Origin of the sequence: Streptomyces sp. NPDC000348 (assembly GCF_042898795.1) — a bacterium.
Lineage (GTDB): Bacteria > Actinomycetota > Actinomycetes > Streptomycetales > Streptomycetaceae > Streptomyces.
This window is the reverse complement of the sequence record NZ_JBIAZD010000009.1, coordinates 113,212-169,533: the sequence shown is the minus strand read 5'-3', so window position 1 is coordinate 169,533 and position 56,322 is coordinate 113,212. Positions and strand designations below refer to the sequence as shown.

The window sequence follows — 56,322 nt, the reverse complement described above, 5'->3', positions numbered from 1 at the left end:
AGGAACAGCTTCTCCAGGCGGGCCCGCATCCGGTCCCGGTCACCGTCCGCCTGTCCGTCCTCGGCCATGCAGTGCTGCAGCCCCGTCGCGATGATCGCGAAACCGGCCCGGTCCAGTGCCCGGGACACCGCCGCGAGCTGCGTGATCACATCCTCGCAGTCCCGTCCCTCCTCTATCATCCGGATGATCCCCGCAATCTGCCCCTGTGCCCGCCGCAGCCGGTTGAGCACGCTCCTCAGCTCGTCGGCCGCCATGTCCAGTTCCACGCATCCTCCTCCATGGATACCCCTTGGGGTATCCTAGTCCGTTCGGCCCTCCCTCCGGGCAGGGAGACGAAGGGCGCCCCCACGCGCATGGGTACCCCTGCCACCGTCGACCCCGCCCGGGCCGCCGAGCACTTGAAAACCTACGCTGCGAGCGCGCCGCGGCCGCCGCCGCTCTCCTGGAACGGCCACGAGGGGAGGGAAAGGACCTCCCTCCCCCGATGGCCGCTCCCCGCGGAGCGGTTCAGCGCACCGCGTGCCAGGCGGCCTCGTCGAAGTCGGCGGGCAGGCCGCCCCCGGTGAGGTCCCAGGCCCACATGCCGACGAACGCGCCGGTGAAGCCGAGGGCCCGGATCCGCCCGTCCTCGAATTCCTCCGCGTGCTCGTCGGACAGGACGGTGGCGTCCAGGGGCGGCCCGACGGCGTGCCAGTCGTCGCCGGTGGCGTAACGAAAGCGCAGGACGGATCCCCGGAGGTCGAGGCCGAGACGCAGGCGGCGGATCTCACCGAGAGGCACCCCGCCGGCTTCGTCCACGCTCGGCGCGCCGCGGTCGCAGCCCGCCACCCGCAGCACCGCCCGCCCCTTGTCGTCCGCCGTGACGTGCAGGAAGTACCAGTTGCGCGTGTTGTAGTACGCGGTGATTCCGGCCAGGTGCTGGAAGGAGCTCGGCCGGTACTCCACCGTCGCCTCGAAGGAGCCGTTCGCGGACGTCATCCGGCAGCCCACCAGACTGGGGCCGGTCAGGCTCTGCGGGGAGCGGCCTCCGTGCAGCCGCAGATGGGACGGGCGGGCGGTGAGGGAGGCCCAGTCGGGAGTCGCGGGGCGCCGCAGTGTGGACCACTGGGGTCCGAGCACCGGCTGGTCGAAGCCGTCCGCCTCGCCGGCCCCGGTCCGCGTCGCCTCGTCGTCGGCGGCGGGCAGGCCGGGAGCGGGCACCTCCGGGGCGGGCAGGCCGGTGGGGACGCGCGGCCAGCCGTCGTCGGTCCAGGTGACGGGCGCCAGCGCGGTCTCACGGCCGAGCACGCACGGGCCCCGCCGGCCCTCGGGCCGGGCGACGAGGTACGCCAGGTACCACAGGCCCTTCCCGGCGTCGACGAGACTGCCGTGCCCGGCCTTCTGCAGGGCCAGGTCCGGATGGTGACGGGCAGTGATCAGCGCGCCGTGCGGGTCGCGTTCGTACGGGCCGGTCAGCGTGCGGGAGCGGGCGACGGTGACCTGGTGGTCGTAGCCCGTGCCGCCGTCCGCGGTCAGCAGGTAGTACCAGCCGGCCCGCCGGTAGAGGTTGGGGCCCTCGATCCAGCCGGCCTGCGGCGGCAGCACGATCGGCACGGGGTCCCCGACCAGACGGCGCGCGGACCGGTCGTAGCGGGTCGCCTCCAGACCGGCCGAGCCGCCGTGCCCCGGACGCCAGTCGTGCACCAGGTTCAGCAGCCAGCTCTCGGGGCCGTCGTGGAAGAGGGACGCGTCGAAGCCCCGCGCGTGCAGCGGCACGGGGTCGGACCAGGGGCCGTGGATCGACGGCGCCGTGGTGAGGTGGTTGGGGCAGTCGGTGAAGCCTCCCGCATAGGTGGAGACGTTGCTGTGGACGAGGTGGAACAGCCCGTCCGCGTGGGAGAGGTTAGGCGCCCACACTCCACCGGAATCCGGGCAGCCGGTGAGATCGAGCAGCCGTGCGGTGTCCAGGGCGCCGCCCAGCGGTCGCCACCGCACCAGGTCACGGGAGTGGTGCAGCCGTACGCCGGGGTACCACTCGAACGTCGAGGTCGCCACGTAGAAGTCGTCACCCACGCGCAGCGCGGACGGATCCGGGTGCGAGCCCGGCAGTACCGGGTTCTGAATGATCTGGGTGGCTGGTTGCCGCATGCGCCTCGTCTGCCTCTCGAACCCCGGATGACCGCACTGTAAAAGCATGGACCGTAATGTCGAACAGGCTTGCGTGCAATGAGGCGCGTGCGCGGCGCCGAGGGGCGCCGCGCCTTCCCGCGTCCGTCGTCCCGGGCCTCTCCTCGTGGCTTCCGCGACGGCTTCCTGCCCGACCGGACGCCTCCGGGGGCACGTCCGCGTCGGTTCCGGTCGTGCCGGGTCGTCAGTGACCGGCGCCCGGGTCCTCCGGCCGGATGCGTCCCCGCCAGCCGCCGGTGCTGCCGCCGCCCTCCACGTACTCCTTGAAACGGCCCAGGTCCCCCTCGACCCGCCGGTCGATCAGGCCGAGGGCGTCGGCGCCCTTCTCGGCGACGCCGCTCGGCTCGACGTCCATCGTGAGTTCCACGCGGGTGTGCGTGTCGTCCAGCCGCTCGAACCGGACGGAGCCGCGCTGCCGGGACTCGCCGCCGATGGACCGCCAGGTGATCCGGTCGTCCACGAGCTGGTCGACGATCTCCGTGTCGAACTCGCGCCGTACCCCGCCGATACTCGTGGTCCAGTGGTTGTGCCGGTCGTCGAGCTGCCTGACCTCGTCGACACCTTCCATGAAGCGGGGGAAGTCCTCGAACTGCGTCCACTGGTCGTAAGCCCTGCGGAGCGGGACGTCCACGTCGACCGCCTGCCTGACCGTGCTCATCGATCCCTCCCGGGGAGCTCCTCGCGGGACCGGCCACGCGGAGCGGGCCGGTCTCCTGGGCGTGTACGGGGCGCCGGGTACCCGGGAGGACCGAGGCGGAAAACCTCCGCCGGCGGTCTCCCGCCTCCGCTGCGCCGTGGCCTCCAAGCGTGCGTCGGCACTTCGCCGACGCGACGGCGCCTCGTTCGTGGAGGTGAGGCGGCTCGGTGTGCCCGCACGATCCACGATCACCCTCCGTGTTCGAATTGACACACAAAGGCATGGGGCGCGTACTTGACATAAGGGACTATTCCCCGGAGCCCGGCCGGTGGCGCATCCGCCGCCCTCGGCTCCCCCTCCCTTCTCCCCTGGAGCGGCAATGACCGTGCAGCAGCACGCGACAACCCAGACAATCCTGGTGTACGAGGACGACCCCGGAGCCCCACTGCAGGAAAATGTGCCGGTGCGACACCCAGTGCCCCAGCTCGACACACAGCCCTTTCCGACGGCCATCGCCGAGGCCGCACCGCAACCGGACAGTGCCGGGCCGGGCACGCCGGCCTTCCGCTACTGGGTGGCGGCCGACGCGCTGAGCACGGGCTGCCAGACCTGGGGTCCGCTGGTTCCCACGGGGACGCAGTGGGTTCCGTCGGTCGGACGTGTCCTGACCGTGCATCTGGACGAGGGGGTCGACCTCAACGCCTTCTACGACCGGCGAAGCCTGAAGTTCTTCCACCAGCGGGTGGAGGGAGTGGACGTCTTCTCGGGCGAGAGCCCCGAGATCGTCCGGCACGAGTTGGGCCACGCGGTCCTCGACGCCCTGCGCCCCCAGCTGTTCAACGCGGCGATGCACGAGTCCGACGCCCTCCACGAAGCGTTCGGCGACATCAGCGCGCTGCTGACCGCACTTCAGCTGGAGTCGCTGCGGATCACCGTCCTGACCCAGACGCAGGGCCGCCTCGAGCAGTCCTCTCGCGTGTCGCGGCTGGCCGAGCAGCTGGGCTGGGCGCTGCGCAAGGTCGCCCCGGACGCGGCCGAACCGGACTGCCTGCGCAACATGTCCAACCACCTCTTCTACCGCGACCCGGTGCAGCTACCGCCGCTCGGACCCGCGAACATGCTCACCAGTGAGCCCCACTCGTTCTCCCGGGTGTTCAGCGGCGCGTTCCTGAAGGTCGTCGCGGGAATCTTCCGTCAGCAGGACAGCCAGGACCAGGCCGCTCTGGCCGAGGCGGCCCGGATCGCCGGCCGGCTGCTGGTCGACGCCGTCGTGGCCGCGCCGGTGGTGTCCGGCTACTACGCGCAGGTCGCGGGCCATATGATCGCCGCGGACCAGCGTCGCAACGGCGGCAAGTACGGTCCGTCCCTGCGCTCGGCGTTCACCCGCCACGGGATCCTCTCCCTGGGCGCCGCCACGTCCCTCACCGCGGCGGAAATAGCACGCCGAGGCGCCGCCGCGGCCGAGGCGACACCGGGCGGCAGCGACGAGGAGGGGCTGACGACGGTCACGGTCCAGGGGATGGCGTACGGCATCAAGGGGCCGCTCACCCTTTACGCCCCCGGGGAGACCCGCCGGTTCGGCATCGCCGGCTCCGACCCCGCGGGCGGCTCGGTGCGGCCCGCCGACCCCGAGCAGGTCGCCACGTCCTACCTGGAGGACCTCCTCCGCCGCGGCCGGGTCGAGATCCCCGTCGAGCACCGCACCGACGTGGCGGTCGTGGACGACAGCCCCACCCGGCTCAAGACCCATGAGATCGCCCGGAGCGAGACCACCGAGGGCCTCGCCCTGGTCCGGCGCTGCTTCGACTGAGAAGTCAGCCGAAGAAGCGCAGACGACGGACGGTGAGCCGTCCGTCGTCTGCGCGCTTGACGACGTGGGTCGTCCGGGACGTCGGCTCCTCGCCCTCGAACACCGCCTGGCCCCGTGCCAGCAGATCGCTGACGTACTTCTCGGTCGCCTGGCGCCCGGCCTCGTCGTCCTGCTCGCGCCCGTCCTCGCCCGAGGCCTGGTTCGCGTCATCATCTGCACCCATATGTAAATTTTATTCCGTCGGTACCTGCAGTCCGGCGAACGTCAGGGCGGTTGCGGTGACCGAGCCGGCGACCGTGGCGGCGAAACCGGTGTCGTGGTCCTGGTCGAGGAGCGTGTCCCCCGGAGTGTGGTATTGCCGGGTACCGGTCCCGGGCGCGCCGTCGGGGGTGGAGAAAAGGTCCTCGGACACGGCGACGGCCGCCCATCCCCGCTCGTGGAAGCTCGCGTGGTCGCTGCGTCCCACTGCCGGGTCGCCAGGGCCCGTGAGGTGCTGGACGGTCACCGCGCCGTCGAAGGCCGGCACGGTGCGTGCGACGAGGTCGCCGAGCGCGTCGGAAGCCCTCACCACCGGGCCCGGTACGGAGGATCCCGCGTGGATCTCGACCTTGGGCGTGCTGCCCCGCTGCAACCCCGCGATCATGTCCATCTGGAAGACCCCGGCGATACGGTCGCCCTCCGCGGCGGCGGCCCGTGCGTAGAACTTGCTACCGACGAGGCCCTTCTCCTCGGCGTTGAAGAGCACGAAGCGCACGTTGCGGGCCGGCTGCCTGCCGCCCGCAAGCAGGGCGGCCAGACATTCGGCCGCGGCCATGACTCCGGCCGTCCCGCTTCCGTCGTCATCGGCTCCCGGCGCGGCGTCCACCGCCGGGTCGTAGGGGCGGGGTTCGCCGTTCACGTCCACGAAGTCACCGCTGGACGCGGTCGAATCCAGGTGGGCCGTGATGAGGACGGCGGAGTCCGCAGCGGCGACCCGGTGCTCGGCTTCCAGGTTGAACAGCTGTCGTCCCCGCCACCGGAACGGATGCCGCCGGACGTGCAGCCCAAGTTCCCGGAACCGGCGGGCCAGCGCCTCGACGACCCGCGCGTTGTCCTCGGCTGCCGCGTCCCTGCTGCGGACCGTCAGTGACTCGCCCTCGACCAGTGGCTCCGCGCCGGAGATACGCGCCACATGGCCCCGCAGGGTCTCGGAGGTCACCGTGGCGCGCACCGCGGCGATCGTCCCGGGGGACGGGAGGCCGTTGCCGGACGCCGCACCGGCCCGGCCCGGGCTTTCGGCCGCTGCGCCGGTGAGCACATCCGCCTGAGCCTCGCCGGGCCGTGAGAGGAGCGCCGGGTCCGGCAGCAGGAGTTCCGTGTGTCCGGGCTTGGCACCCGGCAAGTGCACCTCCTCGACCGGCACACCGGCGGGCACCGCGAGATACACCCCACCCGGTGCGGGCCCGAGTGGGGTGGCCGACGGGGCACCCCTCCCGGCCAGCGCGTCGGCGATGAAGCCGTATACGGCCGTGGCGCGCCGCGCCGTCCCGGTCGCCGACCCCGCGGTGTCGGTGGAGGCCACAAGCGGCTCGACCTCTGCGACCGGACGGCCGTCGCGGACCAGGAAGGCCGCCCCGTCCTCCACCGGTTCGCGCAGGTCCACCCTGAACCCGGCGCGTTCAAGCGCTTCGGCACCGAGTGCGCTCGCCATGACGAGCACGAGCCGGTCCGAGGCCACATGGACGGGAACGACCTCGGTCGTCTCGGCCGCCGCAGCCAGCTCCGGCAGGCCCCGGCCGTCCGGCAGCCCGATCCGCGCGAAGAGCACGGGGCGGTTCTCCACCGCGGCGAGGGCGAACACCGGATGCGGAGCCGTACGCATCCCCGCCGCCCGCGCGAACGCTCTCTCCTGGGCGTCCTCGCCCACGAACACACAGTCGCCGGCCGGCGCACCCCCGGTGCTCGCGACCGCCCGATCGAAGATACCGCGGCTGTCCTTCACACCCCAGTGCACAAGACTCGCGTCCGTGAAACGGCCGGGGAACGCCTCCTCGAGGGCCGCCGCCGCCCGTTCGGCCGCACCGTCGTCCGGCCCGGGGTTGGAAATGATGCCCTTGCGCATGTCACGGAAGGCATCGAGGACGGTGACCACCCGGGGTCGGGGCCTGAGCGTCAGTGAGCCGTCGGGCTCCACGCGGGCATCCGCCAGGGTGGCCCCGATGTCGAAGAAGAGCACGGACATGTGAAGTGTCTCCGAAGTGCGGGATGAGTTCCCTCATCCGTCTCTGCGCGCGGCCCTCCGCCCGTACCCGACGGGCGCGTGAGGTCACGTCCGCCGGAGTGGTGTGTCGACGGCCACGCGGGAGGCTGTGCGATGAGCTCGTGCGGAACGGCTCCGAGCGCCTCCTCGGACCGACCGTGCGGGACACGGCGCGAGCGCCCGAAGCCGAGGGACATGCTGCGAACCGTGGGAAGGCTCCTTCCACGGGGTGGGACGCCGCCCCGGTGCCTATCCGGGCTCGATGACGAAGTCCTCGGGCTCCGGACGGCTCTCGGCGGCCACTTGTCCCGGTCCCGTCACCCGGGCCCGCAGCCGGACGGTGTCGCCGGGTTCCGCGTTCGCCAGCAGTTCGGTGCGAACGGCCAGTTCGAGGCGCTGCCCGACATGGCGGGACAGCAGGTCGGGGAAGCCGGGCACCTCCCTGGCCTCGAGGACCTGCGTCACCGCCCGGTCCCAGCCGGCCAGGCGGGGGTGGGTGTCCTTGGAAAGCAACCGTACGGTCAGGGCGGTACGGTTCTCGATCACCTGGACCATGAAGTACCGCCCCGCCGGTCAGTGGCTGCGCGGGGTGTCGAAGCGGGACATGCCGCCGGGCACGCCGCCGCCCTTCGCTCCGGCCGGTTCACTGCCGGCCGTAGCCGAGTGCGAGATCTCCCTCAGATAGGCCTCGACGCTCTGCCACGGATACCGCCGTATCGTCCGCTCCAGGTCGGCGAGGCGCTGCCGCAGGTCGTCGAGGTTCCGGGCCAGTGCGGGCAGTCCGATCCCCTCCTCCCGGGCGCGGGCGCCGGCGGGGACCCCCGGGGCCCGTACCGCAGGTGCCGCGCTCACCGAGACGGACGCCGTGATGAGGGTGCGGCACTCCGAGATGTCCGTGAGGGACACCTCCGTGGGCACTCCGTCGTACGAGACGGAGCTGGGCCGGCTGGTCGGGGTGAAGGAGGTGTTGGCGCTGGTCCCGGGATACGGGTCGTCGGCGTCGCCGCGGTTCCGGCCCCACTCCAGGTCGTGCTTGTTGTCCGCTTGGACGAGACCCACCAGGTAATGCGGTTCGGCGGTGTTGTCCGGCCGGCCCTCGTCGATGTGCCAGACGAGCAGGCCGTGGTGGGGCAACGAGACGTCGTAGCCCATCTGTTGACGGTTCTCGAGCAGGAAGAACTCCTTGTCCGGCAGTCCGTCGGTCCATACCCGGTGCACCTGGTGGCTGACCTGCACGTTGGGCAGCGTGAGACGGCCGGCCTCGGTGACGTCCACCTGGTCGACCCAGCCCTGCCGGAGTTTGCACCAGGCGGACGGATGGGTCGGGACTTCTCCTCCGCCGCCCCATGAACCGCCGCCCATCAGGCACCAGTTGCCGACGCCCTCGGAGCTTCCGTCGGCGTCGTACAGGTCGGGCAGGCCAAAGAGCAGGTGCCCCAGCTCGTGAGCGCAGACGCCGATCCTGGCGTCCTCGGGGATGGTGAGGTACGCGAAGATGTTGGCGCCGTCGGCATGGAAGGTGTTGGGCAGGACCCACTTGTGGGACCAGATGTCCCCCGGGTCGAGGGTGGCCTCACCGCCGGATCCGGAGTGGAGCACCATGAAGGCGTCGACGAATCCGTTGCCGTCGTTGTCATAGGGAGCGTAGTTGACCAGCGGGTCGGCGGTCACCGCGGCGTCACGCGCCATGAGCTGCGCGCGGGGCTCTCCGGTCGGCCTGCCGATGCCGAAGTTCCCGTTCGTGTACCAGGAGAGTTTGCGTGGCAACCGTACGGGACCGATGATCTCGCCGACGATGTCGACCAGACCATGGCTGACCTCCCGGAAGTAGTCGCGCACGCTGCCGTGCGGAAGCTCGTTCTCCGAGAAGAAGAGCTTCTCGAAGTGCTCCTTGCCCGCGGTCATCTCCTTGTCCGGAAAGTCCGCCAGCACGACGACCACCCGGACGGTACCCCTGAGCGGGGCACGTTCGGCAGCCGCCCTGCGGAGGGCCCCGGAGGGGGTGCCGGCCGTGAACATCTCGGGAGGAAGGATGATGTTGTCATCGAATCCGGGCACCCGCGGCTGCCCGCTGGGCACGAACTGCCGGGCCATCGGCGACGTACTCCGGAGCCTGCGCAGTTCCTCGTTCATCCTGTCCCGCGCCTCCGGACTGGGGCAGACGGCACAGAAATCCGACCACACGGCGGCCGCAGCGCCCCTGGGAGCAGGGCTTTCAGCCATGATACTTCCTCCTGCCTCTGATAAAATCGCGCTCTTTCCCCCTCTTCTCCAGTAGGCGCGCAGCGGAGGAGCCTGTCAAAGCGATCTCCTTTTAGTTACAGCGCAAATTTTTGAAGCGGTGACGAACTCGTGGATGAGAGTCGTCCATGAGCTCGCGTCCGCGGCATTCGGGCACCATTCGAATGCGCGGATCGGAGCCAGTTCCTGGAATCGGTCGCGCCCTTCCAGAACGTCGTCCGAGTGCGCACAGGCGTATCAGAGCGGGTTGACACCATGGAGGCCAAAGTCATGGCTGCATGCGCCCTTCCTCGACCGACGAAACACCGGAACAGTAATGCCGCCCGGTCGGTGCACGGCATCCTTCCCGATCGGCGGAAAGGGCCGGACGCGTGGTCATTGGTGACTCCTTTCTCAACTCGCGCCCTCCCGACCCCTTATCCGTAATATGTGTCCGCACTCCCCTTCGCCGAAAGGACCATTGGAGATGTCCGAGCCGATTCCGCCGGAGAATTGGGGTTCGACCCTCGAACCCATGGCCGCCGTACAGGAGACCACCGAGCACAGATTTCCACCCCGCCCCGAGGTAGTCGTCATCTCCGAGGCCGACCTCGTCGGACGGCCCGAGGGGCAGAGCGGGAATGAGCCCTACCGGCCCGAGGGCGCACCCCTGCGCGCGCTCCCGCAACTGCTGCGACCGGAGGGCGTCAGGCCCCGGCTGTGGAGGCGGGCCCAGGGCGCGCAGGACGAGAGGGGCGAGCCGACCACGGTCTTCCCTCCGGACACCCGCACAGTGATCTATGACACGAGCTACCCCTGGCGGACCTGCGGACGCGTCGCCGTTCCCGGCGGCTCGGGATCGGGGGTCATGGTGGGGCGTCGTCACATGGTCACCGCGAGCCATGTGGTCCCCTGGCGCGCGGACGGCAGTGCCGACTGGATGACCTTCACCCCGATGCAGTACGACACGAGCGCCCCGTTCGGGTCCGCCCATGTCACCCGCGTCTACCACTGGCAGCGGGTGAACGGCGCGGACGGCATCTCGTCCAACGAGGCCGCCTTCGACTACGCGGTCTGTGTACTGAGCAGCCCGCTCGGGGACACCACCGGATGGATGGGCAGCGCACATGACTACACGTCCGCCTGGAACGGCCAGGCGTACTGGTCGCACATCGGCTACCCGGGCGACATCGGTTCGGGTCTCCGGCCGGTCTACACCGCGAACTGCGTCATGGACAGCACGGTCAACGAGACCTTCGCGGGGCGGAACGGACTGCGGATCATGCACCGCAACGACATCTTCCCCGGCCAGTCCGGCGGCCCGTACTTCGGCTGGTGGACCGGCGAGGTCGGCCCGCACGTGGTCGCCGAGCAGAGCGCCGAGAACTGGGGCATGGCGGGCGGTCCGAACGCCGCGGGAGGCGGGTCCGCGCTGAGGGAACTGGTCGCCCACGCGCGCACGGTCGAACCCTGATCCCTCGACTCGTGCTCAGGGAGCCGTCAGCCGCCCGTCGGTTCTCCTTTGTCGTCCCGCCGGCCGGGAGGACGCCGCCACATGGGCCGCGGCTGATCACCGGGCCGCGGCTGCGGCGCCGGCAGGGGCGACGCCTCCTCTGGCAGGCCGCTGCCCGGGTGCGCGGCCGTACGGCTCTCGTCCTCCCCGGCGTCCTCGGCCCGGGTGACCCGTACGGCGTCCGGCCGAGGAGGAACCGCGTCCTCGGGGGCCGGACGAGGGCCGGACCCGAAGTGTTCTTCCCAGTCGGCGGGGGGAATCGGATCGGGCATCGTCGCCTCCTGGGATGCACGGCACGCGTCGGTACACGTACCAGTCGTATCACTCCAGCGTAGGGGCGGACGCGCCCCGTTCCGGCAGGTACGAGGACGACGCGTACGCAGCACCCCGGGCGGAGCGCCCGCCGCCGAACACCTGGATGCCGGTCGGCCTCCCGCCGGACAGCAGCCGGGCAGCGGCCTCCCCGATCGCCGGTTCCGGCCCCGGCAGCACTCCGAAGGCCGGACCATGCCGCTGCCGGCCGGTACAGCCGTGGTGCCGGTACCGCCGTGGTGTCCGCCGCGTTCTCCCCCGGCGTTCCTGCGGACACTCCGATCAGTTCGTGCGGGCGCCGGCCGGGGTGGGTGGTGCGTCCGGCCGGGGGCGGGCCGAAGCCCTGGGCGCCGCCGCGTTGTCGCGGCGGCGCCCAGGGCCCGGAGCGGAGGTCAGAGCAGCCAGCGGTTGCGGCTGACGAACGGCAGTCGCGCCCAGGCCCTGCCCAGCCCCCATGTGGCGCCGGCGCCGACGGCCGCGAGGGCGATCAGGACGACGGCGTAGACGACGTGGTAGTCCGCGAACGGGTTGGTCGACATGCTCGCCGACCCGTCGGAGAGGTGCTTCGCGGGCGGCCACTCCGCGATCCACATCAGCGCCATCATCACGGTGCCCGCCACGGCGGCGAGCCGCAGTGCGATGCCCGCGGTGAGAGCGAGGCCGATGCCGAGCAGGCCGAGCATGAACAGCCAGTCCGCCCAGGCGGCTCCGGCCCAGTCGTGGAACGTGGACTCCATCGGCCCGACGGCCACCCCGCTGAGGAAGCCCTGGGTGGGCGACCCGCCGTCGATCCAGCCCTTGCCGGACTGCGTGGCGTAGCCGAGACCGAAGGTCTTGTCGAGGAACGCCCACAGGAAGATGAACCCGGTCAGCAGCCGCAGTCCGGCGAACACGTACGCGCTCGTGGCGGTCGCGGTCGTCGTTTCGGCCCCCGCCGGTGCCGTCCCGGCCCTGTGCAGGGAGGGGAAGCGGAACCCTGAGTACCGGTGCGGGTGGTGGTGGACTGCCATGATGGTCATCCCCTTCGAGGGAGCTGCTTTTGAGGTCTTCCCGGTCTCTTTGCGCTTTCAATGTCCCGCATCCGCGGCGTCGGCCGAAGGGGCCGGCAGGCCCGGTCGGCGGTCCGAACGTCCCGTCCCCCGCACCACCGTTCGGACGCTCGTCACCGCATGCGCGTCACTGCACGCGGAACGGGACGCGGCGGCGCACGGACGTGCCGGGGCCCGGGTCGTGCCGGCCATGGGGACCGGCCCGCGGTACCGGCTCGACCGCCGCCGTGATCGCCCTCGCGTTCGACCGGGCCGCCGTCACCCCGCCCGGTCGGCGCCGGGACGCGGAGGGGGTCTCAGGGCGAGGACGGCGAGGTCGTCGTGCCCGTCGCTCGGGTGCCCGTCGGCCAGGACACGGCACAGTTCGTCGAGCGACCGGTGGTGGTGGGCGGAGACGAGGGCCGCGAGTTCGTCCATGCACTCGTCCAGGGGCCGGCGGGGGTGCTCGACCAGACCGTCGGTGAACAGCAGCACCGTGTCCCCCGCCGCCAGCGGGTGGACGTGGTCGGGCCGCGGCAGCGCGTCGTCGACCCCGAGGGGCAGGCCGGGTTCGGCGTGGAGATAGCGGGTGCGCCCCTCGGCGGTGACGACCAGGGGCGGGAGGTGACCGGCGGTGGACCAGTGCAGGTGCCAGTCGTTCCCGTCGGATTCGACGCGGGCGAGGCAGGCGGTGGTGACCGGGGCCTCGGTGATGGCGTGCAGGGTGTGGTCGAGGCGGCGCAGGACCAGACTGGGCGGGGTGCGGCGGTCGTAGAGCAGGGCGCGCAGCATGTTCCGGATCTGCGCCATGGCCGCGGCTGCCGTCAGGTCGTGGCCCAACACGTCGCCGATGATGGCCGCGCAGCTGCCGTCCGGGAGCAGCAGGGCGTCGTACCAGTCCCCGCCCAAGTGGTGGCCGGGGGCGGTGGCGGGCCGGTAGACCGCGGCCGCCGAGAAGGGCGCGAGGTCGGGCAGGGTGGGCAGCAGCAGCCGCTGGAAGTGCTCGGCGGAAGCGCGGGTCCGCTCGAAGAGGCGGGCGTTCTCGATGGCGATGCCCGCCGCACCGGCCAGTGCGGTCACCACGGCCTCGTCCTCGTCGTCGAACGGCTCGCCGTCGAAACGGTCGCACAGGTAGAGGTTTCCGTAGATCCGCCCGCGCGCGCCGATCGCCACCCCGAGCAGGGTGCGCATCGGAGGGTGGCCCGACGGGAAGCCGACGGATTCCGGGTGGCTCTGCAGGTCCCGTACGCGCAGCGGCTCCGGATGGTGGATCAGGTGTCCCAGCAGACCCCGGCCGTGCGGGAACTCGGAACCGGCGAGGTCCTCGTACTCCCCGTCGCTCAGGCCGAGGGGAATGAACTCCTCCAGGGCTGTCGCGTCGTCGTTGAGCACGCCCAGAGCACCGTAGCGGGCGTCGACGAGTTCCATCGCGGTGCTCACGATCCGTCGCAGCACCACCGGCAGCTCCAGTTCCCGGCTGACGGACAGGACCGCGCTCAGCAGGCCCGACATGCGCCATTGTGCTCTGTCCGGGTGGCCGACCCGGTCGGGGCCGCGATCCAGGTCCTTCTCCTCACCGGGGCGGGGGAGCTCCGGGCGCCACCGGCCGTCGTCCCGGGCCACGGCCATCCACCTCTCTTCGCACACCGGGCGCGGGCACCGGATCACGCGCCCCAGAACATCGTGACCCGCGCTCCCGCCTTCCGCACGCAGGCCGACTCCCCGTCTGCGGTGGCGGCAAACCCGTCCGCGCCGCGCGCCCCGTGACGGCTCCCGGCGGGGACGGGCGGGCCCCGGAGCCGGTGCGCGAGGCCAAACCGGGCGGCTGCCGCCGCACGAGCACGCGGAGGGGCAGCGGCCCTTGCCGGGTCTTCCGCGCCGTCAGTCGCGCGTCAGCTCCTGAGCGATGTGTGCGGCCCACGCCTCGATCCGGCCGAAGTCGCGGAAGTCCCCGCCCTTTCCGCTGCGCAGGATCATCCGGGCGACCCAGCCCTTCGCGCCCTCCCGCAGACAGCCGCCGAAGGTGACGTGGTCCCTGGCGTCGAGCCGGACCACGGCCTTCCGCACCCAGGGCACGGGCGGAATCTCCCGCTGCGACGCGGAGGGGTCGAGCGGTCCGCTGCTGAAGAGCCACAGCGGACGTCCGGCCAGGTCCTTGCCGTGGCGGCGGACGAAGCGGCGGGCGTCCCGGTGCCAGCGGCCGGCGTACAGTCCGCCGCCGACCACGACCGCGTCGTACGACGCCGTACTCGGGACGGACCCGGCGGCCCGCGCCTCGGCCGTGAGCCCTTCCTTGCGCAGGACTCCGGCGACGGTCTCGGCGATCTCCGCCGTCGATCCGTTCGTCGTCCCGTAGGCGACCAGCACGTTCTTCGGCATGGCGGTCCGCCTCCTCTCACAGCCCGCGCGGCCGGTGGACGGCCACGCGGCGCGGCACCCGTTCGTTCGACTGTAGCCGGGCACCGCCCAGGCGCCAGCCGAGCCGGTCGAGGGCTCACGGCGATGTTCCCGCCATGGCGTGTACAGCCCCGGCGCGTCGGGAGCCCGTGTCAGCCGCTCGGAGGGACGGGTCTCCCGCCGCGGGCTGATCCCCCGGGTGACCGCGGTGGCTCGGCGCGGACCCGTACTCCGGCGGGGCCGGCGGAGGCACCGGTTCCGGTGACGGGTCCGCCGGCCACGCCGGCTCTCCGGCCGCCGGGGACGAACGGTCCGGCGTTCTCCGCCTCGGCCCGGGGATCCGTCCGGTGGGTCAGTGGTGGGGTACGACGGCCACCGGGCAGTCGGCGTGCTGGATCACGGTGTGGGTGACCGGTCCGGTGCGCGGCAGCCTCGGGCGGTCGGTGAGCCGGTGTCCGACGACCAGCAGTTCCGCACCGGACGCCGCCTTCGCCAGAGCCCTCGCGGGCTTGCCGTCGACCACGGTCTCCAGGACCTCCACGTCGGAATACTTGTCGCGCCACACCTGGAGCACGGCGGAGAGGAAGCACAGCCACTCCTCGGCCCGCTCCGGATCGTCGACCAGGCCGATCTCACCCGGTCCCAGGGTGAGCGGGTCGGGCGCGCGCCAGGCGTGCAGCGCCCTCAGCCGTGTGTGGCGCAGGCGGGCCGCCTCGAAGGCGAACTCGATCACCTCGTCGCACGGCTCCGTGACGTCGACGCCGAGGACCACGTCCCGCCGGCCGGTACCGGGCGTTCCTCCCGCCGTGCCGGCCCGTACGAGGACGACGGGACGGGTGGCCTGCGCCACGACCGAGAGCGCGACCGAGCCCACGAGCAGTCCGGTGACACGGCTCAGCCCGCGCGATCCCAGCACCAGCGGTTCGGCGTCGTCCGCCGCCTTCACCAGGGCGGCGGTCGCCGGTCCCTCGGCCTGCTCGTCGTGCACCCGCACCTCGGGGCAGACGGCCAGGACGTGTTCCTCCGCCTCCCGCAGGACTCGCCGCGCCAGGTGTTTCTCGGCCGCGTGGGCGATCTGCGTCCCGTCCTGGCGCGGGTGCCAGTTGCGCACGTGCAGCAGCCGCAGCGGCCGTCCGCGGCGGGCGGCCTCGCGGGCCGCCCACTCGGCGGCGGCGAGACTCTCGGGGGAACCGTCGACCCCGACAGCAACAGGTGAAAGCATGACGTACACCTCCGGAAAAGGCCCTCTCCCCCGATATCAGGGTCCCGCGGGCGACGGCGGTCGGGCCAGGGGCCACCGGGCCCACCCGGAGGGCCGTCGGACCCATGTCCCCCGCCGGCCCTCGGGACGGCCCCCCGGAGGCGTGCGGTACGACCGCCGCCGGGCACCGCGCGTGGTACGGCAGGGCGCGGCCCGTCCGGCCGGCCCGGCGGGGCGGCCGGCTCCCCGTCCCCGTCAGTCGTGGGGGACCACGGCGACGGGCGCGACGGCGTGCTGGAGCACCGCCTGGGTCACCGGGCCGATGTGGAGTCCGAGCGCGGTGTGACGGGTGCGGCGGCCGACGACGACCAGCGAGGCGTCACGGGAGGCGTCCGTCAGGTGGGTGCCCGGCCGGCCGACCACACACTCGTTCGCCACCTCGACGTCGGGGTACTTCTCGCGCCACGGCCGCAGAACGCCGATCAGCTCCGGCAGCGGTGCGTCGCTCCCGTCATGGATCACGCGGAGGGGCGCGCGGCGCCGGGAGGCGGCGTCGAAGGCGAAGTCCAGGACCGCGTCATGGGGGCTGTGAAGGCCGAGTACGACGTCGCGGTGCCGGGTGCTCCCGGCACCGTCCCGCACGGCCGGGTGCCCGTCCTCCGCGCCCACCAGGATCACGGGCCGCCTGGTCCTGGCCACGACGGCCGACGCCACGGAGGTGAAGAGGAAACCGGCCGCGAGACCCAGCCCCCTCGATCCGAGCACCAGCAGCCCGTGCTCCTCCGCCGCGGCCAGGAGTCCCGTCACGGTGCGACCGTCGACCTGGTCCGCGCCGATCCGCAGACCCGGGTGGCGGTGGGCGAGGCGGCCCCGCACCTCGCGCAGCATGCGCGCCGAGCGGTCGTCCTCCGGCAGCGCGACGGCCTCTCCGGCGAACGGCACGTAGGAGGAGGGCTGTTGTTCGCCGACATGCACGAGGCGCAGTCCGGCCCTGCGCAGGGCGGCCTCACGGGCGGCCCAGTCCGCGGCGGCGAGGCTCTCGCACGAGCCGTCCAGTCCGACGGCGACGGTGGGGGACATCATGGGGGACGCCTCCTGCATGGGGTGGGGTTCCACTCTCGCGGCCCTCGTCGGGCGGCAGGAGGGGCCGCTGGTCCCCGGGTGGGTCCGACCGGCCCTGCTCCGCGTCGCACGGGGCCGGCCGGCCCCGTCGGTCAGGGCCGTCCGGCCCTACGGCCGGCGGGCGGACGGCGGTGTCATGGAAATGAGCCGAGGGCCACACGAGGCACGGAGAAGCGGAGCGAGACCGCGCACCGTGCGATGAGGGTCCGCAAGAAGCGGGCGGCCCTCGGCTCCATCGCCGCCCACCGTGAGGGCCGCCCGTCCACCGGGCCGTGTTGCCCCGTCCACGTGCGACCGGCGCCGTGCTCCGCGAGCCGGGGGATGAGGGGTGGCGCCGTGAGGAGCACCCGTGGGCGGGGGAACCATCCCCGAGGAGACCGCACCGGTCGTTCTCCCCGTACCACCGACCGCGAGAGGGCCCGGTCGGCGTGCGGGTCACCGGCGGCGGTCCGACGAGTACGCCGTGGAGGGCCCGGTCCGCTCCGGGGCGCCGGTGGGCGTCCACGCGGTCGGCACGCGCGCAGGGGTCCCGGCCGACGCGCCGTATCCGGACCGGGCCTGCAAAATGGTGGGGTACGACGGGCGACCGGTCATGAAGCCGTCGTCGGCGAAGGTGACGGCGCCCGGACGGAAACAGGTGTTCCGTCGTCCCGGCCGCACCGACGGGATCGGTCCCGCCGCCGGGCGGCCACCGCGCGACGGGGCGCCTCTGCTGGAGACGGTGATGCGGCACGGACAGCGCACCGGTGTCAGGTCCCGGCTCGACGAGTGCCCGAAGAGGCTCGCCGCGGACCGGGCCGCGCTGCCGCCGTCCGTCCGCCGGGTCCGGGCCACCGTACCGCCCCCGTGCGTCGCCCTCCGGCCGGGCGGGCGCGCCCGCCGGCGAAGTCCGGCGCCGTGTCACCGGGCAGACGGAGGGCCCGGCGCAGGGGACGGGCGAACGGACCGCGTCCGGGCCCCACAGGTCCGTCGCGGGCCGAGGAAGGAGGGCACATGTCGCACACCCTGGAATGGAAAGCCCGCCTCTACCTCTTCGAGGAGGAGGGAACCACGAAGGCCCGAGCGGTGGTCGACACCGGAACCACGGTGCTCACCGGTCACGGGGCCGCGCGCCGGAACCCGGCGGACCCGGACGTACCGGAGATCGGCGACGAGCTGGCCGCGGGCAGGGCCATGCAGGATCTCGGCCGGCAACTGCTGGACATCGCCGAGCGCGACGTCCGGGACACGGGCACGGCCCGGCCGGACCCCCGTCCGGCCGTCGGGTGGCCGATGTGACCGCGTTCCACGCCCCGGCCTGGAACCCTCCGGGTCCGGGGCCCGCCCGGGGTACCCGGCCCGGTGAACAGCGGATCCGTCTGCGCGACCGGACGCGCTGCGGATCGGACACCGAGGAGGACGACCGATGACGCTTCCAGTGCACCGCGGCAGGGGTTCCGTCTCCGGATGGGACCCGCTCCGGGAGTTCGAGGAACTGCGCACCCGGATGGACCAGTTCATGCACTCCGCCCTCCCGTTCCCCGGCAGTGCCTTCTCCGGGGGCGGGGCGTGGGCGCCGCCTGCCGACGTCGAGGACACCGAGGACGCCTACCTGGTGGAGCTGGAGCTCCCCGGCGTCGACAAGGACCGGATCACCGTGGAGGTGGGGGACGGCGAACTCGACGTCCACGGAGAGATCGAGGAGAAGGAGCGCACGGGCGTGCTCCGCAGGCAGGCGCGGCACGTCGGGGAGTTCGACTTCCGCACGAGTCTGCCTTCCCACGTCGACACCGAACACATCACCGCGGAGTTGGCCAATGGAGTGCTGACGGTGCGCGTGCCCAAGGCCGAGAAGGCCAAGCCGCACCGGATCGAGATCTCCGGCTGAGCGGGAGGAGCGGGGCCGGCCGCGCGGACCGTACAGCCGCGACGGGCCGGTACCCGCCTCCTCCGTTTCCCGGCGGTCCGTCGTGAAGAGCGTGTCAGGGGGGCCAGTCGGATGCATCGGCATCTTGAGGAAGGGACGGCGGCCATGCGAGCCCACCTGGGCGATCAACTCGTCATCGAGAGTCCGGCCACCGGCGTCACCAGGCGCGACGGCGAGATCGTCGGACTGCACCACGCCGACGGCACACCCCCGTACGACGTGCGCTGGTCGGACACGCACGAGGTGACGCTCGTCTTCCCCGGGCCCGATGCGCATGTCAGGCACCTCGGACACGAAACCGGCCCCGGTACCGCCCCCGGTACCGGTACCGGCGCTCCCAACCCGGGCGACATCGGCCGACGGCTGGCCACCGAACGCGAACGGCAGGGCCTGTCCCGGGAGGAGACGGCGCGTCGCGCCCGGATGGCGCCGGACTACCTCGCGTACCTCGAGGAACACCCGGGCGATCCGAGCCTGGCGACCCTCGTCAGGCTGGCCGCGGCGCTGGGCACCAGCGTGCAGGCACTGCGCGGAGGCGGCAGCGACCTGCCGCCCGGCCAGGGCACGGCGCTGCTGCACCCGCGGCTCCACGACCTCGCACCGGAGGAGTGCCGCGCCCTGCTCTCCACGCACGGTGTCGGACGCATCGCGGTCGCCACGCCCGAGGGGCCCGCGGTCGTCCCCGTCAACTACGAGGTCGTCGACGACGCGATCGTCTTCAGGACCGCGCCCGGCTCCGTGCCCGCGGCGGCCGTGGGATCGGACATCGCCTTCGAGGTCGACCACCTGGACGAGGTCATGAGCCGGGGCTGGAGCGTGCTGGCCGTCGGCCCGGCGCGGACCGTCACCGAACCCGCCGAGGTGCGACGGCTGACGGAACACGCCCACACCACGCCGTGGGCCGGGGGCGAGCGCGAGATGTGGGTGTCGATCCGGCCCACGCGCCTCACCGGACGTCGCATCACTCCGGCCGACCAGTGAGCAGGAGGCTCCGGTGAACCAGCGAGCACTGCCGGACGAGCGGGTGACGGCCCTCGTGCGCGACGCGGCCGCCGCTCCGTCCATGCACAACGTCCAGCCCTGGCGCTTCCGCTACTCCCGCGGCAGCCGCACCTTCCGGGTGCACGCGGATCCCGGCCGGGTCCTGCCGCACGCCGACCCGCAGCAGCGGGCCCTTCACCTCGGCTGCGGCGCCGCCCTGCTGAATCTGCGCGTCGCGCTGGTCCACGAGGGATGGCACCCGGAGACCCGGCTGCTGCCCGATCCGGCCGATCCGACGCTGCTCGCCGTCGTACGGCCCACCGGCCTCGGCAGCGGGGAGAGCGGGCTCGCCGCGCTGTACCCGGCCATCGCCCAACGGCACAGCAGCCGCTACCCCTTCGACGAGACGGAAATTCCCCCGCGGGTGCGCACGGCCCTGGCCGACGCCGCCGATCGTGAGGGTGCGGTGCTCGCCTTCCCGTCCTCCTGGCACCTGCAGGAGGTGCTGGACCTGCTGGAGGAGGCCGAGGCCCGCAATCTCACGGACCGCGGCAGCGACCAGGACCTGGCGCGGTGGACCCGCATCGGCACGCCGTCCGCCGTGCGCACGGCTCCCGACGGGGTGCCCGACTACGCCTTCGGTCCGCGCAAACTGGGCGGCAAGGCGCCCATGCGGGACTTCGCCGGGAACAGGCCGGTGGCCGGCCGTGCCGCGGTCGAGTTCGAACGCAGCCCCCAGCTGGCCGTCCTCAGCACCCCGCGCGACCTCCCGGAGGACTGGCTGCGCGCCGGCCAGGCCATGGAACGCGTCCTCCTGCTGGCCACCCTCGAAGGCCTGTCCAGTTCCTTCGCCACCCAGGCCCTCGAGTGGAGCGACCTGCGCTGGCCGCTGCGCGACCCCGTGTCCGGGACCGGGTACACGCAGATCGTGCTGCGCCTGGGATACGGTCCCAAGGGCCCCGACACCCCGCGGCGTCCGGTGCCGGACATCCTCGACATCGAACCCTGACCGGCGGGCCTTCGGCTGCCGGAGGGCCGCGCGGCTCTCCTGCCCGGCGTCCGCGTGGAGGACGACGAGGGATTCGCCGCCGGAACGCGGCCGCATCCCGGGGACGGCGGCCGACCCGTCGGAGGTTCCCGCGTGCCGCTGGTCCGGAGCGGCACGCCGCCGGTCAGGCGTCACCCCCGCGGTGCGGCACCACGACGACCGGGCAGGCGGAATGGTGCAGCAGCCCGTGGGCGACCCGGCCGAGCCGGAGCCCGACGTGCCCGTCCCGGCGCCGGGCGCCGACGACCAGCAGGTCGGCCCGGTACGAGGCGTCCAGGAGGACCCGGCGGGCGTGGCCCTCGGCGGTGCGCCGGTGCACCCGGAGGTCCGCCGGGACGTCCCGCAGCGCCCTCTCGAGCTCCTCGGCCGCGCGTTCCTCGTGCAGGCGGGCAGGCTCACCGGTCATCAGGGCGTGGTCGGTGCTCTCGCGCGCGGGGCACCGCCAGGCCCGTACGGCCTCCAGGGCCGCCCCGCGCCGTCGTGCCTCCTCGACGGCGAAGCGCACGGCCGCCGGCTCCTCGACGTCCTCGCCCACTCCGACGACGACGCGGCCGTGCGCCGGTGGCGTCGCCCGGTTGTCCTGGCTGCCGCGCAGCACGATCACCGGGCAGTCGGCGTGGGCGGCGACGGCCAGGCCGACGGAGCCGAGCAGCATCTCGGCGAGGCCGCTGCGCCCCCGGGCGCCCACGACCAGCGCGGCGGCGCCGCGTCCCTCGCGCACGAGGGCGTACTCCGGTTCCTCGGGCACCACGTCGGCGGTCACCCGCAGGCCGGGGTGCCGGGCGAGGGCGCGGCGGGCGCCGGCGTCGGCGACGTCCCGCGGCGACGGCGGCCCCGCCGGACGGCCGATGTCCCGGGCGAGCGCGGCCCCCTCGTACCGGTCCCACAGGGAGGCGTACACCACCCGCAGCGACACCCCGCGCAGTACCGCCTCGTCGGCCGCCAGGTCGACGGCGCGCAGGCTCGGCTCGGAGCCGTCCACGCCCACGACCAGAAACCCGCCGTTTCCTCGTCCGACGGCTGTGTTCATGATCCTCGGTCCTTCGTTCCGGGCGCTCAGTCGTGCGCGACGACGGCGACGGGGACGGCGGCGTGGTGCAGCACCGCATGAGTGACGAGTCCGATGCGGGTGCCCACATGGCTGCGCCGGATCCGCCGGCCGACGACGACCAGCGAGGCCTCGCGGGAGGCGTCGATCACCCGGTCGGCGGGGCTGCCGGAGCGCGACTCCTCGATCACCTCGACATCCGGGTACTTCTCCCGCCAGGGGCTCAGGACCGCGGCCAGGGCGGTGGCCTGCCGACCGCCCGGATCGGCCATGAGCGCCGGGTAGGCGGGCACGGCGTAGGCGTAGTACGGCGGCAGGTTCCAGCCGTGCACGGCCTTCAGCGCGGTGCCGCGGCGGGCGGCCTCCTCGAAGGCGAAAGCGATCACCGAGTCGTGGGGGTGGTCGGCGTCGAGACCGAGCACGACGGGCCGGTACGCGGCGGCCGCGGGCGGTGTGCCCGCGGGCCGCCTCTCGTACTCGCCCGCGGCGTGCCCGCCGGAGCGCACGAGAACGACCGGCGTCCCGGTACGGGCGATCACCGGCATGCCCACGGACCCGACGAGGAAGCCCCCGACTCCGCTCAGTCCGCGTGAGCCGAGGACCAGCAGCCCGGCGTCCCCGGCCACCTCGGGGAGCACGTCCACGGCGTGTCCGGGGATCTGTTCCACGGCCACCTCCAGCCCCGGGTGGCGCGAGCGGAGTCCCGCGGCCGCTTCGCGCGGAAGACGCTCACTCCAGTGCCTGTGGGTGTCGCCCATGAGCGGCGCCTCCGCCACGGGCGGCGGAACGGGTTCCCAGACGTGCACCAGCAGCAGCCGCGAACCGCGCAGCTCCGCCTCACGGGCCGCCCACTCGGCGGCGGCACGGCTCTCGAGCGAGCCGTCGAAGCCCACCGTGACGGTGCGGGACATGACATCCACCTCCTGAGCCGGGGTTCTCCGATCCCAGGATGCCGACGGGGGGACGTCATGGTGCAGAGACCGCAGGTCCCCGGCCGTGGGCCGAAGGGCCCCCATGACCACCGGTCTTCGGGGCGTGGTGCCGGCAGGGCTGACGGTCCATGGTCCCCGCGGTACGCCGAGTGCGTGAGGGGTGCGCAGGACGGCGGGCCGGTCCTGCGCGCCTCACCGGACGGACCCGCCCGATGCGAAGTCCTTGTCCCCCACTCCCGGGAAATGCACTCCAATGGCTCCTTTTCCGGCGTTCTGTTGAGCACGCGGCCACGGCTGTCATTAGCGTTTCCACCGGACGGAGGGCCTGTCATGAATGGATTCGGACGGGATTCGCCACGACCCGAGCGAGCATGACGCACTTCCCCGGTGATTCCGCGGGCCTTCTCGTGTGTTCCCGCCCACGGTCCCCGGAAATGCTCTGGCGCCTTCCTCCTGTCGACCGACCCACCACCTCGCCGTCCGGCCGCATCGGCTTCGGGCAAAGCCCGGGCGGCACCGACCCCGTTCGTTCCCACACACACGGAGGCAACCATGGGCTTCGCCGGCCGCCCCTTCATATTCCTCGCCGTTGGGGTCCTCGGCTGCTCTGCCGGGCTCGCTCTCATCGGATCCGCGTCGGCCGACGTGGTTCCCCGGAAGTCAACCTCGACCGCGGCAGCCCGCCCTGACGGCGGCTCATCGGCGAAAAGCCGCGTCATCCGCGTGGAGGCCCGGCTGCAAGTCGGCGAGGAGATCGACCTGGGCGCAACGGGCCGCAGTGTCGGCGACCAGTTCGTCTTCAGCGGGGATCTGGCGTCGGCCGAGGGAGCCGAGAAACGTTCCGTCGGACGCTTCGGCGGGTTCTGCGTCGTCACCGACCTCGAACGCAACGCGGGACAGTGCACGTCGACCGCGGCGCTGCCGGAAGGTCAGATCACCGTCCAGGGCGAGCAGACCGGAATTCCGGCACCGCTCCCGGTCGTCAACGCGATCACCGGAGGCACCGGGGAGTTCCGTGAGGCGCACGGCCAGATGACGCAGCGGTTGTTGACGCCGGCGACCTGGGACCTCACGTTCGAGGTTTCCGACGTGCGGCCTCGTCGGGCCGGGGACGGTCGCGGTCCGTCCGAGGTGCCGGGGCCCGTGCCTTCGTCCTTCCCCGGCAAGTAGCCGCGTCGGATGGTGTCGACGCCGTCCCGGACGCGGTGGCCAAAGGGACGGTGCCGGCCCTCACCAGGTACCGGAAAGTCCCTGCCGCCGTGAGCGCGCCCATGCGGAGACGACGCGCGGCGCCTCGGGAAATCGCACCCCTCACCCCCATGGAGACGTCGTGATCAAGAACTCCCGCACACTCACCGGTTGGGGCGTCACCCTGGCGGCCACCGCCACGGCCGCCCTCGTCACGGCCGGCGCGACCACCGGGGGTCCGCCGAACCCGTCGCCTGCCGACCCGCAGACCCGTCCGACGGCCGGTCAGGGGAAGGAGACGCAGACCGGGTCCCGGACAACGGAACGCCGGCGGATCGCCACATCGGTGCTGGACGGGGACTTCACGTTCACACTCACCGCCCTGCGGTCGCGGACCGATCCGCTCGCGGCATCCGTGCAGCTCCAGGTCTTCACCTTCGAGGACGGCGCGTGGAGGGAGTCGGACCGCGCTCCGGTCGGCGAGGCGGACTCCTGGTTCTGGTTCCCGCTGACCGGCCGCCACGCGGTGTGCGAGTTCTCCACCTCCGGCACGGAGCCCGCACCGGTCGCCGTCAGCCTGCTGATCACGCCATCGATCGGCTGCTCACCGACCGCGAACTTCCGCATCGACAACGGGCGGATCACCCCTGCCTGACAGCGGCCGGGGGCCGGTGATCCACGCCGCCGCCGTCACAGGATCCGCCCCTACCGCTTCGACCGTCGCGCGAACCCGTGCCCGGGCGCCGGAGAGACCCCCGGTGGGGTCGAGGAGTTGACCCGGTCGTGGCAGGCGCGTGCCGAGGGCCGCCGGGAGCCGGCGGCCGGAGGGCGGCGACGAAGTCGTCGGCGGTCGTACACAGTTCAAGTACTGCCGGGCGGTGATCTCCCACTCCTTTGCACATGCATCTCCCATCTGCAAGCATCGGTAGCAGGAGAACTTCACGAACAGCAGTGCGCCGTACATCATCCGCGCGCATTCCCCGGCAGAGCCGACGCCTTCGTCCGAACGCCGTCCTTTCTGCCTCAGAACCGTGTCTCAGACACCACCGCCAGCATCAGACCGGGCCAGGAGGCGGATCATGGCCACGGCGGAAATCGCTTCCGAACGAGAGTCGGACCATCTGTCGCAACTGACGATGGCCGCGGCACGCTACGCGAACCGAACCGAAAGGCGGGAGGAGAACCGATCCGTTCTCGAGAGGCGTGGCCCGCTGTACGCGGACACACCCGAGCGGGTCGAAAAGCGGCTGGCGCGCCTCGGCGCCGACTGGGCCATGGCCCGGGCGATCGAGCGGACGCCGACGGAACCCGCAAGCAGCGCGGGAAGCACCCTGCGCCTGCCCCCGGAGGCCTTCACCGGCGAAATGCTGGGACTGGAACGCCTGATCGGACGCAACAACCTCACCCCGGTCGCGTTCCTGGAGGAAGGCGTCCAGGTCTCCCGCTCGGTCGGCCGGATCACCATCAACGGACCGGGAGGCGGACACGGCACCGGCTTCATGGTGTCCCCCTCCCTGCTGCTCACCAACAACCACGTGCTGCGCGACACGGAGGAGGCGAGCCGCAGCGAGGTCGCGTTCGCGTTCCAGGACGGCATCGACGGGAGGCCGCTCGTACCGGCGGTCTTCCCGCTGGAACCGCTCCGGTTCTTCGTCACCGACCGGGCGCTGGACTACAGCCTCGTCGCGGTGGCCCCGCACGGTTCTCGGGGCGAGGACCTGTCGTCGTTCGGCCGGTTGGTCCTCAGCGAGGCCGAGGGGAAGGTCGTCATCGGGGAGTTCGTCAACATCATCCAGCACCCCCGGGGTGAACCCAAGCAGATCGCGCTGCGCGAGAACCAGATCGTCGACGTGCTGGAGCGCTTCCTGCACTACGAGTCCGACACCCGCGAGGGCTCGTCGGGTTCCGCGGTCTTCAACGATCAGTGGGAGGTCGTCGCACTGCACCACTCGGCCGTCCCGAAGACCGACGCCGAGGGCCGGCCGCTGAGCATCGACGGCACGGTGTGGCGGCCGGAGATGGGCGAGCAGCAACTGGCCTGGCGGGCCAACGAGGGGGTGCGGATCAGCCGCGTGCTGCGGGCTCTGCACGAGGTGCCGCTGTCCGGTGAGGCGGCCCGGCTGCGGGACGAGGTGTTCACCACGGGGCTCACTCCGTCCCCCACGGAGAGCGCCCCTGCGACGCCCTCCCCCAACGGCGGGTCCACCCGGCCGGGGACCGACGGCTCACAGGCCCGGGCGCAAGAACGGACGCAGGCGGCCGACGGCACCACCCAGCTCACCGTCCCGCTGCGGATCACCCTCGGCTTCGATGCGCCCCTGTCCTCGCAGGCCGCCCTCCTCACCCCGCTGCCCGCGCTCGCACCGACGCCGAAGGCCCCGCCGCAGGCGCCCCCGGCCGGAAGGCCGGACGTCGTGTCGGCGGTCGAGAAGGACGTCGACGCGGCCCTGCTCAATCATCGGCTCACGCGGGAACGCCCCTACTACGACCGGGCCGCGGACTTCGCCGCACGCGACGCGTACTACGCGCACGTCGGCACCGGCGACGGTGACGCCCTGCGCCGTGCGCTGACCACGCTGCTGACGAAGACCCACGAGCCCCGGCCCAGGTACCAGCCGATGAGGCTGGTGTACCCGTGGGTCGACCTGCACAAGGACGGCCGGCTGCGCAGCGTCTACTCGGGCAAGGACTTCTCCGCCGAGGAGCTCATACGGGCGGACGCGGCCGTGGCGGAGGCCCGGCTGGCCCGAGTGGAGGAACTCCTGTTGCAGGAGAGCACGGCGGGTCCGGCCGAGTTCGAGGCGGAGTTCGACGCCCTGGAGGCGTCCATGCCGTTCAACTGCGAGCACGTGGTGCCGCAGTCGTGGTTCGCCAGGAAGGAACCGATGCGGGGCGACCTGCACCATCTGTTCGCGTGCGAGGTGGGCTGCAACAGTTTCCGCGGCAACTTCCCGTACTTCGACTTCCCCGACTTCCACGAAGCGGTCCGGGAGGCCTGCGGGATGCGCGAGACGGTGGGGTTCGAACCGCGGGAGGGCAAGGGCGCGGTCGCCCGTGCCACCCTGTACTTCCTGCTCCGCTATCCGGGCCAGGTCGGCGACGCGGCGCGCGAGTTCCCCGAGGACCGGCTGCCGGTCCTGCTGCAGTGGCACGAGAGCGAGGCGGTCACCGAGTACGAACTGCACCGCAACGCGGCCATCGCGGAGATCCAGGGCAACCGGAATCCGCTGATAGACCACCCCGAGTGGGCACGCGAGATCGACTTCTCCGGCGTCTGGCCCTGAACCCTGCGCCGGGACCCGGCCGGTCCCCGGTACGCGGCGGCTTCCGGCGGAGAGCCGCGTCACTCCCGGGAGAACGGCGGAGCCCCGGGTCGCGGCGCGGAGTGGTCCGTGCCGCGACCTGCCGGGACAGGCGGAGGACCGGCTCCGCCGGAGCCGTGGAGGAGGAGCCGAAGAGCACCGGCGATCACCGGGGCCGCCCTCGAAGGCGGTCCCGGCTCCGTGGCGTGGTCCGCGCCGGTGACCGCTCGGGAAGCATCCGGGCGAACCGCGGCGAGGGCGCGACGCCCAGTTCCTCGTTCAACAACCGGCGGAACGCGTCGTAGTGGCGCACCGCTTCGCTGATGTTGCCCTCCGCGAGATGCGCCGACACGATGGCCCGATGCGCGCTCTCCCGCAGGGGCTCCGTGCGCACGCCGGCCCAGGCGGCCTCCAGCGCCAGGGCCGGCCTGCCCTGCCGTATCAGGGCCTCGGCCAGCGCGTCGAGCGCGTGCAGTCGCAGTTGCCGCAGGCGTTCACGCTCCACCAGTACCCATTCCTCGTCCCACCCCGGCAGCAGGTCCTCTCCGGTCAGGAGTCCCAGTGGCGGACGGGTACGAAAGGGCGGACCGCGGTCTTCCAGCACGTCGAGCGCCGTCCGCGTGAGGAGGTGGACGTCGACGCGCACGGCCGGGGCGACCAGCAGTGCGTCTCCGCGGCACCCGATCAGGGGCGGCTCCCCGTGCGGCAGCTTCCACAAGGTGGTGCGCAGGCTGCCCCGGGCGTGTTCCTCGGTGACCTCGGGCCACAACGCGCCGGCGAGGACCGTGCGGGACACCCGGCCCCGCAGCCCCAGGAACGCCAGCAACCGCTGGCCGTTGCGGCACAGTTCGACGGTCCCGGTACCGAGCTCCAGCCGGAACTGGCCGAGCAACCGCAGTTGGGGAGGAGACACCGAGTTCATCGCCTCGCTCACAGTGTGCCGCGTGAACGCACTTCCGGAGGCTGCCCGGCCTCGTCGACGGTGCGCCGTCACCGCCGGTCCCCCGGGTGTGGTCCCGGGGACGCGCCGTGTCCTCCGAGGAGGCGGTCACTACCAGTTTCAGACCCTCGTCCGCGCTGTGCAACCCCGCCCGGCGACGGCACGCACGGCTTCTCGTGGTCGTCGGACGGCACCGTCCCCCGAGCGCGTCTCCCGGGTCGATGACGCCAGGATGACGTCGCGCTGACGGTGATTCCGTAGCGTCGGACACGACGACCGCGTCGGCGGCGGCCGATTCCCGCGGCCGGTGACATCGGCGCGGACGTGCCGCCCCCTGTACGGCTGCCGCCGATTCCCGTGGGGCGGCCCTTCCGAGTCCGTCCAACCCATGCTCCGGAGGACATCATGACGGGCCTGACCGAGGACAGGACACCCACTTTCATCCAGCATGCCGCGGAACCGGTCCGCGCCCACCTGGCCACTTCGCAGCCGTTGAGCAGCTTCCTCGAAGGCGCGGGCACCCTGACCCTGGAGGAGCGCCGCCTCATCGTCGATCAGGCACTCGTCCTGCTGGACCAGAACTACGTCCATCTGCCGCTCAAGACCGCGATGCACGCCGTGAACCCGGTCCAGCGCCTGCGGGTGCTGCGCCGGCGCCTGGAGCGGCAGACGCCGCAGACCATGCCGCCGGAGTGGCTCTTCCACGCCGAGATGTCGGAGGTCTTCCACTCGCTCAGGGATCTCCACACCAACTACCTGCTTCCCGAGCCCTTCACGGGCAGGATCGCCTTCCTGCCGTTCCTCGTCGAGCAGTACACGGACGCGCGGGGTCCTCACTTCATGGTCACCCATGTGGCCGAGGGCTTCTCCGCACCCGGCTTCACGCCCGGTGTCGAGATCACCCACTGGAGCGGCATCCCCGTCTCGGCGGCCGTCGACCTGAACGCGGCCCGGTTCGCCGGCAGCAACGCCCCCGCCCGGCGCAGCCGGGGCATCCAGTCGCTGACCGTGCGGCCGCTGCGCATCCACCTGCCTCCTTTCGAGGAATGGGTGACCGTCAGCTACGTCGACGAGAGCGGCACGCCGCGTGAACTGCGCGAGAACTGGCGGATCGTGGAGAACCTGCCTCCCCTGGTGAACGCGGACGCGATCAGCACCGCGGCCCTGGCCCAGGGCCTGGACCTCGACGCGGACGAGGCGGGCCGGGCCAAGGTGCTGCTCTTCGCCCCCCGGGTCGTCGCCCAGGAACAGGCCGTCCGGGCCGACGAACCGGCGCCCGGACTGCGCCCGGACGAGATCGCCACGTTCATGCCCAAGGTGTTCAAGGCCCGGCACGTGGACACGCCCTCCGGGCGGTTCGGCCACATCCGCATCTTCACGTTCAACGTGGACGACCCGGTGCGGTTCCTCCGGGAGTTCGTCCGCCTCATCGGACAGCTGCCCCAGAACGGGCTCGTCGTGGACGTCCGGGACAACGGCGGCGGTCACATCCACGCCGCCGAATTCGCCTTGCAGGTCCTCACCCCCCGCCGGATCGCCCCCGAGCCGGTGCAGTTCGTCAACACCCCGCTCAACCTGCGCATCTGCCGCAGGCACCAGGGTTCCTCCGGCATCGACCTGGGCTCCTGGGTCCCCTCCCTGGAACAGGCCGTCGAGACTGGCGCCGCCTTCTCGAGCGCCTTCCCCCTCACCCCCGAGGACGGTGCGAACGCCATCGGGCAGCAGTACTTCGGGCCGGTGGTCCTCATCACCAACGCACGCTGCTACTCGGCCACCGACATCTTCGCCGCCGGTTTCCAGGATCACCGGATCGGTCCCGTGCTCGGTACCGACGAGAACACCGGCGCCGGCGGTGCCAATGTATGGACCCACCAGTTCCTCTCCGACCTCCTCGAAGGCGACCGGGCCACGCCGTACGTACCGCTGCCGAAGGGGGCCGGCATGCGCGTGTCCGTCCGCCGCACCCTCCGGGTCGGCGCCCTGTCCGGCACGCCCGTGGAGGACCTGGGTGTCGTCCCCGACGAACTGCACCGGATGACCCGCCGGGACCTCCTGGAGGACAACGCCGATCTCTTCGACCGGGCGGGCCTGCTCCTCGAGGACCGGGAGCCGCACACCGTGTCCGTCACGGACGCCGTTTCCGTCGACGGCTCCCTGAAGCTGAAGGTGGAGGCGACGAACGTCGATCGCGTGGACGTCTACGTCGACCGCCGACCGTACGCGTCGGCCGATCTCACCGAAGGCCGAGCCGATGTGACGGTGCCCGCCTCGGCAGCCGCCCGGGCAGCCCGCATCGACGGCTTCGAGGCCGGCCGGTTGGTCGCCAGCAAGACGGCACAGCTCCCCTGAAGCGTGCCGCGGAAGGCCGTGAGCAGGCCGTCTCCCGTGTGCCGAGTGGCTGCGGCCCGCAGGCGGCGCCCTCGTCCCGGTCCGTGACCACAGGAAGGTGCTTCCTCGCCCGACCACCGGTTCCCGATGAACGTGTGGGCCGGCCCGGTCGGCCCGATGCCGGGACCGGTCGGCCCGATGCCGAGACCGGTCGGCCCGATGCCGAGACCGGTCGGCCCGATGCCGAGACCGGTCGGCCCGATGCCGAGACCGGTCGGCCCGGTGCCGGCGCGCGGACCCACGTCGTCGTCGACGCCGCGGCCTCGGGCGCTTCCGCGTCTCCGTCGCGTCCGGAGTATTGACGCCCGATGATACAACTCAATAGTTTCAGTATCTTCGATTCACAAGGAGGGTGCTCCCCATGGACTCCAGCGCGGCCGGCGCCACCACGATCCGCTCCGGAGAGGGCCGCACGCGCCGGAGGCGCAGCGCCATGACGCCCGCCCCCCGCACCAGGGCCTTCGCCGCCACGGGGGAAGCCTTCACGACCTTCGCCATCCGCGGCACCGCGTAGCCACGTCACCCGGCTCACCGGCGGCATCGTCGTCCCCGCCCGAACGTCGGCGCTCCCCCGCACCGCGAGCCGGTGGCCGAGATTCCGACAGGAGGGATCACCATGGGCCGCTACAGTCGACTCCGTCGCATCAGGCAGATGGACCCGCAGCAGGACTTCGAGCAGATCTACCGGTGGATCACCCACTACGAGTTCCCGCGCGACTACCTCCACGGGACGTCGATCGCGTTCCTGCGCGACTACGGCGTCCCGCGCATCTCCCGGCTCCTGGACCGCACCCAGGAGTTCGAACGTGCCGGCCAGAAGCGGTACGACGACACGGTGCTGATCACCTACGAGATGGTCCGCGAGGGGATGGGCTCGGAGCACGGCCGGGCGGCCGCCCGCCACCTGAACCGCATACACGGCCGTTACCGGATCCCCAACGAGGACTTCCTCTACGTCCTGGCCACCACGGTGGTGGGGCCGAAGCGGTGGATCGACCGGTTCGGCTGGCGGCGCCTGTCCGAGCAGGAGACCGAGAGCCTGGCGCTGGTGGGCCGGCGGATGGGCGAGATGATGGGCATCTCCGGCGTGCCCGGCACCTACGCCGCGTTCGAGCGGCTCCACGACGACTACGAGCGGGAGATGTTCGCGTACGACCCCGCCAACCGCAGGGTCGCCGCGGCCACCCTGCGGGTCCTGGCCTCCTGGTACCCGGCCCCGGTACGGCGGCTGGCGTCCCGGGTTTCGCTCGCCGTCCTGGACGAACCGCTGCTGACGGCGCTCGGCTTCCGCCCGGAGCCGCGCCGGCTGCGGATCGCCGTCCACCGCGCGCTCCGCGCCCGGGCCGCGCTGATCCGCCTGCTGCCCGCGCGGCCGGAGTGGTTACCGCGCAAGCCCAAGGCGCGCACCTACCCCTTCGGCTGGACCCTGGACGACTTGGGTCCGCACTGGGCGCACTCCCGTCCCCCGGCCCCGCTCCGGGACGAGGCGTCGCCGGAGGGGGCCTCCGTTCCGGCGCAGTCGTCCGCCCCCCGTGTTCCCCGTCAGGAGACCCGATGACCGAGACCGCCCCGGCCGCCGCACCCCGCGCCGCGACCTTCACCACGTACTCCCCCGCGACCGGCGAGCCGATCGCCGAGCACCCGGTGGACGGGCCGGAAGAGGTCTCCCGCGCCGTGACCCGGGCCCGGAGCGCCCAGGCCGGCTGGGCGGCGCTGCCCGCGTCCCGGCGCCGTGACCACCTGCTGCGCTGGAAGAAGGCCCTCGCCACCGACCTGGAGGCCGTGGCCCGCACCATCGCGGAGGAGACCGGCAAGCCGGCCGGTGACGCCGCGCTGGAGGTCGTGCTCACGCTGGAGCACCTGGGCTGGGCCGCCCGCAACGCCGGGCGCGTGCTGCGCCGGCGGAAGGTGGGCACCGGTCTGTTCACCGTCCACCAGCGGGCCTCGCTGGTGCACCGGCCGCTGGGCGTGGTCGGCGTGATCGGCCCCTGGAACTACCCCCTGTACACCCCGATGGGCTCCATCGGTTACGCCCTGGCCGCCGGGAACGCCGTGGTCTTCAAGCCGTCCGAGCTGACTCCGGGCACCGGGGTCCTGCTCGCCGAGCTGTTCGACGCCGCCGTGCCCGGGCACGCCGGGCTGCTCACCACCGTCACCGGCGCGGCGTCCACCGGGGACGCCCTGGCCCGGTCCGGGGTCGACAAACTGGCGTTCACCGGTTCGCCGGGGACGGCCCGCAAGGTGATGGCGGTGTGCGCCGAGTCGCTGACGCCGTTCCTCGCCGAGTGCGGCGGGAAGGACGCGGTGATCGTCACCGCGGACGCGGACCTGGAGGCGGCCGCCGACGCGATCGTGTGGGGCGCGCTGAGCAACGCGGGCCAGACCTGTGCGGGGGTGGAGCGCGTCTACGCGGTGCGTGAGATCCACGCGGCGCTGTGCGAGCGGGTGGTCGAGCGGGCCGGGGCGCTGCGCCCGGGCGGCGGGGCGGACGCCTCCTACGGCCCGATGACACTGCCGGGCCAGGTCGCGGTCGTCGAGCGGCATGTGACCGGTGCGGTCTCCGCGGGTGCGCGGGCCCTGCTGGGCGGGCCCGAGTCGGTTCGCGCTCCGTACGTCGCGCCGGTCGTGCTGACCGGCGTTCCGGAGGACGCGGCGGCGATGGCGGAGGAGACCTTCGGGCCGGTCGTGGCGATCAACCCGGTGGCCGACGTGGACGAGGCGGTGGAGCGGGCCAACGCCTCGCGTTACGCCCTGGGGGCCTCGGTGTTCTGCCGGAGCGGGCGCGCCGGGGCGGCGATCGCGGCGCGCCTGCGCGCGGGGGCGGTGTCGGTGAACTCGGTGCTTGGCTTCGCGGCGGTGCCGGCGCTGCCGTTCGGCGGTTCGCAGGACTCCGGCTTCGGGCGGATCCACGGCGCGGAAGGGCTGCGCGCCTTCACCTCCGTGCAGTCGACGACGGTGCAGCGGTTCGCCCCGCCGATCGCGCTGACCTCCTTCGGGGTGCCGGCCGCCACGCGGGAGCGCGCCGTGCGGCTGGCCCGGGCACTGCACCGGCGCCGCTGAACGGCGTACGGCGTCCGCCGGCCCGGACCCGTCCGAACGGGCGGCCCGGGCCGGGCCGGGCCGGTCAGGCTTCCAGCAGCGGGGCGAGGTAGCGGCGGGCGAAGGCCCGGGCCTGGTCCTCGTCCTCCATCTCGATGCAGCTGGCGGGGTTGAGCAGGAAGGAGACGGCGACCCGCACCATCAGCTCGGCGACCGGACGCGGGTCCTCGTCGGGACGGCCCTCGGCCTGTTGCGCACGGCGCAGATGGGCCGTCAGGTACTCGACGGTGGCGGAGAGCGAGGAACTGCCCTGCACGGTCAGGTAGGGAAGCACCACCTCGGGTTCGAGGCGCAGCAGGCCGCCGAAGAGCGGATGGGCGCGGGTGTGGCGCAGGGCGACCACGAAGCCCTCGACGACCCGCTCCTTCATGGTCGGCAACGCCGCCACCGCCGCGTCCAGCCGCTGGAAGAACCGGCTGAGCTCGCGCAGCAGGGTCTCCTCGACCAGCTTGTCCTTGGTCTGGAAGCGCCGGTAGACGGTGACCCGGGAGACCCCGGCCCGCTTGGCGACGTCGTCCACGGAGGAGCGGCGCAGCCCCAGGAGGGTGAACTGCTCCAGCGCGGCGTCGAGGATCCGCCGCGCCATGTGGTCCTCCGGCTCCGGCTGGGCGAGGGCCCGGGCGAGCCACGAGTCGTTCGTGTCAGTTCTCATGGTGCTTCTCACGATACCGGCGAACGGCTCCCCGGGATGTCGTGAAACAACTATCGTATCTCTGTAACTCACTCATCCTGCTTGCCCGACCCTGACCGAGCCGCCGACCGGCACCGGACCCCGGAGGACCTGATGGGCAGTCGACTCACCGAGGAGCAGGCCGCTTTCGCCGCGACCATACGCGATTTCGCCAAGCGCGAGTGCGGTACCCGAGAGCGGCGTGACGCGCTGACAGGGGGTGGCCGGGAGGCCCACCACCCCGGGTTGTACGGAAGGATCGCCGACCTGGGCTGGCTGGGGGTGTGCCTGCCCGAGGAGTACGGAGGCTCCGGGGGCGGACTGGCCGACGCCTGTCTCTTCCTGGAGGAGACCTCGTACGGGATGGTCCCGTGCGGGGGTTTCATCACCACCGTCATCACCGCGAAGGCGTACGAGCGGTTCGGCACCGAACGGCAGCGGCGCGAGGTGCTGACCGGCGCCGTGCGCGGTGACGTCCTGTCCATCGCCATGTCGGAGCCGGGCGCCGGGTCGGACGTCGGCGCGCTGCGCTGCCGCGCCCGGCAGGAGGGTGACGGTACGTGGGTGATCGACGGCCAGAAGACATGGATCTCCAACGCCCACTGCGCGAAGAGCATTCTGCTGGTGGCCCGCACCGGCGAGGACAAGCACGGCGGTCTGACCATGTTCCATCTGCCCGCCGACACCCCGGGGGTGGAGGTGCGGGGCATCGGGACCATGGGCGGCCGGGAGGTCAACGACGTCTTCCTCACCGGCGTGCGGCTGCCCGCGGACGCCGTCGTCGGGGAGGTCGACGGCGGCTGGCGGCAGTTGATGGCCGGCCTGAACTACGAGCGGCTCTTCCTGGCCGCGAACATGCTGGGCCTGGCACGGCGCGCCTTCGACGACGCCGTCGCCTACGTCCGCGAACGCGAGCAGTTCGGGCGGCCCGTCGGCTCCTTCCAGGCGCTCAGGCACCGGGTCGCCGATCTCGCCACCGAGATCGAGTGCACCCGGCTGCTGGTGCGCGAGGTGGCCCTCGACTGCGACGCGCAGCCGGACCGGCTGTTCCCGCGCGAGGCGTCCATGGCCAAGCTGAAGGCCACCGAAATCGCCAAGCGGGCCGCCCTGGAGGGCATGCAGATGATGGGGGGCTACGGCTACACCACGGAGTTCGACATGGAGCGCCACCTGCGGGCCGCGGTGGTCTCCACGGTCTACGGCGGGACCAGCGAGATCCAGCGGGACGTCATCGGCAAGACCTACGGCCTCTGAGACGCCCCGGACACGGCGGCCGCCCACCCCGGACGGGGGTGGGCGGCCGCCTTCCGTGCGCGGGAGGCGCGGGGCCGCGGAAGGAACGCGGCCCGGGGCTCAGTCCTGGTAGAGCCCGGACAGCCGGTCGGCGTACTTGTCCCGGATGACCCGGCGCCGCATCTTCAGCGACGGCGTCAGCTCACCGGTCGCCGGACCCCACTCCTCGGCCAGCAGCTCGTACCGCTTGACCTGCTCGGTGCGGTTGAGCCGGGAGTTGGCGGCGGCCACCGCCCGCTCCACCTCCGCCCGGACGGCGGGGTGCCGCGCCAGCCCGGCCGGTCCCCCGTCCGCCTCGACGCCGTGGGCCGCGGCCCAGGCCGGCGCGGCCTCCGCGTCGAGCACCAGCAGGGCGACCAGGTAGGAGCGGTTGTCGCCGTGCACCATCGCCTGGCCGATCAGCGGGTGTTCCTTGAGCGCGTTCTCCACCAGGGCCGGTGAGACGTTCTTGCCGGTGGAAGTGATGATCATCTCCTTCTTCCGGTCGGTGAGCCAGAGGTAGCCGTCCTCGTCGATCCGGCCGATGTCGCCGGTGGCCAGCCAGCCTTCGGCGTCCAGGGCGGACCGCACCGAGCCGTCCGGCTGGAGGTAGCCGGAGAAGACGGAGGAGCCCCGCACCAGGATCTCGCCGTCCCCGGCGACGCGGATCTCCACGGACTCCACCGGGCGTCCCACCGAGCCGAGCCGGAAACCGGTCTTCGGGCTGTTGCTGGTGGCCACGCCGGTGGTCTCGGTCAGCCCCCAGGCATCCATGATCACGACGCCGAACCCGGCCCAGAACCTCACCACGTCGACCGACATCGGCGCCGACGCGCTGGCCGCCCAGGTCACCCGGTCCAGACCGCCCGCGGCCAGCAGCGGCAGCAGCACCTCCTCGCGGGCGCGGGCGTAGCGCTCCTCGAGCCCGGCGGGCGGCGTCTCGCCCCGCTCGCGGAACCCGACGTGCTCGCGGGCCACCTCGAACGCCCGGTAGATGACGTCCCGTTGCTCGGCCGGCATCAGCGACAGGACGGCCCGCACGGCGGCGGACAGCTTCTCCCAGATCCTCGGCACGCCGAAGAACTGCGCGGGGCGCACCTTGCGCACCACCTCGCCGACGCGCGCCGGGTCGGCGCAGAGATACACGTGCGAGGCCCGGTGACAGGGGAGGTAGAGGCCCAGCATGCGCTCGGCGATGTGGGCGAAGGGCAGGTAGCAGATGTGCTCCACGTGCGGCGGCAGCTCCACCACGGCGTCCAGCGCCAGGGCGTTGGACATCACCTCGCGGTGGGTGAGGACGACGCCCTTGGGCTCGCCGGTGGTGCCGGAGGTGTAGACGACGGTCAGCGGATCCTCGGGGCGGGCGGTGTCCAGTTCCTCGGCGAACCGCTCCGGCACCGGCTCGCGCAGCAGGTCGGCGTACGGGACGTGGCCGTTCTCCGCACCCGCCTCGGCCACCACCAGCCGCTCCAGCGGGGTGCCGGAGTCGGCCAGCAGCGGCTCCCACACGGTGACCTGCGCCGCCCCCTCCACGACGGCGAGGCGGGCCCGGCAATTGCGGGCGATGTGGGTGATCTGCTCGGGGGCCGCGGTGCCGTAGACACTGACCGGGACCGCGCCGAGGCGGACCAGCGCCAGGTCTGACAGCCAGTGTTCGGGCCGGTTGGACATCATCAGCAGGACGTGGTCGCCGCGGCCGACGCCGAGGGCCCGGTAGCCGGCGGCGAGGCTCCGGGTGCGCTCGTGGATCTCCGCCCAGCTGAACGTCAGCCAGTCGCCGCCGCCGTCCGGGTCCGTCGACTGCCAGGAGAGGCCGGGGAGCCGGGGGTACTCGCGGGCGTTCCGGGCCAGCAGCCGGGGCAGGGTCCGGTCGGGCAGGTCGCCGGTGGTGCGGGGTGCCGAGGTCATCGGGGCCTCCTTGCGGGTCGGTCGGAAGGGGACGTCTGGGAGACCGGGGCCGGGGGAAGTCCCTGCGGGCGTGCCTGGTGGAGCCGGGGTGGGCCGCCCGTGGACCCGGACCCCGGGGAAGGGCGGGGCCGCCCCGCCCACGGGAACCGGCCGGTGCTCAGGAGGTGCGGTGGCGCCGGGGCGCTCGGAGCGGATCAGGAGTCGGTGAAGGTCTCGCCCTGCCCGGCCTTGCGCAGCAGCAGTGCGGGCGGGACGAAGCGCTCGCCGTGCCTCCCCGCCAGCTCGCGCGCGCGGGCCACGAAGCCGGGCAGCCCGCCCTCGTACCCGTTGATGTACTGCAGCACGCCGCCCGTCCACGGCGGGAAGCCGATGCCGAGCAGCGAGCCGATGTTGGCGTCCGCCACCGAGGTCAGGACGCCCTCCTCCAGGCAGCGCACCGAGTCCAGCGCCTCGACGAAAAGCATCCGCTCCATCATCTCGGTCAGGTCGGCGGGCTGCTTCGCGGGGTCCGTGAAGTGTTCGCGCAGCCCCGGCCAGAGCCCTGCGCGCCTGCCGTCGACGTAGTCGTAGAAGCCCGCGCCGCCGGACCGTCCGGGGCGGCCGAACTCGTCGATCATGCGGTCCACCACCGCGTCCGCCGGGTGCGGCTGCCAGCTGCGGCCCGCCGCCTCGGCCGCGCGGCGGGTCTCCTCCCGGATCCTGCGCGGGAGGGTGAGGGTGAGCTCGTCCATCAGGTTGAGCACCTTGGCCGGATAGCCGGCCTGGGCGGCGGCCTGCTCGACGGAGGCGGGTTCGATGCCCTCGCCGACCATGGCGACGCCCTCGTCGATGAAGCGGCCGATGACGCGGGAGGTGAAGAAGCCGCGCGAGTCGTTGACCACGATCGGCGTCTTGTGGATCCGCCGCACCAGGTCGAAGGCCCGCGCCAGCGCCTCCTCCCCCGTCTTCTCGCCCTTGACGATCTCCACCAGCGGCATCCTGTCGACCGGTGAGAAGAAGTGCAGGCCGATGAAGTCCCGGGGCCGCTCCACCCCCTTGGCGAGGACGGTGATGGGCAGGGTGGAGGTGTTCGAGCACAGCAGCGCGTCCGGGGCGACGACCTCCTGTGCCTCCTGGAACACCTCGTGCTTGAGGCCCGTGTCCTCGAAGACGGCCTCGATCACCGCGTCGCAGCCGGCCAGGTCCCGGACGTCGGCGGTCGGGGTGATGCGGGCCAGCAGGGCGTCCGCCTCCTCCCGCGTCGAGCCGCCGCGCGAGACGGCCTTGGCGCACAGCTTCTCGGAGTAGGCCCTGCCCCGCGCCGCCGCCTGGGCGGAGACGTCCTTCAGCACGACGTCGATGCCCGCCCTGGCGCAGGAGTGGGCGATGCCGGCGCCCATCATGCCCGCGCCGAGCACGGCCACCTTGGTCACCGTGCGCGGTGCGACGCCCTTCGGGCGGCCGGCGCCGGAGTTGACCGCCTGCAGGTCGAAGAAGAACGCCTGGATCATGTTCTTGGTGATCTGCCCGGTGACCAGTTCCGTCAGGTATCCGGCCTCCACCACGAAGGCCGTGTCCACGTCGACCTGGGAGCTCTCCACGGCCGCCGCGAGGATGTTGCGCGGGGCCGGGTGCGGGGCGCCCCCCGTCCTCTTCTTCAGCGTCGCGGTGAGGGCGGGGAGCCGCGCGGCCAGCTCCGGGTGCGCGGGGGTGCCGCCGGGGATGCGGTACCCGGGGGCGTCCCAGGGCTGCCCGGACTGCGGGTGGGCATCGACGAACGCCCTTGCGCGGGGCAGGAGTTCGTCCGGCCCGGCGGCGATCTCGTCGACCAGGCCGGCCTCCAGGGCGCGTGCCGGCCCGTACTGGGTGCCCTCCAGGAGGACCTTCCGCAGGGCGTCCACCACACCGAACATGCGGACCGTGCGGGTCACTCCACCGCCGCCGGGCAGCAGGCCCAGGGTGACTTCGGGCAGCCCGACGCGGGCGGCCGGGCTGTCCAGCACCACCCGGTGGTGACAGGCCAGGGCGATCTCGTAACCGCCTCCCAGCGCCGCGCCGTTGATCGCGGCGACGACCGGTTTGCCCAGTGTCTCCAGGACGCGCAGCGAGCGTTTGACGCGCATGCCGGCCTCGAAGGAGGCGCCGGCGGTCCCGGGGGTGACGGAGATCAGGTCGCGCAGGTCGCCGCCGGCGAAGAAGCTCTTCTTGGCGGAGGTGACGATGACGCCCCGGATGGCGTCGCGGCGTTCCGCCAGCCGCGCCGCGACGGCGTCCAGCGAGTCGATGAACGCGGCGTTCATGGTGTTGACGGACTGGTCCGGGTCGTCGAGGACGAGGGTGACGACGTGGTCGTCGGACTCTTCCCAGCGGATGGTGGAGGGGCGTGCGGTGGTGTCCATGGCTGTGGTCTCCCGTGAAGGTGGACGGCTGCGGAGGTGGCCGCCGGTCAGAGGCGTTCGACGACGGTGGCGATGCCCATGCCGCCGCCGACGCACAGGGTCGCCAGCCCGTACCGCAGGTCGCGGCGCTCCAGTTCGTCCACGAGGGTGCCGAGGATCATCGCGCCGGTGGCGCCGAGGGGGTGCCCCATGGCGATGGCGCCGCCGTTGACGTTGACCTTGTCCAGGGACAGCCCCATGTCCTTGACGTAGCGCAGGACGACGGCGGCGAACGCCTCGTTGATCTCGACGAGGTCGAGGTCGTCGACGGTCAGGCCGGCCTTGGCGAGCGCCTTGCGGGAGGCGGGGGCGGGCCCGGTCAGCATGATGGTGGGATCGGCCCCGGAGACCGCGGCGGAGACGATCCGGGCACGCGGCGTCAGGCCGTGACGCTCGCCGGCCTCCTCGCTGCCGACGGCGACCAGGGCGGCGCCGTCGACGATGCCGGAGGAGTTGCCCGCGTGGTGGACGTGGTCGATCCGCTCCACCCAGTGGTACTTCTGCAGCGCCACCGCGTCGAAGCCCGCCAGTTCGCCGGCCTGCGCGAAGGAGGGCTTGAGCCCGGCCAGGCCCTCGGCCGTCGTGCCGGGCCGGATGTGCTCGTCCCGGTCGAGGACCGGCCGCCCGCCCCGGTCCCGCACGGGGACGACGGAGCGGTCGAAGCGCCCGTCCTTCCACGCGGCGGCGGCCCGCTCCTGGGAGAGCGCCGCGTAGGAGTCCACGTCGTGCCGGGAGAAGCCCTCCAGAGTGGCGATCAGGTCGGCGCCGATGCCCTGGGGGACGAATCCGGTGGCGTGGGCGGTGCGCGGGTCCAGTGACCAGGCGCCGCCGTCGCTGCCCATCGGGACACGTGACATGGACTCCACGCCGCCTGCCAGGACCAGGTCCTCCCAACCCGAACGGACCTTCATGGCGGCCATGTTGACGGCCTCCAGCCCGGACGCGCAGAAGCGGTTCTCCTGCACGCCCGCCACCGTCTCCGGCAGACCCGCGAGGACGGCGGCGGTGCGGGCGACGTCAGCGCCCTGGTCGCCCACCGGACTGACCACACCGAGCACGATGTCGTCGATCGCCGCCGGGTCGAGGTCCGGGAAACGCCGGAGGGTCTCGTGGATCAGGCCGACGACCAGGTCGATCGGCTTGGTTCCGTGCAGGGCTCCGCCCGCCTTGCCGCGACCGCGCGGGGTGCGGATCGCGTCGTACACGTACGCTTCGGTGCTCACCTTGGGTGCCTTCCGTGTCGGGTCTGCGGGAAGCCGCGAACGCAGCACACCGGCCGTCGTGGGGAATCGGCCCGCGCTCATCGCAGCAACGAGCGGCCGATGATCTCCTTCATGATTTCGGTGGTGCCGCCGTAGACGGTCTGGACACGGCTGTCGAGGAACGCCTTGGCGACCCGGTACTCGCTCATGTAGCCGTAGCCGCCGTGGAGTTGGAGACAGCGGTCGACGATCCGCTTCTGCAGTTCGGTGGCCCACCACTTGGCCATCGAGGCGTGCACGGCGTCGAGCCGGCCCCGGCCGTGTTCGGTGACGCAGCGGTCCAGGAAGGTCCGGGTGACCGCGGCCTCGGTGGCCATCTCGGCGATTTCGAAGCGGATGTGCTGGAGCCCGGCCAGCGCTCCTCCGAACGCCTCGCGCTCCTTCACGTACCGCGTGGTGACGTCCAGGATCTCCTCGGCCGCCGCGGCGGCGCCGAGCGCGATGGCCAGCCGCTCCTGGGCGAGGTTGCCCATGAGATAGGTGAAGGCCTGGTTCTCCTCGCCCAGCAGGTTCTCCTTGGGGACGCGCACGTCGGTGAAGAACAGCTCGGCGGTGTCCTGCGCCTTCTGGCCGATCTTGTCGAGGTTGCGGCCGCGTTCGAAGCCCTCCGTGCCGCGCTCGACGACGAGCAGGCTCTGCCCCCCGCTTCCGCCCTCGGGGGTGGTGCGGGCCACCACGACGACGAGGTCGGCGAGGATGCCGTTGGAGATGAAGGTCTTCGTGCCGTTGAGCAGGTAGTGGTCGCCCCGGTCGGTGGCGGTGGTGCGGATGCCCTGCAGGTCGGAACCGGCGCCGGGCTCCGTCATGGCGATGGCGGTGACGAGGTCGCCGGAGGTGAACCCGGGCAGCCAGCGGCGTTTCTGCTCCTCGTCGGCGAGCCGGGTCAGGTACGGGCCGACGATGTCGTTGTGCAGGCTCAGGGCCAGCCCGGAGGCGCCGGCGCGGGCGAACTCCTCGATGAGGACGGCGCTGTACCGGAAGTCGTCGCTCCCGCCGCCGCCGTACTCCTCGGCGACGGCCATGCCGAGCAGGCCCTGGCGTCCCGCCGAGCGCCACACCTCGCGGTCGACGACGCCGTCCCTCTCCCAGCGTTCGTGGTGCGGGGCCACCTCCTTGGCGAGGAAGGTCCGCACCGTCTCGCGGAAGGCCTCGTGGTCGGGGCCGTACAGGTCGCGTTCCCACATCACAGCCAACTCCTCACGCGTTCGATCAGCCGGGCCGGATCGGGACCGACGGGGGTGATGTTGAGCATGGTCACGCCCGCCTGGCGGAAGACCTCGACGCGGTCGCGGACGTAGCCCTCGGGGCCCGCGAGACAGAGCCGCTCCAGCAGTTCGGCCGGCACGGCGGCCTCCGCGTCCTTCTTGCGGCTCGCGAGGTAGTGCTCCTGGATGGCGGCCGCGGCGGCCTCGTAGCCGTAGGAGCAGACCAGGTCGTGGTAGAAGTTGCGGCCGGGCGCGCCCATGCCGCCGACGTAGAGGGCGACGGTGGGGCGCATCAGGTCGCGGACGGCCTCGGCGCCGTCCCCGATGGCCAGCGGGCCGCCCGCCACGACCGAGAGCGGGCCGAGCGCGGGGTCGCGCGCGGCTCCGCCCTCGGCCAGGGAGCGGCCCCAGACCTTGTCGGCGTGCTCGGGGACGTAGAGGAACGGCAGCCATCCGTCGGCGATCTCGGCGGTCATCCGGACGTTGGCGGGGCCCAGCGCCGCGACGTAGACCGGGACGGTGTCGCGGACCGGGTGGTTCAGCAGCTTCAGCGGCTTGCCGAGGCCGGTGCCCCGCCCGGGCGGCAGGGGCAGGTCGGTGATGCCGTGGTGCTCGATCACCTCGCGCCGCCAGATCCGCCGGGACAGCTCGATCACCTCGCGGGTGCGGCCCAGTGGGCGGTCGTACCGGCGGCCGTGCCAGCCCTCGACGACCTGCGGCCCGGAGGCGCCGACGCCGAGGAGGGCGCGGCCGCCGCTGAGGGCGTCGAGTCCGGCCGCGGTCTGGGCGATCAGCGCGGGGGTGCGCGAGTAGACGTTGAGGATGGCCGAGCCGATCCGCATCCGCTTGGTCTTCGCGGCGAGGTATCCCATGATCGTCGGGGAGTCGAAGCCGTAGGCCTCGGCCACCCAGACGGCGTCGAGGCCCGCGGCCTCCATGAGGGCGGCCTGGTCGGCGGCCGTGCGCGGATCGCCGGCGTACGCCAGGGGTGAGGACAGTTCCATCAGCGGTGGTCCTTCAGCAGTTCGGGCACGTCCCAGTCGCGGGCCACGTCGGGGGTGTGCGCGCCGGGGAGGGCCGGGGGGAGGCGGAGGGTTCCGGGGGTGCCGGAGAAACGGGGGGCGGGAGCGGGCTGGGTGATGCCGTACGCCTCCGTGTAGGTGCCCCGCCCGGCCAGGTGCCGGTGGCCGGCCGCCTCGCGCAGCGAGAGCACGGGCGCGACGCAGGCGTCGGTGCCTTCGAAGACGGCCGTCCACTCCGCACGGGTGGCGGTCTTGAACCGGGAGGTGAACGCGGTACGCAGCTTGGGCCAGTTGCCCGGGTCGGTGCGGTCCGGCAGGTCCTCGCCGTCCAGGCCCAGCAGGGAGACGAACACCGCGTAGAACTGCGGTTCCAGGGCTCCGACCGCCATCCAGCCGCCGTCGGCGGTCCCGTAGACGCCGTAGTACGGGCAGCCGCCGTCGAGCAGGTTGCGGCCGCGGGCGTCCTGCCAGGTGCCCTCGGCGAGCATGCCCCAGAACATGGCCGTGAGGTGTGCGGCGCCGTCCACGATCGCGGCGTCCACCACCTGGCCGCGGCCGGTGGCGCGGGCGGTGAGCAGCGCGGCGAGGACGCCGGTGGTCAGATAGAGGGAGCCGCCCGCGTAGTCGCCGAGCAGGTTGACGGGGGCGACGGGCGGTCCGTCCGGCGTGCCGATCATGGACAGGGCGCCGGCGGTGGCGAGGTAGCCGATGTCGTGGCCGGCCCGGGACGCGAGGGGTCCTCGCTGGCCCCAGCCGGTCATCCGGCCGTACACCAGCGCGGGGTTGTCGGTCATGCACTCCTCGGGGCCGACCCCGAGCCGCTCCGCGACACCGGGCCGGTACCCCTCCACCAGGATCTCGGCGCGCGCCGCCAGCGCCCTCACCGTCCGCGGCCCCTCGGGCGACTTGAGGTCGACCAGGACGGAGCGCTTGTTGCGGTTGGTCACGTCGTGCGCGGGGTCACCGCCGAGCGGCGAGGGACCGGGGCGGTCCACGCGCACCACGTCGGCGCCCAGGTCGGCGAGGAGCATCGCGGCGAACGGACCGGGCCCGATCCCCGCCAGCTCGACCACGCGCACGCCGTCCAGCGGGCCCGCCACATGGCGGCCGGGACGGTCGGTGGAGTACTGGCTCATGGGTTCCTTTCTCGGCACGGGACGGATTCACCGTCGTCGACCGGGGACTTACTGAGCGTTCGCTAAAAAGTAGGAGCGTGAAGCCGGTCGGTCAACTCCTCCTGCAGCACTGGTTTTTGCGGATAGGCTCCGGGGAAGTGACACCGGAGCGGACACCGGACGCCAGGTTTACTGAACGAGCGCTAAGCAGTCGGAAGGGAGTGTGCCGGATCCACGGCCGTACGATGTCGCCGATCGCCGTCCGTCCCGAGGAGAGTCGTTGAACACCGCGCCGAGCCAGGACACCACACCACCGGCGGAGCACTGGCGCTCCTACGGGCCGCTCGACCTGCACCCGATCCTGACGCACGCCATGAAGGCCTTCAACGAACACGGTTACCACGGCACTTCGGTCCGGGACATCGCCGGCCGGGTCGGCGTCACCGTGCCCGCGCTGTACTACCACTACGAGAACAAGCAGGCCCTGCTGGCCACGCTCCTCGAGACGTCCATCAAGGACGTCCTGGACCGCTGCCGGGCCGCGGCCGGGGAGGCCGGGGACGATCCGCTGGCGCGCTTCTGCGGCATGATCGAGTCGATCGTGCTCTACATGGCCCACCGCCGGCAACTGGCCTTCCTCGACACCGAGATCCGCAGCCTGGAGCCCCAGAACCGGGCCCGCTACGTCGCCCTGCGCGACTACCTCGAGCACATGCTGCTCGACACGGTCGAGGCGGGCCGCGCGCAGGGCGTGTTCACCACACCGATCCCGGCCGACGCGGTGCGTTCGGTGCTCGTCATGTGCCAGGGGGTCGCCAACTGGTTCCGCGAGGACGGTCCGCTCACCGCGGAGGAGGTCGCCGAACGCCACGTGCTGCTGAGCCTCGGCACCGTGGGCCACCCCGGCGCGGTCACCGGCGGCCCGCCACCGCCGTTCCCACGGCGCACCTCCCTCCGGCCCCCCTCCCCGGCCCGGGCCTCCGCCCCCGGGGGTTCCGCCCCCGGGGGTTCCGCCCCGCACCCCGCCCGGTGACGCGGCGGGGCACCGTGCTCCCGCCGGCCGGGGCGGCCGTCTCCGGCGCGTACCGCACCGGCGGCATCCCGACGTTCCCCTTCCACCGTGTCAGCACCGACGAGAGGACACCCCGCATGGACGTGCTCGAGGCCCGCGCCCGGTTCCAGGAGCTCAGGGAGCAGGACGGCCCGGTCGACCCCTCCGAACTCGACCGGATCTGGGCGGCGTTGGCCGCCGTCCGTCCCGAGGACATACTCGGTGACTGGAAGGGCGGCGAGTTCCGCACCGGCCACCCCCTCAACGGCATGCTGGCGAAGGCCGGCTGGTACGGCAAGAAGTTCGTCTCCGTGCACGACGTCAAACCGCTGATGTGCCGTGACGCGACGGGCGGGCTGTACTCCAACCGCGAGCTCGGCAAGGGCGAGGCCAGCCTGTGGACCGTCGAGTTCCGCGGTGAGCCGACGGCCACCATGGTCTATGACGGCCAGCCGGTCCTCGACCACTTCAAGCAGGTGGACGGCACCACGCTGATGGGGATCATGAACGCCAAGGGAGTCCCCGCCGAGGGCCCCTTCTTCTACTTCTTCCTCGAGCGCGTCCCCGAGGGCCCGCGTACCGAAGAGGGCTCGTGAGACGAGTCCGCGCCGCGGTCACCGAGGTGCCGGGTGCCCCGTTCACCGTCCGGGAGGCGGACCTGGAGGACCCGCGGGCGCGCGAGGTGCTGGTGAGGATGACCGCGGTCGGCATCTGCCACACCGACCTGGGGATGCGGGACACCTGGCCCCGGCGGCTCACCCCGATGGTCTTCGGCCACGAGGGCGCCGGCCGGGTCGAGGCGGTGGGCGCGGAGGTGACCGGTGTCGCGCCGGGGGACCACGTCTGCCTCACCTTCGCCAGTTGCGGCGCCTGCGAGCAGTGCGCGGCGGGCCACCCGGCCTACTGCCACGCCGCGCAGGCCCTGAACTTCTCCGGTGGACGCGACGACGGCACCACACCGCTCTCCCTGAACGGCACACCGCTCCACGCCGGCTTCTTCGGCCAGTCCAGCTTCGCCACCCACGCCGTCGTCCACGAACGCGGCGTGGTCAAGGTGCCCTCCGACCTGCCGGCCGCGGTCGCCGCGCCGCTGGGCTGCAGCGGCCAGACGGGTGCGGGCACCGTGCTCAACCGGCTGCGCCCCGAACCGGGCTCCTCGCTGGTCGTCCTGGGCGCGGGCGGGGTCGGGCTGAGCGCGCTGATGGCCGCGGTGGCCGTGGGCTGCGACCCGGTGGTGGCCGTCGACCCGGTCGCCCCCCGCCGGGCCCTGGCCACCGGACTCGGCGCCAGGGCGGCCCTGGCCCCCGGGGACGGTCTGGTGGCGGCGCTGCGCGACCTCACCGGCGGTGGCGCGCACCACGTCGTCGAGACCACCGGCCGTCCGGAGATGGCCCGCCGGGCCGTCGGCGCGCTGCGCCCGCGCGGCGGGCTCGCCCTCCTCGGCCTCGGCGGTGAGGTGACGTTCGACGTGATGGGCCTGCTCGCCAAGGGCGTCCGCGTCCACGGGGTGATCGAGGGGGACTCCGACCCCGGCCGTTTCATCCCCGAGCTGATCGGTCTGTACGGGCACGGCCGCTTCCCGCTCGACCGGCTGGTCACCACGTTCCCGTTCGAGAACATCGGCGCGGCCGTGGCCGCCATGGGGGACGGCGGCGTGGTCAAGCCGGTCCTCACCTTCGCCTGACCGGCCGCTCCGGCAGCGGGAACGGCGGTTTCCGGACGGCCTGTCCCACCGGAACACCTGCGGCCGCCCGCCGCGCCGGCCGTCGGCACGAGCCGTTCGCATCGCGGGACGGGACAGCACGCGGGAAGTGATCCCCACGTCCGCGCCCCGTGCGGTCCGCGCCGGGGCAACCGGGCCCGACGACGTCATGTGATTGACTGATCCGCATGGCTCCCGCCTCCCCGTCCGCCCGTCCGGCCGCGGCCACTCGGCCCCGCAACCGCAAGCAGCTCATCCTCGAGGCGGCCGGGCGGGTCTTCAGCGAGCGCGGCTACCACAAGGCGTCCATGGAGGAGGTCGCCGCCGGGGTCGGTATCACCGCGACCGCCCTGTACCGGCACTTCCCGAACAAGTACGCGCTGTTCGCCGCGTGCGCCCACGTCATGGTGGACGGGCTGGTCGCCGTACTGGACGGGGTGCCGTCCGGGGCGGCCTTGACGGACGTGCTCACCGCCGTCACCCGGGTCACCGTCGCTCACCGCGCGTCGGGCGGCGTGTACCGATGGGAGGCCCGCTACCTCGACCGCGAGGACCGCCGGCGCCTCGGGGTGAAGTTCGGCCGCCTCGTGGAGCGGGTCGACGAGGCGGTGCAGCGCGAGCACCCCCTGCCCGACGGGCGGCTGCGGGCCATGGCGGCCCTCGGTGCGATCGGGTCCATCACGATGCACCACACCTCCATCGCCGGGCGCCGGGCCGAGAAGCTGCTGGTGGCGTCCGCGCTGCGCGTGGCCGCCACCGATCCGGCGGCGGGCCGGCTCGGCGCGCACCCCGTCGAGCTGCCCGCCCGGCCGGTGCCGCGCACGCGACGCGCGGAGATCCTCGCGGCCTCCATCCCGCTGTTCGCCCGGGACGGCTTCGCCAACGTCACGAACGGACAGATCGCGGAGGCGGTGGGGCTGACCCCGTCCGCGCTCTACCGCCACTATCCCGGCAAGATAGACATCCTGGCGGCGGCGTGCCTCCAGGCGGCGGGACTGCTGACCCAGGGCGTGGAGCGGAGTCTGCGCGAGGTGACCGGCCCGCACGACGCCCTCGTCGCGCTGGCGGCGACGTACGTCGCCTACAGCTTCGAGTACACCGAACTCAACAGCGTCGCCGAGGCCGAGCTCGCCGGCCTGCCGGCCGACCTGCGGCGTCCCGTGGTCCTCGCCCAGCGCGAACACATCGCCGTGTGGGAACAGCAGTTGCGGCTGGCCCGTCCGGAGCTGGACCCGCGCCAGGCCCGGGTGCTGGTGCACGCGGGGTTCGGCGTGGTGGTCGAGGCGGGACGCCGACTGCGGTGGCGGGACGGCCCTGACCACCGTGAGGCCGTGACCGCCCTGGTCGTGGGCGCACTGGGGCTCTGAACGGCCGTCGGACCCCGGCGACGGCGGGCCGCCGCGGCGTGCAGCGCCTCGTGCGGGAGTCACCCCGACGCCCACCCCTCGGTCCGTCTGCCGCGGGGCGGGCCCGGGTGGGGCCGGACGGACGGCTCAGCCCGGCCTGTTGCCGGTGGGGATCGTGATGGGGGTGGTGGCCCCGGAGGAGCCCTTGTTGAGGAACAGCATGGCCAGGGCGCGCACGAACTGGTCGAACATGTAGAAGGTGCCGGGCATGATGGGCGACAGACCCTCACGGAACAGGATGAACGCCGGCCACGCGGTGCGGACCAGGGCCGCCGCCGCGTAGTCGCGTTTCAGCCCCAGCCAGTCGCCGACCTCGTCGCTGAGGACGTAGCGCACGAACTCGTTCAGGAACCCGCGGGTGACGCCGAGGTCGATCTGGGCGGTCAGGCCGAGCAGCTCCTCGGCCAGTGCGATGCCCTCGGTCGACGGGGTGAGGATCGGGGTGAGCACCTGCGCCGACTGCTTCTCGGCTTCCGCCCAGGTCCGGGGGATGTGTTCGTACGGCACGCCGAGCAGGTGGACGGCGACCTGCCAGGAGTGCAGGAACGCCTCCTGGTCCGCGGCCGGGTACGGGATCTTCCAGTCGAGCAGCTTCCGGTGCACGTAGGTGCCCAGGCTGTGGAAGGTGACGAGGATGTCGGCGGCGCTGATCGGGATGGTCTCGTCGGCGACCGCCCGCCAGTGCGGCGACTGCGGCAGCAGGTGGCGCACCGCGGCGTGCACCACGCGCGTCTTGTTGGCGGTGACGACGAACTGTCCCGTCGGGGTGAAGGCTCCCAGCTGGGACAGGTCGTAGCCGAACGTGAACGTCTTGGCCGCGCGGTCCTGCATGTCGGCGCCGCCCGCGGACCAGTAGACGCTCTTGGCCTCGCGCGGAATCACGGTGCTCATGATCCCGCTGCCGAGGCCGTACAGCATGAAGAGGTATGTGTCCCTGCGCCGGTTGAAGTCGGCGGCGCGGGCCAGCTTGGCGGAGTCGGCCCAGGAGGGCAGCCGGTTGACCTGCCGCAGGTACGCGGCGAATTCGGCCGGCAGGCCGCCGGGCAGCGGGTCGTTGTTGTTCACCCACGACGCCCATGCGGTGTTGATCGTCGGCACGTGCCCGTTGTCGAGCATCGAAGCCATCAGAGGGTCCGCCGCGTCGTCCCAGATCCACTCCGGACCGGTCGCCGCGGCGGCACCCGTCCCCGAGCCCTCCGACGCCCACGCCCGGGCGGGATTCGCCAGGCCCACGAGACCGAGTGCGACACCGAGTGACAAAGCCTTTCGCCTGCTGAGGTTCTCCATTGACTTACCTGCTTCCCTGATGGGCCAGATGGTTCCAGATGCCTTCGCAGACCTGCCAGTTGTGCGACCAGCACATAGTGATCCCTGTCGCAGGGATGTGATTTTCGATTAACATAGCGAGGTACGTTGCCGTCGGCAATGGTGATGACCGAGGGTCCGCCGGCAATATCGGCCCCGGCCCGCCGACCCCTCTCCGGCGCGACGTCCGGCGGACGGGAGGACCGCGAGCGGGGCGCCGTGCCCGTCGGCGCGTTCACGTCGCGTCCCGAGCCGGGGCGATGCGCAGGCACCGGTCGGCGCCAAAAGTATTGACAACGATGTCAGGCTCGTGATCTAGTCCGCTTCCATCCAGCCGAGCGCCGCTGATCGCGCCGCAGAGGGAGGCTCACCGCGATGACCTGCACACCGCCGTCTTCCCGTGCGTGAGGCCAGGTGGACGGACCGGCACCGGGCTCCCGCGGGTCTGCGCTCCCCCCTGTGCGCCTCGCCCGTTCGCCGGGAACGGAGCCTTCACCGACGGGCCGTCACCGGCGGTGCGCAGACGTGCGCGTCCGCCGGTCACGCAGGCCGGTCAGCCCCTACTCCGCATCCCGGGCCCGAGCACCGCACGTGCGACCGACGGAATGTGCCCGCTCCGTCCGTCGCTTGGAGATCACCTCTCATGCCGCGCGGCACAGGAGAGGTGAGGAACAGGAGACCGCTTCCATGCACAGACCCTTCCGCCGATTGCGCGACCGCGCGTCGACAGTCCTCGCCGCACTGCTCGTCACCGGCGGTGCCCTGAGCCCGGCACCGGCCGCCGCCCAGGCCCCCGCGGCCCCTCCCCCGCTCACCTCCCTGGTCAACCCGTTCATCGGCACGCAGAACTTCGGCAACACCTTCCCCGGCGCGAGCGCCCCCTTCGGCATGGTCCAGGTCAGCCCGGACACCGGCGGCCAGGGAGGCTACGACTACCAGCAGGACAGGATCCACGGGTTCAGCCAGACCCACCTCTCCGGCGTCGGCTGCTCCGTCATGGGCGAGCTGCCGCTCATGCCGACGACCGGAGCGGTCGACAGCGTCGACCCCGATGTCTACCGCTCGGCCTACTCGCACGACGACGAGGACGCCGAACCCGGCTACTACCGCGTCGGGTTGAAGACGTACGGCATCGACGCCGAGCTGACCGCCACCCCCCGCACGGGATGGCAGCGCTACACCTTCCCCTCGACCGACCGCGCCAACGTCCTGTTCAACACGGGCAAGGCCAATCAGAAGGTGTACGACTCGGAGGTGCGTGTCGTCGGCGACCGGACGGTCGAGGGCCGTGTCGAGGCGGGCAACTTCTGCGCGGGCAAGGACCGGCACACCGTCTACTTCACCGCGACCTTCGACAGGCCGTTCGCCTCGCACGGCACCTGGCGCGGCACCACCCCCAGCCCCGGCGAGCGGAACGCGGCCGGCGAGGGCGGGAACGGTGCCTGGGTGACCTTCGACGCCGGCGCCGACCGTGACGTCGTCGTCAAGGTGGGGCTCTCCTACACGGGCGTCGAGGGCGCCCGGAAGAACCTGAAGGCGGAGACGGGCGACGCGTACGACTTCGACGCGACCCGTGCGGCGCTGCACGCGACCTGGGAGCGGCAGCTCGCCGCCGTCAGGATCGGCGGCGGGTCCACCGAGCGGCGGCGCGCGTTCTACACCGCCCTCTACCACGCGCAGCTGCACCCGAACCTCGCCGGAGACGTCGACGGCCGGTACGCGGGCTTCGACGGGAAGAACCGTACCGCGTCCGGGTTCACGCCCTACCAGAACCTTTCACTGTGGGACACCCACCGGCCGCAGAACCAGCTGCTCCAGCTGCTCCAGCCGAAGGTCGCCCGCGATGTCGCGCTGTCGGTCGTCGCGATCGGACGGGACGGCGGCTGGCTGCCGCGCTGGTCGCTCGCCAACAGCGAGACCAACATCATGACCGGCGACCCGGTGACTCCCTTCCTGGTCGAGGCGTGGTCCAAGGGCCTGCTCGCGGGTCACGAGAAGGAGGCGTACGCGCTCCTCAGGAAGAACGCCCTCGGTACGCCGCCGGACGACTCCCCCCACAACGGCCGTGCGGGAGTCGCCGCCTACCAGGAGCGCGGTTACATCCCCAGCGGGCTGGAACCGGGGAAGGACTGTCCGGACAAGGGCGGCGACAACGACTGCCGTCATCCCGCCTCGGCGACCCTGGAGTACGCGGCGGCGGACGCGTCGCTGGCCCTGATGGCCCGGCAGCTGGGGCACACCGCGGACGCCCGCGTGTTCGCGGCACGCGGCCAGTGGTACCGCAACCTGTGGGACTCCTCCATCGGGCAGTTCCGGCCGCGCACGGCAGACGGCACCTGGCTGACGCCCTACGACCCCGTCGAGGCCGGCCACCAGTTCCACGAGGGCGGCGCCCACCAGTACCAGTGGCTGGTGCCCCAGGACCCGGCCGGGCTCGTGTCCCTGATGGGCGGCAAGCGGGAGACCGAGAGGCGGCTGGACGCCTTCTTCGCCTACGACGAACTCCTCGCGGACCCCGCCGGAACCGCTCGCGAGGACTGGATCTCGGCACCGTACGACTACTACGGCAAGCCGACCTACAACCCGAACAACGAGCCCGATCTGCACTCCCCGTACATGTACCTGTGGGCCGGCGCGCCCGCCAAGACCGCCACCGTGGTCCGCGCCGCGATGACGCTCTTCACGGACGGACCCGACGGCATGACCGGCAACGACGACCTGGGCACCATGTCGGCCTGGTACGTCTTCTCCTCCCTGGGCCTGTACCCGACGACGAACGGCGGCGACTTCCTCGCCGTCTCCAGCCCGCAGTTCCCGTCGGCGGTCATTCGCATCGGCGCCCACGGGAACGAGCAGGGCGGCACCCTGACCGTCGAGGCACCGGGTACGAGCGACACCCGACGCTACGTGAAGCAGGCGGAGTTCGGCGGAAAGAACCTGCGCTCCACCTGGCTGGACTGGGACGCGGTCGCCAAGGGCGGAGAACTCGTCTTCGAGATGACCGGCAAGCCGTCGTCGTGGGGTACGGGCAAGGGCGCGGAGCCGCCGTCCGTGAACCGCGCGGCAGCCGATCCCCGCCGGCACCTCGACGCCTCGCTCCGCACCGGCTCCGACGTCCTGCCGACGGCCGACGGCGCGCAGAGCGTCCGTCTGGAGCTGGACGTGCTGGGCCAGGCCCCCGGCACGCTGCGGGTGGACGTCGACGCGAAGGCCCCCGGCGGCTGGACCGTGAAGACTCCTGAGCCCTTCTCGCTCACGTCCCACCGGCTGCCGGTCCAGCGGACCGCGGCGGTGGACGTGAGCGTGCCGGCCGGAACAGCGCCGGGTACGTACCCCGTGCGGATCACGGCGGCCGCGAAGGGGGTGCGGAGCGTGGAACGGACCGCGACCGTCGAGGTGCGCGCCGCGGCCCGCTGCGCGGCGGACGGCGACGGGCAGTGTGCCGTCGACCTCGGCAAGGAGGTGAACCACGACGGCACCGCGACCGTCGCGGCTTCCGGCGAGGGCGACTTCGACGGATCGGGATGGAGCTACGACGGTGAGCTGCTGCCCGCGGCGGGTCCGGTCGCCTGGGACGGCGTGACCTACGACGCCCCCGACCCGTCCGGGACGGCCGCGAACTTCGTCGAGGCCCGTGGTCAGGCCCTGCTGCTCCCTGCCGGGTCGTACGGCACGCTGAGCCTGGTCGCCGCGGCCCACCACGGCCCGGTGACGACCCTGCTCACCGTCCGCTACACCGACGGGACCACCGCCGAAGTGCCGGTGGCCGTGGGCGACTGGGCGGGAGCGGCACCGCAGGGCGGCTCCGTGACGCTGGAGATGCCGCACCGGATCAAGCGCGGTCAGGGCGTGGACGGCCCGCCGGTGCGGCTGTTCGGGTCCTCCGCGGACCTCGACGCGTCGAAGACGGTGCGTTCCATCGGCCTGCAGGACGATCCCCGGGTGCAGATCTACGCGATCACTCTCCGGTAGGGCCCGGCACGTTCGCCGGCCCTCGCCTCTCGTCCGGGGAGGTCGCCCGGTGGCAGCGTGACCCGTGACGGTCGCGCTGCCACCGGCGCGGGGCGGCCACAGGCCGGTGCCGCACGGGGTGCGCCCGCGTCCCGCGTCCGGCGGCCGGGGGACGAGGCGGAGGTGCGCCGTGTGCTCGCCGCCCTGGATCCGCATCCGGCGATCCGCACCGAGGTGCGGGCGGACGGCGGCCGGGTCGGCGTTCTGCCGTCGGTGCGGGGCAACGCCCCGGGTACGGGACCGCCACCGCACTGAACGCGGCGGTCCCGTACCCGGGCGTGCTCAGCGCGTGCAGTACCAGTCGGAGGCCGACGGCATGTGCGAGGACATCGAGCGGACCCGCTGCCACATGCCCTGCGTGGACCCGGCGTAACGCTGCTGTTCACCGTGCAGGGCGCCGAGCACCACGAGGCAGCCGGTCAGCGCCGGCACCGCCCACTGCGCGTAGGCGAGGCGGCGCTGGGCCTTGTCGGTGTCGATGGGGTGCTTGGCTGCCTTCTCGACGTCCTCGGGGTCGGTCGAGGAGGCCAGCTCCACCTGCTTGCCGAGGACGCGGGAGTAGGCGGTGACGGCCAGGGCCGCACCGGTGACCACGCTCTTGGCGAGCGTGGCGGTGGCCGCGCCCTGCTGGGTGGCGACCCGGGGAGCGTCCGCGGCCAGCATGCCGCCGCTGCCGAACAGATGGATGCCGATGGCCGCGGCGTTGACCGGCGTCCACTTCGCCCAGCCGGACGAGGCGATCCGGGCGGTGGCCGTCCGCGAGCCGCCCTGGGACTCGGCCGCGCCGTTGAGGCCGACGGCCCCCATCAGTGAACCTCCGAACCACGCTGCCAGTCCCAGGTCGTGCAGGCTGCGCATGAGGGTGTTGCGTTCGGACATCTGGAACTCCTTCGCGCGGGGGGTGAACTGGTGGAACAACCGAACAGCGGCCGTGTCCACCCTCACCCGCGGAGGAACCGGGCGCCATCGCGCTTGGTACGAACGGGTTACTCCCCGGCGGGAGCCACGGGCGGAGCGCCGCACCGCCCCGGCGCTCCCCCGACCGGAGCCGTGGCCCCCCGCGGCCGTCCGGGGCGACGGCGCTCCCCCGCCGTCCGCACACCGGCCGTCCCCGCGGTGGGGCCGCCCCGACGGTCCCGTGCCGCCCGTCAGGGCCGCGGTCGCCTTCCGTACCGGGTGGCCGGGCCGGCTCTCCGGGGAAACGCCGGCGTACCGGATTGCGCCCGGTCCGTCACGGACGGTGCGGTCCGGGGAGGGCCGCACCGCCCCCGAGGCCCGCACGCTCCAGCAGGAGCCCGAGGTCGTCCTCCTTGACCCGGATGACCCCTTGCGGGTGCCTGTTGGACAGGGCGTGCAGCGGGACGGGGTCGCGGTGCAGCCGGCGGGTCGCCGCCGGGTTCAGCGTCGCCATGAACCGCCACGGCTGTCGAGGGCTGCCGACCGCCTCGTACGGCTCGCCCTCGATGTCGGCCATCGCGGCGATCTCCCGTACCGGCGCGGCGAAGTAGATCCACAGGCGGTCGCCGGGAGCCGTGCGGCGCCACCGGGACAGGCACCACTCCCGGCGGGGCGCGGTCTCGGCGAGTTCCAGCATGCGGTCCTTGCTCGAGGAGCCGCCGTCCGAGGCGGTGTCCGCGGGTTTCACGATGAACAGCCAGTCCACGGATACTCCTCCGTTCCCATCCGTCCGTACCGTGCCGCGTCCGACGCGGCTCTCCTGGGTGCTGCCCGGTACGGGAGCCGTCATGCCCGGCCACGCGCCTCCGCCGGATCCGGGGCAGCGGTGGCCCGGGACCGGCCGGCGGCGTCCGGATCCGACGGAGAGGGGGGCCGGTCCGCGTAGGCTGATCGTCGCCTCCTGGCGGGAGGGGACGGAGGAGGGCGGAGCATGGGGGTCGCGTCGATCGGCGTACGGCTCGTCGCCAGGACGTCCGGGGACGGGGGCGAGGGGTTCGTGTACTCCTGGCTGGTGCCCGACGACGGACGGACCGGCTGGATGCTGTTCACCCCGGCGCAACGGCTTTTCCGGGAGTGCGACGAAACGGGATCCCTCCCGGAGGACGGCATGGAGGTCCGCTTCGGGCTCCCCGAGGACGAGTCGGTGCGCAGGCACGCCCGGTGGGAGGGGAACCGGGAGTGGCGGGTGATGGTGACGGCGGCCTACGGCGTCTGGAAGACGTTCCAGGAGCACGGGGAGCCGCCGCGGCAGGCCCACCGGACCTTTCACTAGGCGTGCCCCGCACCGGATACCGTTCACATCCCCTCCGTCCACCGGGGCGGGGGGGCGGGGCGCCCCCCCCCCGCGCCCCCCCCCCCCCCCCCGGGGCCCGCCCCCCCCCCGGGGGGGGCCCCCCCCCCGGCCCCCCCCCTCACTTTCCCCGGGGGGCCCCCCCCCCCGCCGCCCCCACCCCCCCCCCCGCCCCCGGGGGGGGGGGGCCGGCCCCCCCCGCCCCCCCCCCCCGCACGACCTGCCCGTGGCCCGGCCGGCCACGTGTGGCG

46 protein-coding genes (1 of these 46 only partly in view) are annotated in these 56,322 nt (G+C 72.8%); 21 read left to right on the top strand and 25 right to left on the bottom strand.

Features of this window, described 5'->3' with window-relative positions; genetic code table 11:
- The 3 genes from ACFY3N_RS19470 to ACFY3N_RS19460 all read right to left on the bottom strand — a co-directional run.
- Positions 1-266, bottom strand: the 5' portion of a protein-coding gene (locus ACFY3N_RS19470) for a metal-sensitive transcriptional regulator (protein WP_390817928.1). It extends 13 nt beyond the left edge of the window; only the first 266 of its 279 coding nucleotides appear in the window; the start codon lies at positions 264-266; its stop codon lies off the left edge, out of view.
- Positions 267-507: 241 nt separating this feature from the next.
- Positions 508-2,127 (bottom strand): family 43 glycosylhydrolase, encoded by a 1,620-nt coding sequence (locus tag ACFY3N_RS19465; protein WP_390817927.1) that lies wholly within the window; start codon positions 2,125-2,127, stop codon positions 508-510.
- A 223-nt stretch (positions 2,128-2,350) separates the two neighbouring features.
- Positions 2,351-2,824 (bottom strand): SRPBCC family protein, encoded by a 474-nt coding sequence (locus tag ACFY3N_RS19460; RefSeq protein WP_390817926.1) that lies wholly within the window; start codon positions 2,822-2,824, stop codon positions 2,351-2,353.
- A gap of 442 nt (positions 2,825-3,266) precedes the next feature.
- On the opposite strand from ACFY3N_RS19460, the gene ACFY3N_RS19455 reads away from it, so the two are divergent.
- On the top strand, positions 3,267-4,613 hold the full coding sequence (locus ACFY3N_RS19455; RefSeq protein ID WP_390817925.1) for a hypothetical protein: 1,347 nt from the start codon (positions 3,267-3,269) through the stop codon (positions 4,611-4,613).
- A gap of 4 nt (positions 4,614-4,617) precedes the next feature.
- On the opposite strand, the gene ACFY3N_RS19450 is transcribed toward ACFY3N_RS19455, so the two are convergent.
- From ACFY3N_RS19450 to ACFY3N_RS19435, 4 genes are all read right to left on the bottom strand, one after another.
- Positions 4,618-4,836 (bottom strand): hypothetical protein, encoded by a 219-nt coding sequence (locus ACFY3N_RS19450; protein ID WP_390817924.1) that lies wholly within the window; start codon positions 4,834-4,836, stop codon positions 4,618-4,620.
- A gap of 9 nt (positions 4,837-4,845) precedes the next feature.
- Complete coding sequence (locus tag ACFY3N_RS19445; protein ID WP_390817923.1) at positions 4,846-6,834, bottom strand: M20/M25/M40 family metallo-hydrolase; 1,989 nt, start codon at positions 6,832-6,834, stop codon at positions 4,846-4,848.
- Between the two features lie 267 nt (positions 6,835-7,101).
- On the bottom strand, positions 7,102-7,398 hold the full coding sequence (locus tag ACFY3N_RS19440; protein WP_390817922.1) for a hypothetical protein: 297 nt from the start codon (positions 7,396-7,398) through the stop codon (positions 7,102-7,104).
- A gap of 27 nt (positions 7,399-7,425) precedes the next feature.
- Positions 7,426-9,075 (bottom strand): M6 family metalloprotease domain-containing protein, encoded by a 1,650-nt coding sequence (locus ACFY3N_RS19435; RefSeq protein WP_390817921.1) that lies wholly within the window; start codon positions 9,073-9,075, stop codon positions 7,426-7,428.
- 484 nt (positions 9,076-9,559) lie between these two features.
- Here ACFY3N_RS19435 and ACFY3N_RS19430 point away from each other — a divergent pair, with 484 nt between their 5' ends.
- Entirely contained in the window at positions 9,560-10,546 is a 987-nt protein-coding gene (locus ACFY3N_RS19430; RefSeq protein ID WP_390817920.1) for a trypsin-like serine peptidase, read from the top strand.
- Between the two features lie 743 nt (positions 10,547-11,289).
- Here the strand turns inward: ACFY3N_RS19430 and ACFY3N_RS19425 are convergent.
- From ACFY3N_RS19425 to ACFY3N_RS19405, 5 genes are all read right to left on the bottom strand, one after another.
- Positions 11,290-11,907: a hypothetical protein gene (locus ACFY3N_RS19425; RefSeq protein WP_390817919.1), complete on the bottom strand. Its 618-nt coding sequence runs from the start codon at positions 11,905-11,907 to the stop codon at positions 11,290-11,292.
- Between the two features lie 297 nt (positions 11,908-12,204).
- Entirely contained in the window at positions 12,205-13,554 is a 1,350-nt protein-coding gene (locus tag ACFY3N_RS19420) for a PP2C family protein-serine/threonine phosphatase (protein ID WP_390817918.1), read from the bottom strand.
- 252 nt (positions 13,555-13,806) lie between these two features.
- A complete protein-coding gene (locus tag ACFY3N_RS19415) occupies positions 13,807-14,304 on the bottom strand; it encodes a flavodoxin domain-containing protein (protein WP_390817917.1) in 498 nt (165 codons plus the stop codon).
- A 370-nt stretch (positions 14,305-14,674) separates the two neighbouring features.
- Positions 14,675-15,544: a universal stress protein gene (locus tag ACFY3N_RS19410; RefSeq protein ID WP_390817916.1), complete on the bottom strand. Its 870-nt coding sequence runs from the start codon at positions 15,542-15,544 to the stop codon at positions 14,675-14,677.
- Between the two features lie 234 nt (positions 15,545-15,778).
- The gene (locus ACFY3N_RS19405; RefSeq protein ID WP_390817915.1) at positions 15,779-16,606 is read right to left on the bottom strand and encodes a universal stress protein; all 828 of its coding nucleotides are present in this window, start codon (positions 16,604-16,606) and stop codon (positions 15,779-15,781) included.
- A 1,032-nt stretch (positions 16,607-17,638) separates the two neighbouring features.
- On the opposite strand from ACFY3N_RS19405, the gene ACFY3N_RS19400 reads away from it, so the two are divergent.
- The 4 genes from ACFY3N_RS19400 to ACFY3N_RS19385 all read left to right on the top strand — a co-directional run bounded on the left by ACFY3N_RS19400 (position 17,639) and on the right by ACFY3N_RS19385 (position 20,541).
- Positions 17,639-17,923, top strand: a complete 285-nt coding sequence (locus ACFY3N_RS19400) for a DUF1876 domain-containing protein (RefSeq protein ID WP_390817914.1) — start codon at positions 17,639-17,641, stop codon at positions 17,921-17,923.
- Positions 17,924-18,050: 127 nt separating this feature from the next.
- Positions 18,051-18,512, top strand: a complete 462-nt coding sequence (locus ACFY3N_RS19395) for an Hsp20/alpha crystallin family protein (RefSeq protein WP_390817913.1) — start codon at positions 18,051-18,053, stop codon at positions 18,510-18,512.
- 144 nt (positions 18,513-18,656) lie between these two features.
- Positions 18,657-19,532, top strand: a complete 876-nt coding sequence (locus ACFY3N_RS19390; RefSeq protein ID WP_390817912.1) for a pyridoxamine 5'-phosphate oxidase family protein — start codon at positions 18,657-18,659, stop codon at positions 19,530-19,532.
- A 13-nt stretch (positions 19,533-19,545) separates the two neighbouring features.
- Positions 19,546-20,541 carry an Acg family FMN-binding oxidoreductase gene (locus tag ACFY3N_RS19385; protein ID WP_390817911.1) on the top strand — a complete coding sequence of 332 codons (996 nt, stop codon included), beginning with the start codon at positions 19,546-19,548 and terminating at the stop codon, positions 20,539-20,541.
- 163 nt (positions 20,542-20,704) lie between these two features.
- Here ACFY3N_RS19385 and ACFY3N_RS19380 read toward each other — a convergent pair whose 3' ends face one another.
- Together ACFY3N_RS19380 and ACFY3N_RS19375 are read right to left on the bottom strand one after the other, a co-directional pair.
- Positions 20,705-21,610, bottom strand: coding sequence for a universal stress protein (locus ACFY3N_RS19380; RefSeq protein WP_390817910.1), 906 nt, complete (start codon positions 21,608-21,610; stop codon positions 20,705-20,707).
- Positions 21,611-21,636: 26 nt separating this feature from the next.
- Positions 21,637-22,539, bottom strand: a complete 903-nt coding sequence (locus ACFY3N_RS19375) for a universal stress protein (protein ID WP_390817909.1) — start codon at positions 22,537-22,539, stop codon at positions 21,637-21,639.
- A 573-nt stretch (positions 22,540-23,112) separates the two neighbouring features.
- On the opposite strand from ACFY3N_RS19375, the gene ACFY3N_RS19370 reads away from it, so the two are divergent.
- From ACFY3N_RS19370 to ACFY3N_RS19360, 3 genes are all read left to right on the top strand, one after another.
- Positions 23,113-23,730 (top strand): hypothetical protein, encoded by a 618-nt coding sequence (locus ACFY3N_RS19370; protein WP_390817908.1) that lies wholly within the window; start codon positions 23,113-23,115, stop codon positions 23,728-23,730.
- Positions 23,731-23,890: 160 nt separating this feature from the next.
- Positions 23,891-24,403, top strand: a complete 513-nt coding sequence (locus ACFY3N_RS19365; protein ID WP_390817907.1) for a hypothetical protein — start codon at positions 23,891-23,893, stop codon at positions 24,401-24,403.
- Between the two features lie 424 nt (positions 24,404-24,827).
- On the top strand, positions 24,828-27,032 hold the full coding sequence (locus ACFY3N_RS19360; protein WP_390817906.1) for an endonuclease: 2,205 nt from the start codon (positions 24,828-24,830) through the stop codon (positions 27,030-27,032).
- Between the two features lie 184 nt (positions 27,033-27,216).
- Here ACFY3N_RS19360 and ACFY3N_RS19355 read toward each other — a convergent pair whose 3' ends face one another.
- Positions 27,217-27,972, bottom strand: a complete 756-nt coding sequence (locus ACFY3N_RS19355; protein ID WP_390818089.1) for a BTAD domain-containing putative transcriptional regulator — start codon at positions 27,970-27,972, stop codon at positions 27,217-27,219.
- Between the two features lie 423 nt (positions 27,973-28,395).
- On the opposite strand from ACFY3N_RS19355, the gene ACFY3N_RS19350 reads away from it, so the two are divergent.
- From ACFY3N_RS19350 to ACFY3N_RS19335, 4 genes are all read left to right on the top strand, one after another.
- Positions 28,396-30,339, top strand: coding sequence for a S41 family peptidase (locus ACFY3N_RS19350; protein WP_390817905.1), 1,944 nt, complete (start codon positions 28,396-28,398; stop codon positions 30,337-30,339).
- Positions 30,340-30,739: 400 nt separating this feature from the next.
- Positions 30,740-30,892 (top strand): hypothetical protein, encoded by a 153-nt coding sequence (locus ACFY3N_RS19345; RefSeq protein ID WP_390817904.1) that lies wholly within the window; start codon positions 30,740-30,742, stop codon positions 30,890-30,892.
- 102 nt (positions 30,893-30,994) lie between these two features.
- A complete protein-coding gene (locus ACFY3N_RS19340; RefSeq protein ID WP_390817903.1) occupies positions 30,995-31,936 on the top strand; it encodes an oxygenase MpaB family protein in 942 nt (313 codons plus the stop codon).
- Positions 31,933-33,438 (top strand): aldehyde dehydrogenase family protein, encoded by a 1,506-nt coding sequence (locus ACFY3N_RS19335; protein WP_390817902.1) that lies wholly within the window; start codon positions 31,933-31,935, stop codon positions 33,436-33,438. The genes ACFY3N_RS19340 and ACFY3N_RS19335 overlap by 4 nt, the downstream gene beginning before the upstream one ends.
- Before the next feature lie 64 nt (positions 33,439-33,502).
- Here ACFY3N_RS19335 and ACFY3N_RS19330 read toward each other — a convergent pair whose 3' ends face one another.
- Positions 33,503-34,129 carry a TetR/AcrR family transcriptional regulator gene (locus tag ACFY3N_RS19330; RefSeq protein WP_390817901.1) on the bottom strand — a complete coding sequence of 209 codons (627 nt, stop codon included), beginning with the start codon at positions 34,127-34,129 and terminating at the stop codon, positions 33,503-33,505.
- A 132-nt stretch (positions 34,130-34,261) separates the two neighbouring features.
- On the opposite strand from ACFY3N_RS19330, the gene ACFY3N_RS19325 reads away from it, so the two are divergent.
- Complete coding sequence (locus ACFY3N_RS19325; RefSeq protein ID WP_390817900.1) at positions 34,262-35,401, top strand: acyl-CoA dehydrogenase family protein; 1,140 nt, start codon at positions 34,262-34,264, stop codon at positions 35,399-35,401.
- Positions 35,402-35,500: 99 nt separating this feature from the next.
- Here the strand turns inward: ACFY3N_RS19325 and ACFY3N_RS19320 are convergent, their stop codons facing one another.
- The 6 genes from ACFY3N_RS19320 to ACFY3N_RS19295 form a co-directional block, all read right to left on the bottom strand.
- Positions 35,501-37,327 (bottom strand): AMP-dependent synthetase/ligase, encoded by a 1,827-nt coding sequence (locus tag ACFY3N_RS19320; RefSeq protein ID WP_390817899.1) that lies wholly within the window; start codon positions 37,325-37,327, stop codon positions 35,501-35,503.
- Between the two features lie 194 nt (positions 37,328-37,521).
- Positions 37,522-39,705 (bottom strand): 3-hydroxyacyl-CoA dehydrogenase NAD-binding domain-containing protein, encoded by a 2,184-nt coding sequence (locus ACFY3N_RS19315; protein ID WP_390817898.1) that lies wholly within the window; start codon positions 39,703-39,705, stop codon positions 37,522-37,524.
- A gap of 47 nt (positions 39,706-39,752) precedes the next feature.
- A complete protein-coding gene (locus ACFY3N_RS19310) occupies positions 39,753-40,967 on the bottom strand; it encodes an acetyl-CoA C-acetyltransferase (RefSeq protein WP_390817897.1) in 1,215 nt (404 codons plus the stop codon).
- Positions 40,968-41,044: 77 nt separating this feature from the next.
- The gene (locus tag ACFY3N_RS19305; RefSeq protein WP_390817896.1) at positions 41,045-42,190 is read right to left on the bottom strand and encodes an acyl-CoA dehydrogenase family protein; all 1,146 of its coding nucleotides are present in this window, start codon (positions 42,188-42,190) and stop codon (positions 41,045-41,047) included.
- Complete coding sequence (locus ACFY3N_RS19300; protein WP_390817895.1) at positions 42,190-43,215, bottom strand: LLM class F420-dependent oxidoreductase; 1,026 nt, start codon at positions 43,213-43,215, stop codon at positions 42,190-42,192. Before ACFY3N_RS19300 ends, ACFY3N_RS19305 begins: the two co-directional genes overlap by 1 nt.
- Entirely contained in the window at positions 43,215-44,369 is a 1,155-nt protein-coding gene (locus ACFY3N_RS19295) for a CaiB/BaiF CoA transferase family protein (RefSeq protein WP_390817894.1), read from the bottom strand. Before ACFY3N_RS19295 ends, ACFY3N_RS19300 begins: the two co-directional genes overlap by 1 nt.
- Positions 44,370-44,628: 259 nt before the next feature.
- Between ACFY3N_RS19295 and ACFY3N_RS19290 the strand changes: the two genes are divergently transcribed.
- The 4 genes from ACFY3N_RS19290 to ACFY3N_RS19275 all read left to right on the top strand — a co-directional run bounded on the left by ACFY3N_RS19290 (position 44,629) and on the right by ACFY3N_RS19275 (position 48,468).
- The gene (locus ACFY3N_RS19290; RefSeq protein WP_390817893.1) at positions 44,629-45,381 is read left to right on the top strand and encodes a TetR/AcrR family transcriptional regulator; all 753 of its coding nucleotides are present in this window, start codon (positions 44,629-44,631) and stop codon (positions 45,379-45,381) included.
- Positions 45,382-45,497: 116 nt separating this feature from the next.
- On the top strand, positions 45,498-45,995 hold the full coding sequence (locus tag ACFY3N_RS19285) for a DUF4334 domain-containing protein (RefSeq protein WP_390817892.1): 498 nt from the start codon (positions 45,498-45,500) through the stop codon (positions 45,993-45,995).
- A complete protein-coding gene (locus ACFY3N_RS19280; protein ID WP_390817891.1) occupies positions 45,992-47,083 on the top strand; it encodes an NAD(P)-dependent alcohol dehydrogenase in 1,092 nt (363 codons plus the stop codon). The genes ACFY3N_RS19285 and ACFY3N_RS19280 overlap by 4 nt, the downstream gene beginning before the upstream one ends.
- A gap of 206 nt (positions 47,084-47,289) precedes the next feature.
- A complete protein-coding gene (locus ACFY3N_RS19275) occupies positions 47,290-48,468 on the top strand; it encodes a TetR/AcrR family transcriptional regulator (RefSeq protein WP_390817890.1) in 1,179 nt (392 codons plus the stop codon).
- Positions 48,469-48,594: 126 nt separating this feature from the next.
- On the opposite strand, the gene ACFY3N_RS19270 is transcribed toward ACFY3N_RS19275, so the two are convergent.
- Positions 48,595-49,794 carry an oxygenase MpaB family protein gene (locus ACFY3N_RS19270; RefSeq protein ID WP_390817889.1) on the bottom strand — a complete coding sequence of 400 codons (1,200 nt, stop codon included), beginning with the start codon at positions 49,792-49,794 and terminating at the stop codon, positions 48,595-48,597.
- Positions 49,795-50,499: 705 nt separating this feature from the next.
- Here ACFY3N_RS19270 and ACFY3N_RS19265 point away from each other — a divergent pair.
- Complete coding sequence (locus tag ACFY3N_RS19265) at positions 50,500-53,784, top strand: GH92 family glycosyl hydrolase (RefSeq protein ID WP_390817888.1); 3,285 nt, start codon at positions 50,500-50,502, stop codon at positions 53,782-53,784.
- A gap of 171 nt (positions 53,785-53,955) precedes the next feature.
- The gene (locus ACFY3N_RS19260; RefSeq protein WP_390817887.1) at positions 53,956-54,078 is read left to right on the top strand and encodes a hypothetical protein; all 123 of its coding nucleotides are present in this window, start codon (positions 53,956-53,958) and stop codon (positions 54,076-54,078) included.
- 27 nt (positions 54,079-54,105) lie between these two features.
- Here ACFY3N_RS19260 and ACFY3N_RS19255 read toward each other — a convergent pair whose 3' ends face one another.
- Together ACFY3N_RS19255 and ACFY3N_RS19250 are read right to left on the bottom strand one after the other, a co-directional pair.
- Entirely contained in the window at positions 54,106-54,702 is a 597-nt protein-coding gene (locus ACFY3N_RS19255; protein ID WP_390817886.1) for a hypothetical protein, read from the bottom strand.
- A 352-nt stretch (positions 54,703-55,054) separates the two neighbouring features.
- Entirely contained in the window at positions 55,055-55,486 is a 432-nt protein-coding gene (locus ACFY3N_RS19250) for a hypothetical protein (RefSeq protein ID WP_390817885.1), read from the bottom strand.
- A 225-nt stretch (positions 55,487-55,711) separates the two neighbouring features.
- Between ACFY3N_RS19250 and ACFY3N_RS19245 the strand changes: the two genes are divergently transcribed.
- Positions 55,712-56,053, top strand: coding sequence for a hypothetical protein (locus ACFY3N_RS19245; RefSeq protein ID WP_390817884.1), 342 nt, complete (start codon positions 55,712-55,714; stop codon positions 56,051-56,053).
- The last annotated feature ends 269 nt before the right edge of the window (positions 56,054-56,322 follow it).

Bases quoted from the DNA above. Each gene is read 5' to 3' on its own strand.
- ACFY3N_RS19340 (WP_390817903.1), top strand. From the start codon at position 30,995: ATGGGCCGCTACAGTCGACTCCGTCGCATCAGGCAGATGGACCCGCAG.
- ACFY3N_RS19275 (WP_390817890.1), top strand. From the start codon at position 47,290: ATGGCTCCCGCCTCCCCGTCCGCCCGTCCGGCCGCGGCCACTCGGCCC.
- ACFY3N_RS19375 (WP_390817909.1), bottom strand. From the start codon at position 22,539: ATGTCCCGCACCGTCACGGTGGGCTTCGACGGCTCGCTCGAGAGCCGT.
- ACFY3N_RS19410 (WP_390817916.1), bottom strand. From the start codon at position 15,544: ATGCTTTCACCTGTTGCTGTCGGGGTCGACGGTTCCCCCGAGAGTCTC.
- ACFY3N_RS19350 (WP_390817905.1), top strand. From the start codon at position 28,396: ATGACGGGCCTGACCGAGGACAGGACACCCACTTTCATCCAGCATGCC.
- ACFY3N_RS19325 (WP_390817900.1), top strand. From the start codon at position 34,262: ATGGGCAGTCGACTCACCGAGGAGCAGGCCGCTTTCGCCGCGACCATA.
- ACFY3N_RS19460 (WP_390817926.1), bottom strand. From the start codon at position 2,824: ATGAGCACGGTCAGGCAGGCGGTCGACGTGGACGTCCCGCTCCGCAGG.
- ACFY3N_RS19315 (WP_390817898.1), bottom strand. From the start codon at position 39,705: ATGGACACCACCGCACGCCCCTCCACCATCCGCTGGGAAGAGTCCGAC.
- ACFY3N_RS19355 (WP_390818089.1), bottom strand. From the start codon at position 27,972: ATGAACTCGGTGTCTCCTCCCCAACTGCGGTTGCTCGGCCAGTTCCGG.
- ACFY3N_RS19320 (WP_390817899.1), bottom strand. From the start codon at position 37,327: ATGACCTCGGCACCCCGCACCACCGGCGACCTGCCCGACCGGACCCTG.
- ACFY3N_RS19300 (WP_390817895.1), bottom strand. From the start codon at position 43,215: ATGGAACTGTCCTCACCCCTGGCGTACGCCGGCGATCCGCGCACGGCC.
- ACFY3N_RS19305 (WP_390817896.1), bottom strand. From the start codon at position 42,190: ATGTGGGAACGCGACCTGTACGGCCCCGACCACGAGGCCTTCCGCGAG.
- ACFY3N_RS19405 (WP_390817915.1), bottom strand. From the start codon at position 16,606: ATGATGTCCCCCACCGTCGCCGTCGGACTGGACGGCTCGTGCGAGAGC.
- ACFY3N_RS19380 (WP_390817910.1), bottom strand. From the start codon at position 21,610: ATGAACACAGCCGTCGGACGAGGAAACGGCGGGTTTCTGGTCGTGGGC.
- ACFY3N_RS19245 (WP_390817884.1), top strand. From the start codon at position 55,712: ATGGGGGTCGCGTCGATCGGCGTACGGCTCGTCGCCAGGACGTCCGGG.
- ACFY3N_RS19335 (WP_390817902.1), top strand. From the start codon at position 31,933: ATGACCGAGACCGCCCCGGCCGCCGCACCCCGCGCCGCGACCTTCACC.
- ACFY3N_RS19255 (WP_390817886.1), bottom strand. From the start codon at position 54,702: ATGTCCGAACGCAACACCCTCATGCGCAGCCTGCACGACCTGGGACTG.
- ACFY3N_RS19390 (WP_390817912.1), top strand. From the start codon at position 18,657: ATGCGAGCCCACCTGGGCGATCAACTCGTCATCGAGAGTCCGGCCACC.
- ACFY3N_RS19430 (WP_390817920.1), top strand. From the start codon at position 9,560: ATGTCCGAGCCGATTCCGCCGGAGAATTGGGGTTCGACCCTCGAACCC.
- ACFY3N_RS19450 (WP_390817924.1), bottom strand. From the start codon at position 4,836: ATGGGTGCAGATGATGACGCGAACCAGGCCTCGGGCGAGGACGGGCGC.
- ACFY3N_RS19270 (WP_390817889.1), bottom strand. From the start codon at position 49,794: ATGGAGAACCTCAGCAGGCGAAAGGCTTTGTCACTCGGTGTCGCACTC.
- ACFY3N_RS19425 (WP_390817919.1), bottom strand. From the start codon at position 11,907: ATGGCAGTCCACCACCACCCGCACCGGTACTCAGGGTTCCGCTTCCCC.
- ACFY3N_RS19295 (WP_390817894.1), bottom strand. From the start codon at position 44,369: ATGAGCCAGTACTCCACCGACCGTCCCGGCCGCCATGTGGCGGGCCCG.
- ACFY3N_RS19445 (WP_390817923.1), bottom strand. From the start codon at position 6,834: ATGTCCGTGCTCTTCTTCGACATCGGGGCCACCCTGGCGGATGCCCGC.
- ACFY3N_RS19395 (WP_390817913.1), top strand. From the start codon at position 18,051: ATGACGCTTCCAGTGCACCGCGGCAGGGGTTCCGTCTCCGGATGGGAC.
- ACFY3N_RS19330 (WP_390817901.1), bottom strand. From the start codon at position 34,129: ATGAGAACTGACACGAACGACTCGTGGCTCGCCCGGGCCCTCGCCCAG.
- ACFY3N_RS19420 (WP_390817918.1), bottom strand. From the start codon at position 13,554: ATGGCCGTGGCCCGGGACGACGGCCGGTGGCGCCCGGAGCTCCCCCGC.
- ACFY3N_RS19345 (WP_390817904.1), top strand. From the start codon at position 30,740: ATGGACTCCAGCGCGGCCGGCGCCACCACGATCCGCTCCGGAGAGGGC.
- ACFY3N_RS19360 (WP_390817906.1), top strand. From the start codon at position 24,828: ATGGCCACGGCGGAAATCGCTTCCGAACGAGAGTCGGACCATCTGTCG.
- ACFY3N_RS19465 (WP_390817927.1), bottom strand. From the start codon at position 2,127: ATGCGGCAACCAGCCACCCAGATCATTCAGAACCCGGTACTGCCGGGC.
- ACFY3N_RS19400 (WP_390817914.1), top strand. From the start codon at position 17,639: ATGTCGCACACCCTGGAATGGAAAGCCCGCCTCTACCTCTTCGAGGAG.
- ACFY3N_RS19370 (WP_390817908.1), top strand. From the start codon at position 23,113: ATGGGCTTCGCCGGCCGCCCCTTCATATTCCTCGCCGTTGGGGTCCTC.
- ACFY3N_RS19415 (WP_390817917.1), bottom strand. From the start codon at position 14,304: ATGCCGAAGAACGTGCTGGTCGCCTACGGGACGACGAACGGATCGACG.
- ACFY3N_RS19265 (WP_390817888.1), top strand. From the start codon at position 50,500: ATGCACAGACCCTTCCGCCGATTGCGCGACCGCGCGTCGACAGTCCTC.
- ACFY3N_RS19285 (WP_390817892.1), top strand. From the start codon at position 45,498: ATGGACGTGCTCGAGGCCCGCGCCCGGTTCCAGGAGCTCAGGGAGCAG.
- ACFY3N_RS19435 (WP_390817921.1), bottom strand. From the start codon at position 9,075: ATGGCTGAAAGCCCTGCTCCCAGGGGCGCTGCGGCCGCCGTGTGGTCG.